The 55959-nt window shown below is 70.8% G+C and carries 55 protein-coding genes (1 of these 55 only partly in view); 25 read left to right on the top strand and 30 right to left on the bottom strand.

Annotated elements, in window-relative coordinates; translation table 11 throughout:
- On the bottom strand, positions 1 to 1120 hold the 5' portion of the coding sequence (locus QMG73_RS31385; RefSeq protein WP_281901704.1) for an alpha/beta hydrolase domain-containing protein. The gene continues 656 nt to the left of window position 1, outside the view; the window shows 1120 of its 1776 coding nt (coding positions 1–1120); it begins with the start codon at positions 1118 to 1120; the stop codon falls past the left edge of the window.
- A gap of 123 nt (positions 1121 to 1243) precedes the next feature.
- Here QMG73_RS31385 and QMG73_RS31380 point away from each other — a divergent pair, with 123 nt between their 5' ends.
- From QMG73_RS31380 to QMG73_RS31370, 3 genes are read left to right on the top strand one after another with little or no spacing between them, the layout of a single operon-like run.
- A complete protein-coding gene (locus tag QMG73_RS31380) occupies positions 1244 to 2221 on the top strand; it encodes an aliphatic sulfonate ABC transporter substrate-binding protein (RefSeq protein ID WP_281901703.1) in 978 nt (325 codons plus the stop codon).
- Entirely contained in the window at positions 2218 to 3045 is an 828-nt protein-coding gene (locus QMG73_RS31375) for an ABC transporter permease (protein ID WP_281901702.1), read from the top strand. The genes QMG73_RS31380 and QMG73_RS31375 overlap by 4 nt, the downstream gene beginning before the upstream one ends.
- The gene (locus QMG73_RS31370; protein WP_281901701.1) at positions 3018 to 3734 is read left to right on the top strand and encodes an ABC transporter ATP-binding protein; all 717 of its coding nucleotides are present in this window, start codon (positions 3018 to 3020) and stop codon (positions 3732 to 3734) included. Before QMG73_RS31375 ends, QMG73_RS31370 begins: the two co-directional genes overlap by 28 nt.
- 147 nt (positions 3735 to 3881) lie before the next feature.
- Here the strand turns inward: QMG73_RS31370 and QMG73_RS31365 are convergent, their stop codons facing one another.
- The gene (locus QMG73_RS31365; RefSeq protein WP_281901700.1) at positions 3882 to 4901 is read right to left on the bottom strand and encodes a LacI family DNA-binding transcriptional regulator; all 1020 of its coding nucleotides are present in this window, start codon (positions 4899 to 4901) and stop codon (positions 3882 to 3884) included.
- A gap of 13 nt (positions 4902 to 4914) precedes the next feature.
- Positions 4915 to 6420 (bottom strand): glycoside hydrolase family 43 protein, encoded by a 1506-nt coding sequence (locus tag QMG73_RS31360; protein WP_281901699.1) that lies wholly within the window; start codon positions 6418 to 6420, stop codon positions 4915 to 4917.
- Between the two features lie 242 nt (positions 6421 to 6662).
- On the opposite strand from QMG73_RS31360, the gene QMG73_RS31355 reads away from it, so the two are divergent.
- From QMG73_RS31355 to QMG73_RS31340, 4 genes are read left to right on the top strand one after another with little or no spacing between them, the layout of a single operon-like run.
- On the top strand, positions 6663 to 8321 hold the full coding sequence (locus QMG73_RS31355) for an extracellular solute-binding protein (protein WP_281901698.1): 1659 nt from the start codon (positions 6663 to 6665) through the stop codon (positions 8319 to 8321).
- Positions 8318 to 9256 (top strand): ABC transporter permease, encoded by a 939-nt coding sequence (locus QMG73_RS31350; RefSeq protein WP_281901697.1) that lies wholly within the window; start codon positions 8318 to 8320, stop codon positions 9254 to 9256. Before QMG73_RS31355 ends, QMG73_RS31350 begins: the two co-directional genes overlap by 4 nt.
- Positions 9253 to 10149 (top strand): carbohydrate ABC transporter permease, encoded by an 897-nt coding sequence (locus QMG73_RS31345; protein ID WP_281901696.1) that lies wholly within the window; start codon positions 9253 to 9255, stop codon positions 10147 to 10149. Before QMG73_RS31350 ends, QMG73_RS31345 begins: the two co-directional genes overlap by 4 nt.
- Positions 10146 to 11384, top strand: a complete 1239-nt coding sequence (locus QMG73_RS31340) for an ROK family transcriptional regulator (protein ID WP_281901695.1) — start codon at positions 10146 to 10148, stop codon at positions 11382 to 11384. Before QMG73_RS31345 ends, QMG73_RS31340 begins: the two co-directional genes overlap by 4 nt.
- A gap of 176 nt (positions 11385 to 11560) precedes the next feature.
- Here the strand turns inward: QMG73_RS31340 and QMG73_RS31335 are convergent, their stop codons facing one another.
- A complete protein-coding gene (locus tag QMG73_RS31335; protein WP_281901694.1) occupies positions 11561 to 13729 on the bottom strand; it encodes a carbohydrate-binding protein in 2169 nt (722 codons plus the stop codon).
- Positions 13730 to 13855: 126 nt separating this feature from the next.
- Complete coding sequence (locus QMG73_RS31330) at positions 13856 to 14131, bottom strand: hypothetical protein (RefSeq protein WP_281901693.1); 276 nt, start codon at positions 14129 to 14131, stop codon at positions 13856 to 13858.
- 76 nt (positions 14132 to 14207) lie between these two features.
- On the opposite strand from QMG73_RS31330, the gene QMG73_RS31325 reads away from it, so the two are divergent.
- The 3 genes from QMG73_RS31325 to QMG73_RS31315 are packed head-to-tail and all read left to right on the top strand — an operon-like array spanning position 14208 to position 16921.
- Positions 14208 to 15167 (top strand): sulfotransferase family protein, encoded by a 960-nt coding sequence (locus tag QMG73_RS31325; RefSeq protein ID WP_281901692.1) that lies wholly within the window; start codon positions 14208 to 14210, stop codon positions 15165 to 15167.
- A 26-nt stretch (positions 15168 to 15193) separates the two neighbouring features.
- Complete coding sequence (locus QMG73_RS31320) at positions 15194 to 15691, top strand: YfbM family protein (RefSeq protein WP_281901691.1); 498 nt, start codon at positions 15194 to 15196, stop codon at positions 15689 to 15691.
- Positions 15692 to 15745: 54 nt separating this feature from the next.
- On the top strand, positions 15746 to 16921 hold the full coding sequence (locus tag QMG73_RS31315) for a cytochrome P450 (protein ID WP_281901690.1): 1176 nt from the start codon (positions 15746 to 15748) through the stop codon (positions 16919 to 16921).
- Positions 16922 to 16943: 22 nt separating this feature from the next.
- On the opposite strand, the gene QMG73_RS31310 is transcribed toward QMG73_RS31315, so the two are convergent.
- On the bottom strand, positions 16944 to 18575 hold the full coding sequence (locus QMG73_RS31310; RefSeq protein ID WP_281901688.1) for an alkaline phosphatase D family protein: 1632 nt from the start codon (positions 18573 to 18575) through the stop codon (positions 16944 to 16946).
- A 61-nt stretch (positions 18576 to 18636) separates the two neighbouring features.
- Between QMG73_RS31310 and QMG73_RS31305 the strand changes: the two genes are divergently transcribed.
- The 3 genes from QMG73_RS31305 to QMG73_RS31295 all read left to right on the top strand — a co-directional run bounded on the left by QMG73_RS31305 (position 18637) and on the right by QMG73_RS31295 (position 22195).
- A complete protein-coding gene (locus tag QMG73_RS31305) occupies positions 18637 to 19551 on the top strand; it encodes a diacylglycerol/lipid kinase family protein (protein ID WP_281901686.1) in 915 nt (304 codons plus the stop codon).
- Positions 19552 to 19636: 85 nt separating this feature from the next.
- Positions 19637 to 20983, top strand: a complete 1347-nt coding sequence (locus QMG73_RS31300; protein ID WP_281901684.1) for an alpha/beta fold hydrolase — start codon at positions 19637 to 19639, stop codon at positions 20981 to 20983.
- 84 nt (positions 20984 to 21067) lie between these two features.
- Positions 21068 to 22195, top strand: coding sequence for an FAD-dependent oxidoreductase (locus QMG73_RS31295; protein ID WP_281901683.1), 1128 nt, complete (start codon positions 21068 to 21070; stop codon positions 22193 to 22195).
- 74 nt (positions 22196 to 22269) lie between these two features.
- Here the strand turns inward: QMG73_RS31295 and QMG73_RS31290 are convergent, their stop codons facing one another.
- A complete protein-coding gene (locus QMG73_RS31290) occupies positions 22270 to 25086 on the bottom strand; it encodes an AfsR/SARP family transcriptional regulator (protein ID WP_281901681.1) in 2817 nt (938 codons plus the stop codon).
- 179 nt (positions 25087 to 25265) lie between these two features.
- Here QMG73_RS31290 and QMG73_RS31285 point away from each other — a divergent pair, with 179 nt between their 5' ends.
- The 5 genes from QMG73_RS31285 (at position 25266) to QMG73_RS31265 (ending at position 29387) form a co-directional block, all read left to right on the top strand.
- A complete protein-coding gene (locus QMG73_RS31285; protein WP_281901679.1) occupies positions 25266 to 25904 on the top strand; it encodes a hypothetical protein in 639 nt (212 codons plus the stop codon).
- Between the two features lie 6 nt (positions 25905 to 25910).
- Positions 25911 to 26429, top strand: coding sequence for an SdpA family antimicrobial peptide system protein (locus QMG73_RS31280; protein ID WP_281901677.1), 519 nt, complete (start codon positions 25911 to 25913; stop codon positions 26427 to 26429).
- On the top strand, positions 26363 to 27412 hold the full coding sequence (locus QMG73_RS31275; protein ID WP_281901676.1) for a sporulation-delaying protein SdpB family protein: 1050 nt from the start codon (positions 26363 to 26365) through the stop codon (positions 27410 to 27412). The genes QMG73_RS31280 and QMG73_RS31275 overlap by 67 nt, the downstream gene beginning before the upstream one ends.
- Before the next feature lie 567 nt (positions 27413 to 27979).
- A complete protein-coding gene (locus tag QMG73_RS31270) occupies positions 27980 to 28582 on the top strand; it encodes a hypothetical protein (protein ID WP_281901674.1) in 603 nt (200 codons plus the stop codon).
- Positions 28527 to 29387: a tetratricopeptide repeat protein gene (locus QMG73_RS31265; protein ID WP_281901672.1), complete on the top strand. Its 861-nt coding sequence runs from the start codon at positions 28527 to 28529 to the stop codon at positions 29385 to 29387. Before QMG73_RS31270 ends, QMG73_RS31265 begins: the two co-directional genes overlap by 56 nt.
- Positions 29388 to 29785: 398 nt before the next feature.
- On the opposite strand, the gene QMG73_RS31260 is transcribed toward QMG73_RS31265, so the two are convergent.
- The 6 genes from QMG73_RS31260 to QMG73_RS31235 form a co-directional block, all read right to left on the bottom strand.
- Positions 29786 to 30226: a hypothetical protein gene (locus tag QMG73_RS31260; protein ID WP_281901670.1), complete on the bottom strand. Its 441-nt coding sequence runs from the start codon at positions 30224 to 30226 to the stop codon at positions 29786 to 29788.
- A 165-nt stretch (positions 30227 to 30391) separates the two neighbouring features.
- Positions 30392 to 30880 carry a GNAT family N-acetyltransferase gene (locus QMG73_RS31255; RefSeq protein WP_281901669.1) on the bottom strand — a complete coding sequence of 163 codons (489 nt, stop codon included), beginning with the start codon at positions 30878 to 30880 and terminating at the stop codon, positions 30392 to 30394.
- Between the two features lie 9 nt (positions 30881 to 30889).
- A complete protein-coding gene (locus QMG73_RS31250; RefSeq protein ID WP_281901667.1) occupies positions 30890 to 31849 on the bottom strand; it encodes an alpha/beta hydrolase fold domain-containing protein in 960 nt (319 codons plus the stop codon).
- On the bottom strand, positions 31846 to 32670 hold the full coding sequence (locus QMG73_RS31245) for a carbohydrate ABC transporter permease (protein ID WP_281901665.1): 825 nt from the start codon (positions 32668 to 32670) through the stop codon (positions 31846 to 31848). The genes QMG73_RS31250 and QMG73_RS31245 overlap by 4 nt, the downstream gene beginning before the upstream one ends.
- Positions 32667 to 33545 carry a carbohydrate ABC transporter permease gene (locus QMG73_RS31240; protein ID WP_281901653.1) on the bottom strand — a complete coding sequence of 293 codons (879 nt, stop codon included), beginning with the start codon at positions 33543 to 33545 and terminating at the stop codon, positions 32667 to 32669. The genes QMG73_RS31245 and QMG73_RS31240 overlap by 4 nt, the downstream gene beginning before the upstream one ends.
- Positions 33546 to 33560: 15 nt before the next feature.
- On the bottom strand, positions 33561 to 34892 hold the full coding sequence (locus QMG73_RS31235; RefSeq protein WP_281901652.1) for an ABC transporter substrate-binding protein: 1332 nt from the start codon (positions 34890 to 34892) through the stop codon (positions 33561 to 33563).
- 208 nt (positions 34893 to 35100) lie between these two features.
- Here QMG73_RS31235 and QMG73_RS31230 point away from each other — a divergent pair, with 208 nt between their 5' ends.
- Positions 35101 to 36459 carry a serine hydrolase domain-containing protein gene (locus tag QMG73_RS31230; protein WP_281901650.1) on the top strand — a complete coding sequence of 453 codons (1359 nt, stop codon included), beginning with the start codon at positions 35101 to 35103 and terminating at the stop codon, positions 36457 to 36459.
- A 53-nt stretch (positions 36460 to 36512) separates the two neighbouring features.
- Here the strand turns inward: QMG73_RS31230 and QMG73_RS31225 are convergent, their stop codons facing one another.
- From QMG73_RS31225 to QMG73_RS31215, 3 genes are all read right to left on the bottom strand, one after another.
- Positions 36513 to 36944, bottom strand: a complete 432-nt coding sequence (locus tag QMG73_RS31225) for a nitroreductase family deazaflavin-dependent oxidoreductase (RefSeq protein ID WP_281901647.1) — start codon at positions 36942 to 36944, stop codon at positions 36513 to 36515.
- 234 nt (positions 36945 to 37178) lie between these two features.
- The gene (locus QMG73_RS31220; RefSeq protein ID WP_281901645.1) at positions 37179 to 37577 is read right to left on the bottom strand and encodes a hypothetical protein; all 399 of its coding nucleotides are present in this window, start codon (positions 37575 to 37577) and stop codon (positions 37179 to 37181) included.
- Positions 37574 to 37969: a hypothetical protein gene (locus QMG73_RS31215; protein WP_281901644.1), complete on the bottom strand. Its 396-nt coding sequence runs from the start codon at positions 37967 to 37969 to the stop codon at positions 37574 to 37576. The genes QMG73_RS31220 and QMG73_RS31215 overlap by 4 nt, the downstream gene beginning before the upstream one ends.
- Before the next feature lie 148 nt (positions 37970 to 38117).
- Here QMG73_RS31215 and QMG73_RS31210 point away from each other — a divergent pair, with 148 nt between their 5' ends.
- A complete protein-coding gene (locus QMG73_RS31210; protein ID WP_281901642.1) occupies positions 38118 to 39299 on the top strand; it encodes an FG-GAP repeat domain-containing protein in 1182 nt (393 codons plus the stop codon).
- A 64-nt stretch (positions 39300 to 39363) separates the two neighbouring features.
- Here the strand turns inward: QMG73_RS31210 and QMG73_RS31205 are convergent, their stop codons facing one another.
- Positions 39364 to 40239 (bottom strand): NmrA/HSCARG family protein, encoded by an 876-nt coding sequence (locus QMG73_RS31205; protein WP_281901640.1) that lies wholly within the window; start codon positions 40237 to 40239, stop codon positions 39364 to 39366.
- Positions 40240 to 40323: 84 nt separating this feature from the next.
- On the opposite strand from QMG73_RS31205, the gene soxR reads away from it, so the two are divergent.
- Positions 40324 to 40788, top strand: coding sequence for a redox-sensitive transcriptional activator SoxR (gene soxR, locus QMG73_RS31200; RefSeq protein ID WP_281901638.1), 465 nt, complete (start codon positions 40324 to 40326; stop codon positions 40786 to 40788).
- Positions 40789 to 40791: 3 nt separating this feature from the next.
- On the opposite strand, the gene QMG73_RS31195 is transcribed toward soxR, so the two are convergent.
- Together QMG73_RS31195 and QMG73_RS31190 are read right to left on the bottom strand one after the other, a co-directional pair.
- Positions 40792 to 41076, bottom strand: coding sequence for a DUF6582 domain-containing protein (locus QMG73_RS31195; RefSeq protein WP_281901636.1), 285 nt, complete (start codon positions 41074 to 41076; stop codon positions 40792 to 40794).
- A 28-nt stretch (positions 41077 to 41104) separates the two neighbouring features.
- Positions 41105 to 41308, bottom strand: coding sequence for a hypothetical protein (locus QMG73_RS31190; RefSeq protein WP_281901635.1), 204 nt, complete (start codon positions 41306 to 41308; stop codon positions 41105 to 41107).
- 171 nt (positions 41309 to 41479) lie between these two features.
- On the opposite strand from QMG73_RS31190, the gene QMG73_RS31185 reads away from it, so the two are divergent.
- The 3 genes from QMG73_RS31185 (at position 41480) to QMG73_RS31175 (ending at position 45538) form a co-directional block, all read left to right on the top strand.
- Positions 41480 to 43639 (top strand): carbohydrate-binding domain-containing protein, encoded by a 2160-nt coding sequence (locus QMG73_RS31185; protein ID WP_281901633.1) that lies wholly within the window; start codon positions 41480 to 41482, stop codon positions 43637 to 43639.
- Positions 43640 to 43704: 65 nt separating this feature from the next.
- Positions 43705 to 44700 carry a 2-dehydropantoate 2-reductase gene (locus QMG73_RS31180; protein WP_281901632.1) on the top strand — a complete coding sequence of 332 codons (996 nt, stop codon included), beginning with the start codon at positions 43705 to 43707 and terminating at the stop codon, positions 44698 to 44700.
- An 85-nt stretch (positions 44701 to 44785) separates the two neighbouring features.
- Entirely contained in the window at positions 44786 to 45538 is a 753-nt protein-coding gene (locus QMG73_RS31175; protein ID WP_281901630.1) for an ATP-binding protein, read from the top strand.
- A 48-nt stretch (positions 45539 to 45586) separates the two neighbouring features.
- Here QMG73_RS31175 and QMG73_RS31170 read toward each other — a convergent pair whose 3' ends face one another.
- Genes QMG73_RS31170 through QMG73_RS31160 form a run of 3 tightly spaced genes read right to left on the bottom strand, consistent with a single transcriptional unit; the run spans position 45587 to position 47249 of the window.
- Entirely contained in the window at positions 45587 to 46204 is a 618-nt protein-coding gene (locus QMG73_RS31170; RefSeq protein ID WP_281901628.1) for a DUF3618 domain-containing protein, read from the bottom strand.
- Complete coding sequence (locus tag QMG73_RS31165; protein ID WP_281901626.1) at positions 46201 to 46629, bottom strand: phage holin family protein; 429 nt, start codon at positions 46627 to 46629, stop codon at positions 46201 to 46203. The genes QMG73_RS31170 and QMG73_RS31165 overlap by 4 nt, the downstream gene beginning before the upstream one ends.
- Positions 46626 to 47249: a hypothetical protein gene (locus QMG73_RS31160; protein ID WP_281901625.1), complete on the bottom strand. Its 624-nt coding sequence runs from the start codon at positions 47247 to 47249 to the stop codon at positions 46626 to 46628. The genes QMG73_RS31165 and QMG73_RS31160 overlap by 4 nt, the downstream gene beginning before the upstream one ends.
- 139 nt (positions 47250 to 47388) lie before the next feature.
- On the opposite strand from QMG73_RS31160, the gene QMG73_RS31155 reads away from it, so the two are divergent.
- Positions 47389 to 48069, top strand: coding sequence for a phosphodiesterase (locus tag QMG73_RS31155; RefSeq protein WP_281901624.1), 681 nt, complete (start codon positions 47389 to 47391; stop codon positions 48067 to 48069).
- Here QMG73_RS31155 and QMG73_RS31150 read toward each other — a convergent pair.
- The 8 genes from QMG73_RS31150 to QMG73_RS31115 form a co-directional block, all read right to left on the bottom strand.
- Positions 48059 to 48703 (bottom strand): response regulator transcription factor, encoded by a 645-nt coding sequence (locus QMG73_RS31150; RefSeq protein WP_281901623.1) that lies wholly within the window; start codon positions 48701 to 48703, stop codon positions 48059 to 48061. The two genes, QMG73_RS31155 and QMG73_RS31150, sit on opposite strands and share 11 nt — an antisense overlap.
- Entirely contained in the window at positions 48691 to 49911 is a 1221-nt protein-coding gene (locus QMG73_RS31145; protein WP_281901622.1) for a sensor histidine kinase, read from the bottom strand. Before QMG73_RS31145 ends, QMG73_RS31150 begins: the two co-directional genes overlap by 13 nt.
- A gap of 23 nt (positions 49912 to 49934) precedes the next feature.
- The gene (locus QMG73_RS31140; RefSeq protein ID WP_281901621.1) at positions 49935 to 52436 is read right to left on the bottom strand and encodes an ABC transporter permease; all 2502 of its coding nucleotides are present in this window, start codon (positions 52434 to 52436) and stop codon (positions 49935 to 49937) included.
- Positions 52433 to 53194, bottom strand: a complete 762-nt coding sequence (locus QMG73_RS31135; protein ID WP_281901620.1) for an ABC transporter ATP-binding protein — start codon at positions 53192 to 53194, stop codon at positions 52433 to 52435. The genes QMG73_RS31140 and QMG73_RS31135 overlap by 4 nt, the downstream gene beginning before the upstream one ends.
- 108 nt (positions 53195 to 53302) lie before the next feature.
- Complete coding sequence (locus QMG73_RS31130; RefSeq protein WP_281901618.1) at positions 53303 to 53764, bottom strand: hypothetical protein; 462 nt, start codon at positions 53762 to 53764, stop codon at positions 53303 to 53305.
- Between the two features lie 84 nt (positions 53765 to 53848).
- A complete protein-coding gene (locus tag QMG73_RS31125; protein ID WP_281901616.1) occupies positions 53849 to 54544 on the bottom strand; it encodes a class I SAM-dependent methyltransferase in 696 nt (231 codons plus the stop codon).
- A gap of 74 nt (positions 54545 to 54618) precedes the next feature.
- Positions 54619 to 55104, bottom strand: a complete 486-nt coding sequence (locus QMG73_RS31120; RefSeq protein ID WP_281901614.1) for a GNAT family N-acetyltransferase — start codon at positions 55102 to 55104, stop codon at positions 54619 to 54621.
- A gap of 62 nt (positions 55105 to 55166) precedes the next feature.
- Positions 55167 to 55959, bottom strand: a 793-nt coding sequence (locus QMG73_RS31115; protein WP_281901613.1) for an HNH endonuclease signature motif containing protein, incomplete at its 5' end; no start/stop codon positions are given.

Raw genomic sequence — 55959 nt, 5'->3', positions numbered from 1 at the left:
CCGCCGGTGGCGGTACGCCCCGCCGGGCCCAGCCGGCCAGATGGTGGATCGCGGCGGACAGCGGGTACCGGTCCGGGATGCGGCTGCGGCTGGGCCGGGCGCAGTTGTCGCGCAGTGGTGCCGCCGGCTGATCGCGTCGCAGCAGGGCGTAGCGGACCGCGAACGAGGCCCAGTCCGAGTGCGACGCCCCGGCGATCGACCACGTTCGCATCCGGTTGGTGTCCGGCTGCAGCGAGCTGATCTCGTTGGCCGAGGGTGGCCCGGTGAACTCGGTCTCCGACAGCACCTTGAACACGGGCAGGTCCAGGTCGGCGCGCAGCCGCTCGCCACCGATGTAGAGCAGGGCCGCGTCGGCGACGGCCCGGGTGCGGGGCTGGACCGCGTTGACGAACACCGACACCCGCCCGGCGGACTGCGACACGCCCGCCGCGACGACGGTGCGTACCTGGGCACGCAGGTTGCCGAGCACGCCGGTCGCGCGCACCGCACGCAGTCCCTGTGCGTACACGTCGAACGACAGCGGATCGCCGGACGTGAGCGTCCCGCCGCTGGTGAGGTCGAGGCTGCCGTACCGCAGCGGGCTGAACGCCTTGAGCCCGAGCGTCGGATTGGTGATCGGGGCGCTCTGCGCGGTGATGCCCACCCACGCGTAGCCCTCGCGCAGGAGGAACTCGTGGGTGCGGAACCACAGCGCCTCGACGTCGTACTGGCTCGTGGCGTTGAGCCACTCCACGACCACGGTCCCGTTGAACGCCGCCGGTCGGGCCGGCCGCCGCACCACCATGCGCGTCCGGTACGGATGGCCGGTCGAGACGATGCTGGCCGTCGGCGACGGCGTCGGCCGGGCGCCGATCCCGGGTGCGACGGTCGCGTCGTACACGTTCGCCTTACCGCTGTAGAAGAACTCCTGCTCGACGTAGCCGCGGCCGGCGAGATCGAGGTCGCTGGCGAAGAACGTGTAGTCGCGGTCCGCACTGCCCACCGTGGAGGGAATCAGGCCGCTGACGGCGGGGATGGGAACCTCGTCGCGGGCCGGTGCGGCGTGCGCGGCCGGCACCGCCGCACCCGGCAGCCCGGTGACGAGCACGAGAGCCAAAGCCGTCTTAGCCAGTGCGGACATGATCAACTCCGCTCGCCGTATTAACGTACCGGTCCGTACATTAGCGGCAAGACCCCGTGCACTCAACCACCAGCACCGGAGGGTCTTCCCACTAATCCCATCGGTTCAGTAGACTAAGCGCCCATGAACAGGTCACCGAACCGCCGCGACGCCCTGGCCCGCCGGCGCATCGCCACGCTCAGCGCCGTCCTGATCGCCGCCGCCGGCGTGCTCGCGGGCTGCGGTGGCGACGAGGCCGCCGGCAGTGAGGCCGCGCCGTTGCGGGTGGGCTACCAGCGCTACGGGAGCCTGAGCCTGCTCAAGGCCCGCAACGCCGCGCCCGGCGTGACCTGGTCGCTCTTCGAGAGCGGGCCGGCCCTGACCGAGGCCCTCAAGGCTGGCTCGATCGACATCGGCGAGACCGGCGAGGCGCCGCCCATCTTCGCCGCCGCCGGCAAGATCAAGTTCAAGATCGTGGCGACGTCGGACGAGGTGCCGCAGGGCGAGGCCGTCCTCGTCAAGGAGAGCAGCGGGTTCCGGACCTTCGCCGACCTCAAGGGCCGGACCGTCGCGCTCAACAAGGGCTCCAACGTGCACTGGCTGCTGGTCAAGCTGCTGGAGGCCAACAACATGACCCTGAGGGACATCACCGTCAAGTACCTCAAGCCGGCCGAGGGCCGGCCCGCCTTCGACTCCGGGCAGGTCGACGCCTGGATCATCTGGGATCCGTACTTCGCCCTGGCCGAGCAGCCCGGCGTCAAGGTGCTCGCGGACGCCACCGGGCTGGCCAGCAACCGCGAGTACATCCTGGCCGCCCCCGACGCCGTCGAGAAGAAGCCCGATCAGGTGCGTGACCTGCTCACCAAGCTCGACGCCACCACCGACTGGGGCATCGCCAACCCGGACGAGCGGGCCCGCGTCCTCGCGCCCGAGCTGAAGATCCCCGAAGACGTGACGAAGCGCTCCCTCGCCCGCAGCGCCAAGCCGCTGGCCCCGGTCACGCCGGCCATCGGCGAGGAACTGCAGGCCATCGCCGACGGCTTCGCGAAGCTGGAACTGATCCCCGAGCCGATCGACATCAAGGCCCGCGTCGATACCCAGTTCTCCGGGGCGTTGACATGACCACGGTCGCCACCCGCCCGCCGGCCACCGCCGAGAAGGCGCCCGGGAAGGCGTCCCGGACGGCGCGGCGCCGGCGGTGGCGGCGGCTCACGACGCCCGTCGCGCTGTTCGCGCTCTGGGAGATCTCATCGCGTACCGGCGTCCTGCCCGAGGAGAAGCTCTCCCCGCCCAGCCAGGTGTTGCGCACCGGCTGGCGGCTCGCCGCCGACGGCACCCTCGCCACCCACCTGCTGGACTCGCTGACCCGTGCCGGCGCCGGGCTCCTCATCGGCGTCAGCCTCGCGCTGATCCTCGGCTCGGTCGCCGGCCTGCTGCGGATCGGCGACGACCTGGTCGACCCGACCGTGCAGATGGCCCGCATGCTCCCCCACCTCGCGCTGGTCCCGCTACTGATCATCTGGGTGGGCATCGGCGAGTCGCTGAAGATCACCCTCGTCAGCCTGGGCGTGTTCTTCCCGATGTACTTCAACATCTACGCCGGCATCCGCGACATCGACGAGCGGCTGGTCGAAGCGGCGCGCACCTGCGGGCTGAACGCGCTGGCCCGCATCCGCCACGTCATCCTGCCCGGGGCGCTGCCGTCGCTGTTCCTCGGCCTGCGCCTGGCGACGGGCGCCGCGTGGCTGAGCCTGGTGGTGGGCGAGACGGTCGCCACCCAGAGCGGCATCGGTTTCCTGATGATGGAGGCCCGCGAGTTCAGCCAGACCGACGTGGTCCTGGTGGGATTGTTCATCTACGCCCTCCTCGGCCTGCTGTCCGACCAGATCCTGCGGATCGCGGAAAGGAGGGCGCTGACATGGCGGCGCGGACTTCGGGCGACGTAGTCACCGCGACCGGGGTGCGGCGCACCTTCGGCGACGCGGTGGTGCTCGACGGCGTAGACCTCACGATCGGCGCCGGCGAGGTGGTCGCCCTGCTCGGCGGCAGCGGCTCGGGCAAGACCACGCTGCTGCGGATCCTCGCCGGCCTCGATCCGGACGCGACCGGCGACTGGCGGGTCAGCGGCAGCCTCGCGGTGGTCTTCCAGGAACACCGGCTGCTGCCGTGGAAACGGGTCGCTGACAACGTGGCGCTCGGCGTGACCGGTCCCGACCTGCGGCGGCGCACCGGCGCGGCCCTGGCCGAGGTCGGGCTCGCCGGCCGCGAGCGGGCCTGGCCCGCGGAGTTGTCCGGCGGGCAGTCCCAACGCGTCGCGGTCGCGCGCGCTCTGATCCGCGAGCCGGACCTGCTGCTGCTCGACGAGCCGTTCGGCGCCCTCGACGCGCTCAGCCGGCTCCGTATGCAGGCGCTCTTCGGCCGGCTGCGCGCCCAGCACGGCTTCGCCGCCCTGCTGGTCACCCACGACGTCGACGAGGCGCTGCTGCTCGCCGACCGCACGCTCGTCTTGGACGGCGGCCGGGTGGTCGATGACGCGCCGGTGCCGCTGTCGCACCCGCGCGCCCCGGACGACCCCGGGTTCGGCCCGCTGCGCCGCCGCCTGCTCGACCGCCTGGGCGTACCCGCGCGCTCCTGACCTTCGGCCGGTCCTGACATGCATTGCGTGCCCCGGTCCGCGCCAGCTGCGGACCGCATGCTCCCGCGGGCACCGCGCGGGCCGGCGGCTCGCGAGCGCTCGCCGAAACCCCCGGCCCGCGCTGCCAGGTCCGCGCGCCAAGCCCGGTCAGGAGCCAGCGGGCGGGGCGGTGCTCTGGCGTACGGTGAGCGTGGTGGCCAGTTCCAGGCCCGCCGGCGGCGCCTTCTCGCCACGCCCCAGCGCGAGCGCCAGCTCCGTCGCCGCCACGGCCATCTCCGTCAGTGGTTGGTGGACTGTCGTCAGTGGAGGGTCGACCAGCGCGGCGAGTGGCAGGTCGTCGAAGCCCACCACGCTCAGGTCTTCGGGTATCCGCAGCCCGAGCTCCCGCGCGGCCTGGTAGACACCGAACGCCTGCAGGTCGTTGCTGGCGAAGATCGCGGTGGGACGCCGCGGCCGGGTCAGCAAGGCGCGCGCCGCCGCCCGGCCCTCGTCCTGGGTCAGGCCGGCGCGCACGATCAGGTCGGCGTCCACCGCCAGGCCGGCGCCGTCGATGGCGGCGCGGAAGCCGTCCAGCCTGGCCCGGCAGCACAGGATCCGGTCCGGGCCGGCGATCATCCCGATCCGCCGGTGTCCTAATTGGACCAGGTGCCGGGTGGCGGACCGGCCGCCGGTCCAGTTCGTCGCTCCCACGAACGGCACCCCGTCGGGCAGCTCGACCGTCGGATCGAAGACCACGTACGGGATGCCCCGGGCGGACAGCTGGGCACGCTGCTCGTCCGAGAGCTGGGCCACGGTCACCACGCAGTCCGGGCGGCGGGAGATCGTGTCGTCGATCCAGTAGTGGATGGTGTTGCGTTCCGGGCCGAACTCCGTCAACACGACGCCGACCCGCTGTTCGCGGGCCACCTGCTCGACACCGCGGATGATCTCGACGCCCCACATGTGCGCCAGCTCGTCGAAGACCAGCTCCATCATGTTGCTGCGCTGGATCGGCTTGCGGTACCCGTACCGGCTGATCAGCGCCTCGACCCGCGCCCGGGTGGCCGCGGCTACGCCGGAGCGTCCGTTGATCACCTTGGACACCGTGGGGACGGACACCCCGGCCGACTCGGCGATATAGGAGATCGTCACCGGCCCGGCCGGGTCGACACCGTCGGCCTCTGCCACCCTGCCTCCTTGCCTAGGCGACCGGCTCGTCGTCGAACCAGTCGAAGTGGACGGTGCCGGCGGCGGCGTACATTCCCAGGACCCGACCGGTGAAGCCGCCGGCGACCTCCGTCGACAGGTACCGGCCGTCGAGCTCAGCCAGCACGTCGAACTCTCCCCGGTCGTCTTCGATACCGAGGCGCAGCCGATCCGGCTCGGCACGCGGATGCCAGCCGTCCGAGCCGGCGACGTCGACGCGCAGCCGGATCGGCCCGGCCGGGACCGAGCGGGTGGCGACCACCGGGCGTACCGGCCCGGTCCGCGCCATCACCCGCACCTCCCCGCCGCCCACCTCGATCTCGTAGTGGTGCGACTCGTCGAGGCGCGCGGCCAATCCCCCGGACCCTTCCGCGGGGTCGATCAACGTGCGGATCCGGCAGGACAGGTGCTGCTGGCGGCGGCCGACGAACGTGACGTCGGGATCGTCGAGCGACCCGCCGCGGGCGTACAGGGTCAGCCAGCCCGGCCGGTCCTTCAGTGACCAGCTGTCGTCCGGCCGGGAGCGCGGCGAGACCCACCGCGGGTGCGGATTCTCCTCGTCGAAGTCGTCGCGAACGGGCTGTGCGGCGGCGAGGTGTGGCGACCATGCCGGCGCGGGCATCGCCGGCCTCAGGTCGCCGGCCACCGGCCAGCCGTCGACCCAGGTGACGGGTACCAGGAAGGTCTCCCTGCCCAAAACGTGCCAGCCCGGAGTGCCGCCGCGCGGCCGGACGCCGAGCAGCACCAGCCACCACGAGCCGTCGGTGGCCTGGACGAGGTCGGCGTGGCCGGTGTTCTGGATCGGCTTGTTGGTGCCGCGATGGGTGAGGATCGGGTTGGCCGGGCACGGCTCGAACGGCCCGTCCGGCGCCGGCCCACGGGCGATCGAGACGGCGTGGCCGCGCTCGGTGCCGCCCTCGGCGATCAGCAGGTACCAGTGGTCGCCGATCCGGTACAGGTGCGGGGCTTCCGGGGCCTGGGCACCGGGCGCGCCGGACCAGAGCCGCCGCGGCTGTTCGAGCGGCTGGCCGGTGTGTGGGTCGATGCGCACCTGGTGGATGCCGGCGAACGTGCACCAGCAGTTGCCGTCGTCGTCCCAGGCCAGGTCGGGGTCGATGCCGACGCCGGGTACGCGGATCGGCTCGGACCAGGGGCCGGCGGCGTCGGTCGCGGTGAAGATCAAGGTGCCGCCACCGGGCGCGACGTTGGTGGTGATCAGCCAGAACCGGCCGTCGTGGTGGCGCAGGGTCGGCGCGTAGACGCCTCCGGAGGACGGCGTCTCCGCCGGCAGGCACAGCTGGCTGGGCCGGTCCAGGGCGTTGCCGATCTGCTCCCAGCGCACCAGGTCGCGACTGTGGAAGATGGGCACGCCCGGGAAGTACTCGAAGCTGGAGCAGGCCAGGTAGAAGTCCTCGCCGACGCGGCAGACGCTCGGGTCGGGGTGCATGCCGGCGATCACCGGGTTGGCGAACGTGCCGTCGACCCAGCCGGCCGTGCTCACAATGACGTCCTCCAGCGGCTCGAAACTTTCCAGGTGTTTCCTGTAGCGCTTTCTGGGCGGAGCGTAGTGAAGATCAGCGATGCCGTCAACGGCGAGTAGGCGCACTGGACCGCTTCCCCTTGTAGGCACCAAATCTTCTCTATTCGTCGACGCCTCTCTATGCTACGTTTCTCGGCACACTAGCGAAAGTTTCTGGTGCTCACCAAGTCGGGAGCCTCCATCACCGGTACGAAGGGACAACCATGACGGCTTCGAGACGCACCTTCCTTGGACTGCTGGGGCTCAGCGCGGCGGCCACCGCCGGCGGTCCGCTGCTGGCCGGATGCAGCGAGAAACCGACCGCCTCGGGCGGCGCCGAAAACCTCGACAAGTTCGCCAACCTGCTGCCGGCGCGCAAGGAGCTGGCGCTGAACATCTCCCCCGACATCGCCGGCACGCCCCCGGTGCCCAGTGGCTACACCAAGTACCCGAGCACGCTCATCGACGCGATCACCGGCAAGCCGGGCACCAGCGGCAAGGAGATCACCGCGATGACACCGGTGTGGGGTCCGGCCCCGCCCGGGATCGGCCAGAGCGCGTACCTGCAGGCGGTCAACGCCGAACTCGGCGTGCCGGTCAACTTCACCACCCAGGACGGCAACACGTACGCCGACAAGCTGAACGCGATGCTCGGCGCCCGGGACGTTCCGGAACTGCTGTGCGTGCCGGGCTGGGAGATAGCGAAGATCCCGCGCTTCTCCGAGGCGGTCAAGGCACTGTTCGAAGACCTCACCGACCATCTCAAGGGTGACGCGGTCAACGCGTACCCGATGCTCGCGTCGTATCCGACCGCGTCCTGGCGCCACGCGGTGTGGAACGAACGGCTGATGGCCGTGCCGAACCCCAGCGACGGCCCGTTCCCGTGGGCGCTCTTCACCCGCAAGGACCTGCTGGAGGCCCGCGGACTCGCCATCCCGAAGAGCCTCGACGAGTTGCTCACCATGGCCAAGCAGGTGACCGACCCGGCCAAGAACGCGTGGGCGTTCGACGACGTCTTCCCGATGATCCAGATCTATCACAAGGTGCCCGGCTCGAAGTTCGGGTGGCGGCTCAAGGCCGACAAGACACCCGAGTTCAAGTACGAGACGCCGGAGTACCGGCAGGCACTGGAGGTGATGGCCAAAATCTACAAGGACGGTCTCGTCCACCCGGACATCGTGGCCAGCAAGGGCGCCGACGCCGGTCTGCTGTTCGCGCAGGCGGGCAGCATCGTGTTCAAGCAGGCCGGTGTCGGCTTCTGGCAGGGTGCCCAGGCCGAGCACCAGAAGGTCAACCCGAAGCTGAACATCCAGCCCGTGCCGGTCTTCTCGGCCACCGGCGGCGACCCCTTGATGTGGCGCGCCGACGAGCCGATCTCCTTCACGTTCATCAAGAAGGGCGCCGGCAAGGAGCGGGTCGAGGAGCTGCTGCGCGTCATCAACTGGTGTTCCGCCCCGGTGGGTTCCCAGGAGGCGCTCCTGCGCGAATACGGCGTCGAGGGAAAGCACCACACCATGACCCCGAACGGGCCGGTCAAGACCGACCTGGCCTTCAAGGAAATCGCCAACCAGTACTTCTTCATCAGCGGCCGTAACCCCACCATCGGGCCGTTCCCCGACACCCCGAACTACGTGCGCGACCTGCTGGGCTGGTCCAACGAGACCGTCAAGTATCTCGAGGCGGATCCCTGGGAAGGGCTGAAGGTCGAGATGCCGGACAAGTTCAAGGCGTTCGCCGTGCCGGCCGAGGAGAAGTTCACCGACGTGCTCCGCGGCCGCCGACCGATGTCCGATGTGGACTCCATCGTCGCGGAGTGGAAGGCCAACGGCGGCGAGGAGGCGAGGGACCTGCTGGCCAAGGCGCTGTCCGAGGCAGGACGATGAAAAGACCCCGGATCCCTTTCCGGGTACGCCTCCAGCGCGACTGGCAACTGCTGGTGATGGTGGCGCCCGGCTTCCTGATCCTGCTCGTGTTCAGCTACGTGCCCATCGCCGGCAACGTCATCGCCTTCCAGGACTACAACCCCTACCTGGGCGACAACCCGCTCGAAGCGTTCCTGCACAGCGAGTGGATCGGCTTCGGCCAGTTCCAGCTGCTGTTCGAGGACCCGGCGTTCTGGCACGCCCTGCGCAACACCCTCACCATCACGGCGTTCCAGCTCGTCTTCTTCTTCCCGCTGCCGATCCTGCTGGCGATCCTGCTGCACAGCCTGCTCTCCAGCAGGGTTCGGGGCTTCATCCAGACCGTCGTGTACCTGCCCCACTTCTTCAGCTGGGTGCTGGTCATCACCTTCTTCGTGCAGATGCTCGGCGGCGCCGGCCTCCTCGCCCAAACCATGCGCGAGGCGGACCTCCAGCCGTGGAACATCATGACCAACCCCGACACGTTCATCCTTCTGGTCACCGCCGAGGCCGTCTGGAAGGACATCGGCTGGGGCACCATCGTCTTCCTCGCCGCACTGTCCACCATCGACCAGAACCTCTACGAAGCAGCCGCGGCAGACGGCGCCGGACGATGGCGCCGGCTGTGGCACATCACCCTGCCCGGCCTGCGCCCGGTCATCGTCCTGCTGCTCATCCTCCGCCTCGGCGACGCGCTCTCGGTCGGCTTCGAACAGTTCATCCTGCAACGCGACGCCGTCGGCCGCGAAGCCTCCGAGGTACTCGACACCTTCGTCTACTACTTCTCCATCGCCACCGGCAACTACGGGTACGGCGCCGCGGCGGGGCTGTTCAAAGCCGCCATCGGCCTGTGCCTGATCCTCGCGGCCAACAAGGTGGCACACCGACTCGGCGAGCAAGGGATCTACGCGAAGTGAGCGTCAAGACGACCCGCCCGGTCTGGGAGGAGAAGCCGACCCCGATCGGCCAGACCCTCAAGGCCGCCGCACTCGCGCTGCTCGTGCTGGGAGTGCTCTTTCCACTGTGGGTGATCCTGGTGACCAGCCTGTCGTCCCGCGAGACGATCGCCGAGGCCGGCGGGTTCGTGGTCATCCCCAAGGGCATCGACGTCTCCGCGTACCGGACCATCCTCTCGGGCGGTGCGGTCACCCGGGCGTTGTGGATCAGCACCCTCGTCACCGTCATCGGCACCGCGCTGGCCTTGACCGTCACCGTGCTCGCCGCCTACGGCCTGTCGCGGCCACGCTCGCTCGGCAGCCGCTGGCTGCTGGCGTACTTCCTGCTGCCGTTCCTGGTCTACCCGCCGCTGGTGCCCAAATACCTGGTGGTCACCGGCCTCGGCCTCAAAGACACCATCTGGGCGCTGATCCTGCCCTCGGCCATCAGCGTGTTCAACCTGGTCGTCGTCCGCGGCTTCTTCCAGGGCATCCCCCAGGAGCTGCTCGACAGCGCCAGAATCGACGGCGCCAGCGACTTTCGCATCCTCGGCCGCATCGTGCTGCCACTGTCCAAAGCGGTCGTCGCCGTCATCGGCCTGTTCTACGCCGTCGGCTACTGGAACGTCTGGTTCGACGCCCTGCTGTTCATCGACCGCAACGACATGTACCCCATCCAGCGAGTACTGCAGAGCTATCTGCTGGCCGGCCAGGCACCGCACACCTCCGGCGCCACCGTCGGCGTCACCATGCCACCCACCGAGGCGATCAAGATGGCCGTCGTCGTGCTCACCGTGGCGCCCATCGTCGCCGTCTACCCATTCATCCAGCGCCACTTCATCAAGGGCGTACTCATCGGGGCGGTGAAGGGTTGATAGTCGCTGCACAGCCCGCGGGCTTCGCGGACGTCCGGGCCACCAACCTCGCCGTCGTGCTGCGGCACGTGCGCGGCAACGCCCCATGCTCCCGAGCCGACATCGCCGCCGCCACCGGCCTGAACAAGGCCACCGTCTCCATCCTCGTCGCCGACCTGATCCGCCGGCGGCTGCTGCGCGAGACAGGACCCAGCGGTCACCGGGTCGGGCGCCCCTCCACCATGCTCGGCCTCGACGGAGAGCCCTACGTGGCGGTCGGCATCGAGGTCGGCTCCGACCAGCTCACCGCGATCGCCGTCGACCTGCCCGGTACCCGGCTGCTGTCGTGGCACCGCTCGTTCGCCGACCACGCGGCATCACCGGGCCGGGCCGTGGCCGCGATCGTCGCGCTGGCCCGGCGCGCCACCGCCCACCTCACCCGGCAGGGCCGCCAGGTCCTCGGCCTGACGGTCGCCGTGCCGGCCCTGGTCGACGGCGACGGCGTCGTGCGCCACTCCCCCAGCCTCGGCTGGCACAACCTCGACCTGCATGGCGAGCTCGCGACCGCGCTGCGCAAGCCCGACTACCCGATAGCCGTGGACAACAACGCCAACCTCGCGATCCTCGCCGAGCAGCGGTACGGCCCCTACGCCGGGCCCGCTAACCTCGCGTACCTCGCCAGCGACACCGCGATCAGCGCGGGCATCGTCGTTCAGGGCCACCTGCTGCGCGGCAGTCGCGGGTTCAGCGGCGCCATCGGCCACATCCAGGTGATGCCCGACGGCCCGCCCTGCGTGTGCGGGCGGCGCGGCTGCCTGGAAGCGGTCGCCGGCATCCCGGCACTGATCCGGCGAGCCCTGCCCGAGGCGGACTCGGGCCCGCGCCGGTCAGACCTCGCCCCGGATCTCCAAGAGATACAACGCCGCGCCAAGGCCAACGACCCATCCACAGTGGAGGCGCTCGCCGAGACCGGGCGCTGGCTCGGCTACGGCGCGGCACTGCTGACCAACCTGCTCAACCCCGACGTCATCATCCTAGGTGGACGGTTCGCGCCGCTGGCACCCTGGCTGCTGGCCTCCGCCGAGGCCGCGCTCACCGCCCGCGCGGTCGCGCCGCACGCGGGCGGCTGCCGCATCGTGGCCTCCACGCTCGGCGCCGGGTCAGCCGCCCTCGGTGCCGCCGCCCGCGTACTCGACCAGATCGACGCCGGCCACCTGCCCGAACCGTCAAGCTCCGCCGCACATCCCCGGATTTGAGCTACCGCGACGTCCGTCGTGCCCCGAGCCGTCGCTCCCGCGGCCTCACCCTCCGCGCCCAGTCACGCTCAAGATCCACGGGCGGGTCGTGTAGCCGCGAGAGGTGAGGCCGCGGGAGCGACGGTCTTACGCGCGGCGGGCGTCGCGGTAGCTCGATATCCCTTGGAAAAGATCGCCTAGCCGATCGGGGTGGCTATGCGGATGAGGTCGAGGTCCGGTGCGTAGCCGCTGGAGGCGTTTCCGAACGTGATGGTGTTGGCGCCGGCGGCCAGGTCGACGTCGACGACCGTGGTGCGGAAGGTGGTCCAGCTCAACGTGTTGCGGAAGTACACCCGCCGCGAAGCGCCTCCGTTGACGCTGATGTCGGCGCCCCGGTCGACGATGTTGTTGTTGTACTGGTGGTTTCCCACCACCTCGGCGTTGGCGTACGCGACGACCATCCGGTACCGGCCGGCGCTGGGCACCGTGACGTTGTTGAACCGCAGGGTGTTTCCGGCTCCCGCGCCCACGAAACCGACGTGCTGGCCGCCGGAGGCACCGGAGTTGCTCGCCCGCGCGGCGGTTCCGGACAGCGTGTTGCCGCTCGCCTCCGCCTCGTACGAGGTGATCGTGCCGGTGGTGGCCGCGACGTCGAGGTAGTCGAGGTTGACCGCGTCCCGGTCGTCGCTCGCGTACGCGTTGGCCTCGATCCGGCTGATGCCGGCGGGCAGGAACACCTTGGCGGTCACCGTGTTCCACGTGTTCCAGTCGGCGGTGCCGGGCAGCGCCAGGTCGGTCACGTCGGATCCGTTGAGTCGCAACCGGATCGACCTGTTGGCGGGGGCGCCCGAGAGCGGGCCGGCCGAGTAGCGCAAGCCGACGTTGTAGTAGCCGTCGGAGGGCACGGTGACGACGAACTTGGTGCTGGCGCTGGTGCTCGCGCCGTAGCCCTCGGCGAAGTAGGTGCCGGAGTAGCCGGTGTTGGTGCCGTAGGTGACCCGGGCACCGCCGTCGAGGCGCGCGTACTCGGCCTGGTAGCGCGAGCTTCCGCCCACAGTGGACAGGTCACGGTTCGGCGTGATGATCACCTGGTACGCGGCCGAGCCGCGCAGCCCGGTGAGCGGGATCGTCACCTGGCCGCCGCTGGCCGTGTAGTCGCCCTCGGCCACCACGAACGGCCCGGACGACGGGTCGAGTCCGGACGTGTCCACACCCCACACCGTCGCGTGCACGGTGCCGCCCAGGAACGGCGCCGAGCCGAGGCCGCGTACGACGACGTTCGTGTCGTAGGTGCCGGTCACCGGGTTGTTGCCGCCGAAGACGACCCGAGCCTGCTGCTTGGCCGGGTCCAGCGCGGCCAGCCCCTGCAGCGCACCGCCGACCGACGGCGGCGTGACGGCCACGGTGTTACCGGTCAGCTCGCCGTACCACTTGTAGAGCCACCAGCCGCCAGTGGCCTGGTTGTTGCGGGTCACCAGGTCGTTGAGGCCGCCGGCGGTGGTCCAGTACGCCAGGCACGCGTCGACCTTGCTGGCTTCGAACTTGGCCACGTACTGCACCAGGTTGCCCGGCACGCCCAGGTCACCGCTCTGCCGCGCGTACTCGTCGATCGTGATCGGCCGGGGGCTGATGCCGAGGCTGCTCTCGATGGCGCGGAAGTCGTTGTAGTGGTTGTTCCAGTTGGCGAAGAAGTCGTTTCCCAACTCGTGCCAGGTCACCACGTCCGGAAGCACGCCGTTGTCGCGGGCGAAGGTGAGGAACGCGCGCAGTTCGGCGGAACGGTAGGCGGCGAAGCCCGGCCCGGCGATACGCGCGCTCGGGTCGATGGACTTGATCCGTTGGTACACGGTGCGCCAGTCGGTGAGGAACCGGCTGGTGAGCTGACCGCCGTACCAGATCAGGTCGGGTTCGTTGAACGGCACGTACACGAAGAAGGTGCGGTTGGGGTCGGCGACCACCTTGCGGGCGATGGTGTCCACTTTGGTCAGGTAGTCGTTCAGGCCCAGGTTGTCGTACGGCCAGTTCGGGTAGATGTCCTGCATGTAGATCTCGATCTGGCGGCCGCCGGCCCGCTTGAACATCGGCGCCACCCTGAGCGCGTCGCCGTTGGGGTGCTGGAGGCCGTCCGGCGCCTTCTGCGCGGCGACCTGCGGCCGGAGCGCGGACAGCATGGTTTCGTTCGGGATGCCTTCGTCACCGAGTCCGTAGAGGAACCCGGTCGCGCCGTACCGTAGGGCACCGGTGTTGGCCGACAGGTCCACGGTGAGCTGCGACGGGGCGGCGCTGGCCACTCCCGCCGGCAACGCCGCGCCCAATGCCAACGCCAGCACGGCGGCGCCGGCGATCTTTCGACGTATCGATCTCATGGTGGGGGCAACCTCCTGGTCGTCGAGCAGCGGTCGAGACATCCAATGAGGCCGATGTCGCGAGGGATAGTGTGACCGGTCACACTGATCGACGAAAGTTTCTGTTACCGTTTCGTTACAATCGATCTACGTCGCCGCCTCGACGAGGGCGTCGTGCCACGCGCGCTCGTCGTCGGTACACGCGCGCCAGTTGTCGCCGCGGACCTCCCACATCGCGACCAGCCCGAGCAGCTCCTCCGCGGTCGTGGCGCTGAACAGGCGCCCGTCCTTCTCCGCCGCGTATTCGGCACCATCGAGAGGCGCGTAGCTCAGCGTCACCGCGTAGCCCTTCGCTCTCAGCGCGTACAACGCCGGAGCCGCGGTATTGCCAGCCACCCTGATCGTCGTTCGGTACTCCCGCATGCCGTCCCATCCTCCGGTGTCGAGCACCCAAGATATTTCGTTGCGCGGGCGCGGTGCCGGGGCTTGGCTGGACGGCATGTCTGGCCCCTCACCGATCTTCGTCGCGGGCACCGGCCGTTCGGGAACATCGCGGCTCGCGGACATTCTCGGCCAACACCCGCGGATCCACCGGGTTCCCATCGAGACCCGGTTCATCGTCGATCCGGGTGGCCTGCGAGACCTGGCGGACGCGCTCACGATCCGATACGACCCTTACGTCGGCGACGACGCGCTCCGCAGATTGAGCGACATCCTGACGGTGCGACTGGTCGGCAGGCGCGACCGGGATCGCGGTCACACGGTTCCCGAGGCCATCGGCGAGAAGCACTACTGGGACGCGGTGGGACGGCTGTGGTCGGAACTCGCTGTGGACACGTTCGACGAGCCCCTGCGCCCGGCCGGGTTCGGGCACGCCGACTGGCCCGCCGGGCCGTTCGAGCCTCGCGGTTACCGGCGAGCGATCCCGAGATACTTCAGCGATCGGGGCGAACTGATCGGGATCCTCCGCCGCGCGATCGACACGATGTTCGCCGGGGCGGCCGCCGACGCGGGAAAGCCGACCTGGTGTGAGAAGACGCCTTTCAACCTTCTGTGCATGGACTTTCTCTGGGAGCTCGTCCCCGAGGCGACGATCGTCCACATCAAACGCCATCCGGTCGCGGTGGTCGCCTCACACGTCGACCAGCCATGGGCACCGCCCACTGTGGCCGGCGCCCTCGCATGGCTCAAACCGGTATACGACCGGTGGCTCGCGTGGAAGGCCGCCGCCGACCTGACGGGCAGGCGATACGTGGAGGTCAAGGCCGAGGATCTCGCCGCCGACTGGCCCGAGCAGCGCAGGGCCCTGTTCGAACTGCTCGACGTCGACGACTTCGAGACGAGGTCGACGTTCGAGTCACACCGCCTGGAAAACCGCCATGACCAGTTCGCACCCGAAACCCGCGCGTTCGTCGAAAGAACACTCGACGGCGTCATCCCGGCCATGGGCTACGCGTAGCGGCCCTTCGGGCTACCCTGCGACCCATGGCGTGCCGAGGAATGTACTTCGCTCTCACGAGCGAGCAGGAAGTGGCCCTGATGGCCACGCGCGACGATGCCGAGGTTCTCGCGTTCCTCGAAGAGCTCGAAATGGGCGACTGGGACGGCGAGCCGCTGGACTGCGAGACGGACAAGGCATGGGATGCCATCCACCGCTGCCTGAGCGACGGGACGCTCGGCGCCGGCAGGCGCCTTTCCCCGCTCGACATGGCGGTGCTGGGCGGCGGCCACCACTACGAAGGCGACGACTACATCGTCGCCCACCTGGTGCCAGCCGAGGTCGTTCAGGTCGCCGCCGCGCTCGAGGATGTCGACGAGAGTTGGATGCGCCAGCGCTACGACCGCATCGATCCCGCCGACTACCAGGGCGAGCTCGACGACGAAGACTTCGGCTATACCTGGAGCTGGTTCAAGCAGGTGCGCGACTTCTACCGCCAGGCGGCGGGCGCGAACCGCGCGGTCATCTTCACCGCCGACCAGTAGCCGCGTGGGGATTGGCACCTATTCTTGCATGGGTGCCCATCGACGGAGGTTGACATGCCTGACCCGATGACCATGACCCTTGCGCGCGAGCACCCCTTCGATCCGCCCGCCAGCCTGCGCGACGCCGATCCGATCCGCCGGCTGTCCTTTCCAGACGGTCACCTCGGCTGGGTCGTGAGCGGATACGCCGAAGCGCGCCAGGTGTTGAGCGATCCGCGCTTCAGCGCCCGCCAGGACCTGCGGCACATGCCGGTGCGGCTGCCGATCGGCGACCAGGGCGGGCCGGCACGGCCGGGCTGGTTCGTGCGCATGGATGCCCCTGACCACACCCGGTACCGGCGGTTGCTGACCCGGCAGTTCAGCATGCGCCGCATGACGGCGCTGACACCGCGCATCGAGGCGATCGTCGAGGAGCACCTCGACGCGATGGCCCGTCAGGGCCCGCCGGCCGACCTGGTCGGGTCGTTCGCGTTGCCGATTCCGTCGCTGGTCATTTGCGAGCTGCTCGGCGTGCCGTACGCCGAGCGCGACCACTTCCAGGCACAAACCGGCACGCTGCTCACCGTCGGCGCCGACATGGAGAAGTTTCAGGAGGCGGTCACCGGGCTGGGCCAGTTCCTGTACGGCCTGGTGCGCACCAAGCGCGCCGCGCCCGACGACGACCTGCTCAGCGGGCTGACCGAGCACCCGGAGCTGACCGACGAGGAGCTGACCGGCATCGCGATGCTGCTGCTGATCGCCGGCCACGAGACCACGGCGAACATGCTGGCGCTCGGCACCTACGCGCTGCTGCGCGACCCGGAGCAGATCGCCGTGCTGCGCGCCGATCCCGCGCTGGTCGAAAACGCCGTCGAGGAGTTGCTGCGCTATCTGTCGATCATCCATATCGGACTGACGCGCACCGCGCTGGAAGACGTCGAGGTCGCCGGCGAGCGGGTCGCGGCGGGCGAGACCGTCGTGGTGGCGATCAACGAGGCGAACCGCGACGCCGCCCACTTCGACGACCCGGATCGGTTGGCCGTCAAGGGATCCACCACCGGCCACCTGGCCTTCGGGCACGGCGTGCACCAGTGCCTGGGTCAGCAGCTCGCCCGCATCGAAATGCGCATCGGGTTCACCGCGCTGCTGCGGCGCTTTCCCGGCCTCCGGCTGGCCGTGCCGCCGGAGGAGGTTCCGCTCCGCACCGACATGGCCATCTACGGCGTACACCGCCTGCCCGTGACCTGGTAGTCGACCGTTCCCGCCCGGCGTGTCAGGTCAGCTCTTCCTCGGCCAGGGCGTCGAGTGGGGGCGGGTCACCGCCGGTGACCCGGCCGACGTTGAAGCGCAGGGTGGCGCGCCGGCCGGCCAGGTCGAGCGTGCCCAGGCTGTTGTGGAAGAACGGCCCGCGCGGGATGCGCCATCCGAACCTCGGCTTGGGCACTCCGGCGGCCCGCGCCAGGGCGCGGCCGAGCACGCCGGCCACGGCGAAGGACGCGACGCCGTTGAGCAGGCGGACGGTGCGGGCGAGCGGGTTGCGGATCGGGGAGCAGACGATCTGGTACACCGGGGTGGCGGCCCGGCGCAGTTTGGCCTTTGCCAGGTACGAGTAGTGCACGTCGCCGGACAGGAACAGCACGCTCGCCGGCGGTGCGCCGCGGCGGCCGGTGGCGATCTCGACCACCGTGTCGGCGAGCGCATCGAACGATTGGCGGAACGCGCCCCAGTGTTCCAGGTCGATAGCCTGGCGGATCTTCTCGGCGAGCCGGCCGGCCCGCGGTCCCCAGGCCCCGTCGCAGACCGCCTCGTTCCAGCTCTCCAACTGGTGCAGGCCGGCCGGCAGCAGTACCGGCAGGGAGCTCCCGATGACCAGGTGGTCGAGGTCGCCGGTGGCCAGCTCCTGGAACCAGGCCCACTCGGAGGCGTCGAGCATCGCCCGCTTGCCCGGGGTCAGCACGCGGGCGCAGCGGGAGTCCAGCACGATCAGCCGGGTGCGGCCGAAGTCGCGGGCGTAGCTCCACCGGTTGCGTTCGGGTTCGGCGTCGGCCAGCCACGCGAACTCGTCCAGGACCGCGCCGCCGTCGCCGTCCGCGTCGCGGAGTGCCGCGAGTAGCGGGTCCTCGGCCAGTTCGGCCGGTGGCAGGTTCCCCAGGTGCTGGTAGATCCAGTAGGCGCCGAGGCCAGCCACCACGCGACGGCGCCACCACGGCTGCGCCCGCATGGTGGCCTGCCAGTCGGCGGAGGTGTTCCAGTCGTCGCGCAGGTCGTGGTCGTCGAAGATCATCGCCGTGGGCACGGTGGACAGCAGCCAGCGCAGCGCCGGTTCGCTCCAGGCCTGCCGGTACAGCTCGGCGTACTCGGCGAAGTCGGCGATCTCCTTGCCGGGCTCCCCGCTGGTGTCCCGGCGGTCGGCGATGAACTCGACCATCGCCGGCGGCGGCTCGTCCGCGTACACCTGGTCGCCGAGGAGCAGCAGGATCGAGGGCCACTCCTTCTCGTCGATCTCCATCATCCGGTGGGCGTACGAGCGCAGCACGTCGACACCGTGCGACAGGGTGTGGATGGCGTCGTGCGGCACGCTGGTGCGGCACGAGCCGAACACCAGCCGCAGCCGGTCGTCCGGTGCGATCGTGCGGATCAGGCTCGGCGGGAACTCGTGCTCGGCCGGCGGCCACACCTGTTCCCCGTCGAGCGCGACGGTGTACGGGTAGCTGGCGCCCGGGTCCAGGCCGTCGAGTACCAGCAGGGCGTAGTGGTGGCCGTGCACGATGAACGTGGGCGCGCTCACGGTGCCGGCGGGCCCGGCCGACAGCGTCACCGTGGCGGGCGCGTCCGTCTGCACCCAGACGGACGCGCTGACGGCGTCCGCGTATCGCAGCATCGGACCGATCACCAATCCCGGCACCGGGAGGACTGTAGTCCACCATCCCGGCGGCCGCTCGGCGAGCGGCGTAAGGTCGGGCGCCATGACCGACAACGCCAGCGAAAGCGGACGCTCGGCGCTGCTGATCACCAACCAGGCAGCCGGCGGTACCGGGGACGAGGCCATCGATACCGCGCTCGCGGTGCTGCGTACCCGGCTGCGCGTCGACGTCGAGGTGTGCGCCACCCCGGCGGACATCGACGGCATCCTCGCGCGGCACCCGCACCCCACGGTGATCGTCGCCGGCGGCGACGGCTCCCTGCACACGCTGGTGGGCGCGCTGTGGCGGCGCGGCGAGACGGGCAGCCGCGTGGTCGGCCTGCTCCCCCTCGGCACCGGCAACGACTTCGCCCGCGGGCAGGGCCTCCCGCTGGACCCGGGTCCGGCCGCCCACGCGCTCCTCGACGGCGAGCCGCAGACCTTCGACCTGATCGTCGACGACCGCGGCCAGGCCGTGGTGAACGCGGTCCACGCCGGTGTGGGCGCCACCGCCGCCCGAGCCGCCACGCCCGCGAAGCCCCTGCTGGGCAGGCTCGCGTTTCCGGCCGGCGCGGTGTGGGCCGGCCTGACCACGCGGGGCTGGCCCTGGCGGGTCGAGGTCGACGGCGTCCCCGTCTCCCAGCCGGGCAAGCGCGTGCTGATGGTGGCGGTGGCCAACGGGCGCTTCATCGCCGGCGGCGGCGCGACCATCGGACCGGCGGCCCTGCCCCACGACGGGCTGGCCGACATCACGGTCAGCCATGCCGTGGGCGCCTGGCAGCGCCTGCGGTACGCGCTGCGGCTGCGCCGGGGCACCCATCCGCACGACAAGGCGGTCACGTACGTGCAGGGACGGCGGATCAGCCTGACCGGCGAGGACATCTGGCTCAACGCCGACGGCGAGGTCGACGGGCCGGCGAGCCACCGCACCTGGACGGTCGAGCCGGCCGCTTGGCGGCTGCTCGTGCCCAAGCCATAGCAGTTATACTTGCCGTTCTCTTGACGAGCGTTGGGAAAATTGCATAGCTTCTTCAGCTACCGGCCGTTCCCACGGAGGTAGCGATATGAGGATCATCCGCAGGCTGCTCGCCACCACGCTCATCGCCTCGCTCGCCGTGCTCGGACTGGCACCCGTCACGGCGCAGGCCGCACCCCCGACCCGGTACGCCGGCGCGCTGCGGAACGGCGCCACCTGGATCGCCGACGTCCCGGCGGCCTGGAACGGCACGCTGCTGATCTACAGCCACGGTTACAACCCCGGTCCGGCGAACCCGCCGGTCAACAGCCCCGATCCGGGCACCGCGGAGGCGCTGCTGGCGCGCGGGTACGCGCTGGCCGGCTCGTCGTACTCCCGTGCCGGGTGGGCGGCCGCCACCGCCGCCCAAGACCAGCTCGACACGGTGCGGGCGGTCGCCGCGCTGATCGGCCAGCCGCGCCGCGCCATCGCGCTCGGTACCTCGTTCGGCGGCCTGATCACCGGTCAGCTCGCCGAACGCGGCGGCCGGCTGCTCGACGGCGCGGTCGCCACCTGCGGCCTCGTCGGCGGCGGGATCGACCTGCACAATTATCAACTGGACGGCTCACACGCGATCGCACAACTGTTGCTCACCGGGCAGCCGGTCAAGCTCGTCCGCTTCACCGACCCAGCCGAGGTGGGCGCCACGGCCAGCCGGATGACGGCGGCGCTGGACCAGGCACAGGCCAGCCCCGAGGGCCGGGCCCGCACCGCGTTGATCACCGCCCTGTTCCAGGAGCCGGCATGGGTCTCCGGCCAGCAACAGCCGGCGCCGGGCGACGTCGAGGCGAGGGTGGCTGGCCAGTACCAGAATCTGCGCGCGATCCTGCCGTTCGTCCTGTTCGGACGCTTCGATGTGGAGCAGACCGCGGGCGGCAACCCCTCGTGGAACAAGGGCGTGAGCTACTGGCGGCAGCTGGTCGAGTCGGGTCACCTGGCTCAGGTGGCGCGGATGTACCAGCTGGCCGGCGCCGACCTGCGCGCGGACCTGGACCTGTTGACGCGTACCGCGGACGTGACCGCCGACCGTGACGCGTACCGCTGGATGGCCCGGACCTCCACGCTCAGCGGCCGGCTGGACATGCCGGTCCTCACCCTGCACACCACCGACGACGGCCTCGTGCCGGTCCAGCACGAGCAGGAGTACGCCGAGGACGTGCGCGCCAGCGGCTCGGCCGCGCTGTTCCGGCAGGCGTACGTCCAGCGCCCCGGGCACTGCGCGTTCACGCCCGCCGAACTGGTCGCGGCGGTGCTGACCGTGGAGAGGCGGATCGCGACCGGACGCTGGGGCGACTCGACCGAACCGCGCCGGATGCAACATCTCGCCGAGTCGCTCGGGCTCGGCACGGCCGCGTTCGTCAGGTTCCACCCGCTGGAGTTCATCGGCGACCGCTGACCGCTGTGGCGATGCTGTGGAGGTAGCGAGCAGATACCGTGCAGGCGGTCGCGCGGTCCGGGTATCGCCCCTACCGTCACGGATGTGCGGAGCGTTGACGTACTCGTCGTGGGTGCCGGGCTGGCCGGCCTGCACACGGCCCGCCTGCTGGCCGAACAGGGCTTCGACGTGCTGGTGGCCGATCGCCGCCGGACCCTGTCGACGGGCGTCCGCACGACCGGCATCTTCGTGCGCCGCACCCTCGACGACTTCGACCTGCCGGATCACCTGCTCGGACCGGCCGTCCGGGAGGTCGTGCTGTATCCCCCGTCGCGGCGGGCGCCGGTGCGGCTCAGCAGCGAACGCGACGAGTACCGGGTGGCCGACATGCCGGGCGTCTACGCGCACGCGCGGCGCATGGCGGAGGCGGCCGGGGCCCGCATCGCACTGGGCGTCCGGTACGCCGGCTCCGCCACGGGTGTGGTGCGGTTGGAGGGCGCGGATCCGGTCGTCGCCCGGTTCGTCGTCGGCGCGGACGGCGCACGCTCCACAGTGGCCCGCGGTCTCGGCCTGGACGTCAACCGGCACCTGCTGATCGGTGCCGAACTCGTCCACCCGACCGCGTCCGGCACCACCGTCCCGACATTCCACTGTGTACTCGATCCGCGCGTCGCCCCCGGCTACCTGGCGTGGGTCATCGACGACGGCCGGAACGCGCACGTCGGCGTCGCCGGATACCCGGACGCCATGCGCGCCGGCGTCCGCCACCTGCTGGAGGAGTTCGCGGCGCGCGCGCCCGGCCGCGCGACACCGGCCGGTCCGGTCGAGCGGCGCGGCGGCCCCATCCCGGTCGGCGGCGTGCTGCGGCGGCTGGCGTGCCCGGCCGGCCTCCTCGTCGGGGACGCGGCGGGCGCGGTGTCGCCTTTGACCGCCGGCGGACTGGACCCGTGCCTGCGCATGTCCGAACTGGCCGCGACGGTCGCCGGCGACTACCTGCGCACCGGCGACCAGCGCGTGCTGCGCCGGTACGACGGAAAAGCGCTACGGGCCCGGTTTCGGGGCCGCCTGCTGTTGCGCCGCCTGTTCGCCGGCGTGCGCTCGCCCGCCGTGGCGGAGGCGGCGGTCGCCGCGCTACGCACTCGCGCCGGTCGTGCCGCGGCCGCCCGGATCCTGTTCGGCGACGGCTCCTTCCCCACCGTGCCCATCCCCGACCCCGAACCGCGCGCTTCGTGATCAGGGCGTCCCTCAAGTCGCTAGAACAGCTTGAGGGACGCCCTGATCACATCCGGCTGCGGGTTCGCGGCAGCTCAGATCTCGTCTGTCGACCGGATCTTGTTTAGAACGGGGGCGGTGTCCTGGCCGAGCTCCGCGAGGATGCCGAGCGCCGCCTGCCACACCTCGCGCGCCACTCGCCGTTCTCCCGCGGCGAGGTGGGTATCGCCGAGTTGGGTGAGCGTGGCCGACTCGTAGTAGCGTTCGCCGGCCTCGCGCCAGTACGACAGCGCCTGCCGGTAACACTCGGTGGCCTCGGGATACTGGCCCAGGTGGTGGTGCGCGCACCCGAGACTGTCCCAGGTGTGCGCCTGCCAGTAGTGGTCACCGGCCTCCTGTTGCAGCAGTAGCGCCCGCTGGCACTGCCGCAGCGCCAGCTCGTGGTCACCGAGCTGGCTGTGGTACCAGCCGGCGTTGTTCAGGGCGTTCGCCTGCCCGGATCGGTGCCCGGCCGCCCCGAACAGCCGCACCGCGTGTTCGGCGTACCGCAGCGCGAGCCGTGGCTGGCCCCGGTGTTCGGCGACCGTACCCAGGTTGAGCATGGTGCGGGCCTGCCCGACCTGGTCGCCGAGCCCGCGGTAGAGCCGCACCGCGTGCCACAGGTGGTCACGGGCCTCGCCGTGCAGGCCACGGCGCAGGTGCGCGATGGAGATGTTGCGGTGCGCTCGGGCCTGCCCGTCCCGGTCCCCGACGCGGTCGGCCGCCTCTAGCGCGAGTCGCTGGACGATCGCCTGGTCGTACCAGTGGCCACACCGGTCCAGGTACGTGGTCATGGCCCAGCCGAGCTGCCACGCGTGCACGTCGTGCCCGTCAGCGCCGGCCCGTCGCAGGAGATTGAGCAGGACCGGATGCTCCTGGCCGAACCACGACCAGGCCGCCTCGCGGTCGTCGACGACCGACACTGTCACGCCCGCGGCCGCCGCCGGCAGCCGGATCGGGTCCCGGTGCGGGTGCAGACGCAGGTCGGCGAGGTGGGCGCTGCCCAGGTAGTGGTCGAACATCCGGCGGGTCACGGCCAGCCGCCCGGCTTCGCCCTCCTCGATGTCCGCGCGCTCCACGGCGTACGCGCGGAGCAGGTCGTGCACGGTGTACCGGCCAGGCACGTGTTCGGTGACCATGTGGGCGTGCGCGAGCTCGGCCAGCAGCGGGCGCACCCGCGATGGTGGTACGCCGGCGAGGCTGGCCGCCGCGACCGCACCCAGATCCGGGCCGGGATGGATGCTGAGCAGCCGGAACAGCCGCGCGGCCGGACCGGTCAGGGCGCGGTACGAGCAGGCGAAGACCGACCGGACGTCGGTTTCGGCGTCCATGCCCGTGAACCCCTCCAGACCGCCGAGGGCTTGCTCCAGCTCCGCCGCGATGGCCCGCAGGGGAAAGTGGGGTTGGCCGACCACCCGGGACGCCACGATCGCCAGCGCGAGGGGCAGCCCCGCCGACCGGGCGGTGATCGTGGTGGCGGCCGCCGGTTCGGCGGTGAGCCGGGCGGCGCCGACGCGGCGGGCCAGCATCCGATGGGCGTCGCCGGGCGGCAGGGGAGCGAGGCTGATCGGATGCGCTCCCTCGGTCGTCACCAGGCCGGTCAGCCGGTTGCGGCTGGTGATCAGGGTGAGGCAGCCGGGTCCCCCCGGAAGCAGCGGGCGCACGTGCGTGCTGTCGCGGGCGTTGTCCAGTACCAGCAGGACGCGCCGGCCGGCCAGCAGCGTGCGCAGCAACGCCGACTGGGCGGCGAGACCCTCGGGCAACCGCTGCGCCGGTACGCCGAACGCGTCCAGGAAGCCGCGGACCGCCTCGCCAGGGTCGAGCGGCGGACCGGTCGGATGGAAGCCGCGCAGGTCGACGTGGAGCTGGCCGTCCGGGAACCTGTCGACCACGAGCCGGGCGAAGTGGACCGCCAGAGCCGTCTTTCCCACTCCGGCGATACCGGAGACGGCCGCCACCATGCCCGTACCGGCCGAGGTGGCCGCGTCCAGCAGCCCGCACAGTTCGTCGAGCTCGGCGGTGCGTCCGGTGAAGGCGTACGGGGCGGCGGGTAGCTGCGCCGGGACCGGCTTGGTCGGAGTAGCCGGCCGGCTGGGCTCGGGCCGGGACGCCGCCGCGGGCGCGGTGACCGGGGCCAGCCCCGGGTCGGCGTTGAGGATCGCCCGGTGCAACTCGGTCAGTTCGCGCCCGGGCTCGATGCCCAGCTCACCCACCAGCAGCCGCCGTACGTGGTGATACGCCCCGAGCGCCTCGGACCGGCGGCCCGCCCGGTACAGGGCGAGCATGAGCTGCCCGTGCGCCCGCTCGCGCAACGGTTCCGCCGCGACCAGGTCGGCGATCTCGTCGACGAGTTCGACTCCCCCGCCCAGCGTGAGTTCGAGCGACAGGCGTTCTTCCTGGAGGCTGCGGCGCTGGTCGTTGAGCTGCGCGGCCGCCGCCTCGATCAGCCGGCCGGTCACCCCGGTGAAGGCGGGACCGCGCCACAGCGCCAGGGCCTCCCGCAGGTGGACGACCGCGCCCGCCAGCTCCCCGGCGGCGGCGAGCCGCCGGCCGCGCCGTGCCCGATCGGCGAAGACCCGCAGGTCGATGTCGCCGTCCGGGACGCGCAGCGAGTACCCGCCGGAGTCGGTGACGATCTCACCACCCGCCGCCGCCAGCCGCCCGCGCAGCATCGACACGCAGTTGCGGACCACCTTGACCGAGCTGGTCGGCGGATGCTCGTCCCAGATCGCCTCGACCAGCCGGGACACCGGCACCACCCGGTTCGCGTCGAGCAGCAGGGCGGCCAGGATGCGCTGCTCCCGCGATGCGGCCAGCGGAACCTGGCCACGGTCGAGCCGCACTCGAAGCGGACCCAGTACCTGGAACCTCACGGGCCTCCCGCCCCCGTCCGTGCCACGCGCCACTTTGGATTGTCACACCACCACGAACGCATGCATAGCTCCTCGTCGATGGCGACTCGAACCGGTCACGGGGACGGGCCGGGGATGGATCGGGGACGGACCGGCGCAGGGTGCTCCTGGAAAGTCGCATTGACTGGCGGGAGGTATCCATGAAACACCGCAAGGCCTGGCTCGGCCTGCTCGTGCTGGCCCTGGCAACGGTGTCCCTCGGCTTCGCGGCGCGCGGCCAGGCCGATCCCGGCTGGCCGTCCGGGCCACCACGGTTCCCGGCCACGCAGCTGTCCGACGCGGTCCTGTTCAACGACGGGCCGGCCGCCTACCGGCTGGTCTATCTGGAGCGCCCGCCCACCCGGTGGACACCGGCGCTGCGACGGGCCCAGAGCGCGATCAACACCGAGCTGACCCGCCGGGGCAGCTGGTCCGACGCGATGGTCGGGCAACGGATACAGAGCGGCAACCCGGTCGTGGTGCGCGACGGCCTGGTCACGCTGGTCACGCTGGCCCGCGAGGTACTCAACCAGCAGTTCGGCAAGGCCACTGTGGACGCCGCCGTACTTCTGGTCAACGACGCCCTGATGGCGAACGCGTACGAGATCGTCCGGGCCGACTCCTACATCGACATGGACAACGACGACCGCACCGCACTGGAGGTCGGTACCATCCGGGCGATCTTCGCCGGCGGGTTCGCGGACTGGTCGTGGGACATGGCGGGCACCGCGGCACCACGGGCGAAGCTGGTGCAGGATCAGCTCATTCAGATCGTCTGCCGCGACCTGGCGCGCAGGTAGTCCACAATGGACGACATCGGGTTGGGCCGGCGGATCGCCGGGGTCGCGTTGGTCGCCGGGTTGCTCGTGGGCTACCTCGTCCGGGCTGTGGTACCGGTAGCCGCGATGCCCGCCCCGCCGGGCCGGGCGGTGGCCCGCGCGCTGGTGCCGGAAGGCTGGGCGTTCTTCACCCGCGACCCGCGCCGGCCCAGCCCGGTGGCCTACGACACCGCCCGGAACGGCCAGTGGCGGCCCGCCCCGCCGCGCAGCCGCGGCCCGGCCGGCCTGGACAAGCGGGACCGTGCCCGCGCCGCGGAGATCGCCCTGCTCGCCCACCGGCTCGATGGGGCCGACTGGACCAAGTGTGACGGCGAACCCGCCACCTGCCTGGCCAGCGCCCCCGCCACCCCGGTAGCCAACACCGCCACCGTACGCACGCTCTGCGGCGAGATCGGAATCGTCCTTCAGGAGGTACTGCCGTGGGCCTGGAACGACCTGCCGACCGTGCTCCCGTCCCGGGTCGCCCGGCTGACGGTGACCTGCTGACCCGCTGGCTGGCCCGGCTCGGTCAGCGCTGCCGGCCGGCGCTGGCGGTCGCGCCCTGGGCCAGCGGGCTCGGGCTGGCCCGTACCCTGCTGGCCACCGGCACCGGCGCCACTCTCCTCGTCAACCAGCCAGCGATCCTGCTGTCGATGGACGGCGCCGGGGACTGCACCGGCCCGGCCGCCGCCGGCATCTGGTGTGTCCTGCCCGCCGCGCACGGACAACTCGCCCGGTGGATCGGTATCGCCGTGCTGGTCGTGGTGGCCAGCGGCTGGCGCCCCCGGTGGACCGCGCTGCCGCACTGGTACATCTCCTGGAGCGTGATCGCCAACCTGTCCGCGTTGGACGGTGGCGACCACATCACCGCCGCCCTGACCCTGCTGCTGCTTCCCCTGGTGCTCACCGACCCCCGGCGGTGGCACTGGCAACCACCACCGGCCGCCACCGGGATCGGCACCGGCCGCGTGGTGGCGCAGGCCGCGCTGATCCTCATCTGGCTCCAGGTCGCCTTCGTGTACCTACACGCCAGCATCGCGAAGCTCGCCGTGACCGAGTGGACCGACGGCACCGCGATGTTCTACTGGCTGCGCACGCCCGGGTACGAGCCGCCGACCTTTCTGCACCCGCTGACCGAGGCGGCCACCGATTCCGCGGTGGGAGTCACGCTGTTCACCTGGTCGGTGCTGGTACTGGAGTTCGCCCTGGCCCTGGCTCGCCTGTTTCCTCCCGGGCTGCGCCGGGTGCTCCTCGTCGCCGGGCTCGCGTTCCACATCGGCATCGCGGTCGTCCTCGAACTGGTCACGTTCGGTTTCGCGATGAGCGGAGCCCTGCTGCTCTACCTACTCCCCGTGGGACACTCTTGGCGGCACTCTCGACGATCTATACCAAGAGATTCCGGGCTACCGCGACGTCCGCCGCGGTCCAGGGCCGTCGCTCCTGCGGCCTCACCCTCCGCGACCACACACCCACCGCCTGAGACGCTGTGAACGTTTAGGGCGGCCAAAGTGGCTGTCGCTATTCATGATCTCAGGTTTGTTGCATTGGTCTGTAACGCGAACCGTGTTTCGGCGTCGGAGTTGGGCCTCCCGGAACGTAAGTCAGGGGATTCCGTGGGTGCCGCGCTGGCGCAGGCGCGGCGTGAGGTTGAGCAGCGACGCCTGACGGCGGTCAGGGCCGGCCAGAGCGGGCAGCGGCCGGAGTATGGGTTCCCACCTTGATCGCTGCTGGTGGTGATCCGCCCTTGCGGGCCTCGTCCCTGTCGCCGCAGCCGCTGTCTCAACCGACGCTGCCGCCGGGTGGGCGCAGTGTGCGAGAGCTACCGGTCGGGTATCTGATCGGTCGGCGGGCAGCGTTGCGGACCGGGCTGGGGGTATTGCGCGGCACCCGTAAGGCGGTGGAGGCGTACGGCGCCGCGGGTGGGGTGGTGCTGACCGGGATCGGTGGGATCGGCAAGACCGCGGTGGCCGGCAGGATCGTGCACCGGCTCCGCGAAGACGGCTGGCTAACCGTGGTACACGACGGTGTGTGGAGCCCACCGCAGTTGTTTCGCCGGTGTGGCCGACGCCCCCGAAGGTACGAACGCGGCCCCCTACGGACAGGCGTTGAATGATGCTGACGTCGACGACACTGTCAAGCTTGGTTTGGTCGGGCGGCTGCTTGCCCAGGCCAGGTTGCTGGTGCTGTTCGATGACTTCGAGCAGAACCTCGCCAGCGGCGGCGAGGAATGGATCGATCCGGGATTCGCGGACACCTTCACCTGGCTGGCCGAGACGGCGCAGACCGGCAAGCTGCTGGTGACCTGCCGCTATCCGCTGCCCGGCGAACCGGACCTGATCGGGGTGGACCTGCCGCCGTTGAGCCCTGCCGAGCTGCGGCGCCTGTTGCTGCGCATGCCCCAGCTACGCGACCTTGACCTCGACGACCGGGCCACTATTATCGCGACGATCGGCGGGCACCCGCGCCTGATCGAGTTTGTGGACGCGTTGCTGCGGCACGGTCGCGGCAGCCTGCGCGAGGTCACCGCGAAGCTGCGGCACCTGGCCGACGTCGAAGGCATCGACCGCAACGCCCCGAACGTGCCCGCCGCCGTGCGCCGCGCCTGTGCTGCTGGGCAGCCGCGACATCGTCCTGGGCGAACTGCTGGACCTGCTCACTGACCAGCAGCGGGAACTACTGCTACAGGCCAGCGTGTCCACCATTCCCCTCAGCCTCGACGATCTGGTCATCGCCGTGCACGGCAGAAAGGCCGACGCGGTTCACCGTCAGCAGATGGCGACCGACGTACAGCGGCTGCTCGCGCTCACCCTGCTCTCACCCGTCCCGGACAGGCAGATCACGGTGCACGCCTGGGTCGCCGACGCCCTGCGGCCCTACCATGGCGACGGCTTGCCCGAACGGCACGACCGCGCCTTCACCATGCGCGACGAGCGGATTAGCAGCGGCCGGGGGCGGTTCGAGGACCTCACCGAGGCATGTCAGCATCTGGCCGCCAACCAGCGATACGACGACCTCGCCGGCCTGGCGCTCGCCGCCGCTCAATCGGGCATCGGGATGCTAGCTACGGCCGCGCTGCTCGGACAGGTGGCACCCACAATCCCTAACGACCACCCGAATTACCTGGCAATAGTCGACCGGGAAGCCCAGGCGCTGCTCAACACCGGCAACATCGGAGCCGCCATCAACCGCTACCAGACGGTCCTCCAACTGCTTGAGAAACGCGCCCAAGCCGATCCCAGCAACGCCCAAGCCCAACGCGACCTGAGCGTCTCCTACAACAAGCTCGGGGACCTCAGCCAGGCCATCGGGGACACCAGACAAGCCGAACAATTCTACCGGGACAGCCTGGCCATCCGCGAACGGTTGACGCTGGCCGACCCCGACAACGCCCAAGCCCAACGCGACCTGAGCGTCGTCCAAGAGCGTCTTGAAACCCTTCTACGCGGAGCCCAACCGAACTCATGAACCCGGCGCGGCGGTATCCAACATCATCCTCGACCTTTCGACCGAAGTACCCGCACGGAGCTGTGAACAGCGCAACCAGCCAAATAGCGCCGCCGCAACAGAACCACCAAGCATGCCGAACCCCGACCGGGTGGCTCCGGAGCGTCATCGGCGACCACCCTCCGGCACCGGAAACGCCGGTCTTGGCAGCTCAACAGCAGCGTCCTGCCCGAGCTCCGCGAGGATGTCCAGCACCGCGTGCCACAGGTGGTCACGGGGCCTCGCCGTGCGGGCCCGGCGCAGGTGCGCGATTGAGATGTTGCGGTGCGCCCGGGCCCGCCCGTCCCGGTCCCCGACCCGCGAGGCTCGTCGTCCCCCGAGGCGGGCTCGCCCGGCCGGCCCGGTTAGAAAAGCGCGCTTCAGGTTTCCGTCCCTGTCCACGCTCCGTTGCCGACGAGATTTCCCGCTTCGTAGACCGCGGCCCTGAAATTGATGAGCCAGCCCTCCGGGAAGCTCTTGTTACAGATTCCCCAGGTACCGTTGCCGTGCTGGTGCACGCAGGTCCCCAACCGGTAGCCGTCAGGACCATCGAAAAGCCAGCTCGCGGCTGCCGAGTGTCCGTCCGCATTGGTGTCTTTGACGAAGAACTTCTCGCCATACGGCATGAAGCAGGCGGTGGCGCCGCCGGTGCTGGTGCAGTGGTACCAGTGCCCATAGTCGGCAGGGGTATCCAGGATGACTACGGTGTAGTTAATCTCGTTGCCGTAGTAGGCCGCGCTGGCGGCCGTGGGACTTAGCAGGCTGATTACCGCGCCGATTACCGCGGCCATCGCGAGCAACCCACGACGTCGCTTACCCATGGGACTCCTTCATCGTCATTGGCTGAGAGTCGATGGGCCTCATTGTCGACCAGTCCATCGAGGAACTTGGTAATCCGACTTCCAGTCTTGAGGGAATCTTGAACGGAACGCAGTCGAGATCGCGATGAGCGGAGCCCTGCTGCTCTACCTACTCCCCGTGGGACATCAGTCGTCGGCGAGGATCGCGTACAGGTCCGAGTCCCGCCAGCCGTCGCGGATGTAGGCAGTACCGCGCATCCGGCCCTCGTATCGCATGCCGATCTTGCGCAGCACCACCGCCGAGGCGAGGTTGCGGGGATCGCACGTGCCGAAGATCCGATGGCACCCGTGCTCCTCGAAGCCCATCCGCACCAGCTCCCTCGCGGCGGCCGTGGCTATCCCCTGTCCCCACAGCCGCGGATGGACTCCGTACCCGATCTCCGCGGTGCTCGGACCCCGCAGCTTCAGCTCCGCGCAACCCACCACCTCGCCGTCGGCGACCACCGCGAACACCCGCCGTTCGGCGGGCGCCGTCACGGCGGCTCGCACAAATTCCAGAGTCTGTTCCTGGGTGTTGGGTCCCCACGCCTGGTAGCGGCACGACTCCGGCAGCCGCGCCCACTCGTGGACGGCGGCGGCGTCGGCGAGGGCGAGCGGGCGCAGTGTGACCGGCATGACGGCACTCTAGGCCACGTCCGGCGGCACCTCCCCCGCGCCGTTCAGGGCGCGCAGGCCCGCCGCGAAGTGCGCCAGCGACCGGTCGACGCCGTCGAGGGTCGGTGTCCGGTTCAGGTGGCCGTGCGGCATCCCGGCCGCCAGTTGGGCGCGGACCTCGACGCCGGCCTCGGCGAGCTGCCTGGCCAGCAGATCGGCGGACGGGCGCAGGTCGTCGAGCTCGCAGCTGACCAGGTGCACAGCCGGGAGCCCGCCGAGCGGCGCGTGTCCCGGTGTGGCCAGCGGCGGCAGATCGCCGAGCCGTCCGACGTAGTTGGCGAACATCTCCTCGATCAGCGACGGCGGGAAGCGCAGCAGGGGCGGCAGCGATCGCATCGCCGCCGCCGTGGCGTCGTCGAGCGCCGGTACGGGGAAATGGACCACCGGGTACGCGAGGAACAGGCCGGCGGGCAGCAGGCTCCCGGCGTCCCGCAGGCGGATCGCGGCCGCGAGCGCCAAGGCGCCACCCGCGCTCGCTCCACCGAGACAGACCGGCGAGGCGGCGGGCCGCTCCCGGACGAACCACTCCCACGCCGCGACGACGTCGTCGAGCGGGACGGGGTACCGCACCCCGTCGACGGCCAGGCGGTAGCCGACCGACGCGACGACGATCCCGGCCCGGCTCGCGAGCTCGGCCGCGACCACGGACGACTCCGGCATGTCGAGGTCGCCGCCCCAGAAGCCGCCGCCGTGGACCCAGAGCAGCGCTCCGGCGGCCGGCGCCGGCGGTGTGTAGACGCGGACGGTGACGTCGCCATGCGGGCCCGGGGCGGCGTGATCGACGACGTCGACGTCGGGCATCGTCCACTCGCCGGGATCCCGGCCGTACTCGTCGAACCGCGACCGGGCTTCGGGGTCGGCGATGCCGTCCCAGTCGAGCCCGGACAGCAGGTGGATCCGCGCCGCCAGGTAGGGGTCCAACGTCGTCATCCCTTGATGGCTCCTTCGGAGAGGCCGCTGACCAATCGCTTCTGGACGAAAAGGTAGACCACGATCAGGGGCAGGCTGGTCAGCACCACGTGAGCGAAGATCAGCTCCCATCGCATCGCGGTGAATTCCGAGGATGTCGAGGAGAATCGGTAGAGGGCGAGCGGTAGCGTCGCCGCGCCGGCACCGCGGAGCAGGAACAGCGCGAACAGGAACTCGTTCCAGATCGTGATGATCAGGATCACCCCGCCCACCAGGAGTACCGGCAGCAGCCCGGGCATGATGATCAGCCGGTAGATCTGCGGCCTGGAGGCACCGTCGATCGCCGCCGCCTCCTCCAGGTCCGGCGGCATCGTCCGGATGAATCCGGTCGCGAGGAAGACCACGACGCCGAGCCGGGTTCCGACCATCACGAGGAAGTAGCCCAGGCGGGTGCCGTCGATGCCGAGTACCTGGAGTTCGTAGATGGTGGGCAGGATGGCCGGCGGTAGCAGCACCGAGAGCACGCTCAGGTTGTAGGCCACCTTCATCGAGACGCGCCTGGACCGGGCGAACGCCCACGCGGCCATGGACCCGAGAACGATGACGCAGGCCAGGGTGGGTACGGCGATAAGGAGGCTGTTGGCCAGGGCGACCGCGTAGTTGCCCTCCGCCATCACCCGGCTGTAGTTCTCGACGAGGTTCCACTGGTCCGGCAGGTCCAACCCGAGCCGGCTCGCCTCGGTGTAGGGCTTGGCCGAGTTGACGAGCAGCATCCACAATGGAATGCCCACCCACGGGACGGCGATCGCCACCAGGATCACCCGCCGGGCCCACTCGTTCATGCCTCCACCTCCCTGCGCCGAAGGAACGCGATGAGCGGGATGCCGATGCCGACCACCAGAATGGTGATCACCAGGCTGAGCGCGCTGGCGCTGCCGAAGAACCCGCCGGTGTACTGGCGGAACATGGCGATGTTGAGCACGGTGGTCGCCGCACCGGGCCCTCCCCTCGTGGTCGCCTGGACGATGTCGAAGGCGTTGAGGGCGCCGAGGAAGGTCACGACGACGCTGAAGGTGAACGCCGGAGCCAGCAGCCGGAACTTCACGCGCCAGAATCGCTGCCAGGCGCTGGCGCCGTCGATCATCGCGGCTTCGATGAGCGAGGGTGGGATCGCGTTGAGCCCCGCGATGTAGACGAGGGTTACCAGTCCACTCCACTTCCACACGTCGATGAAGGCGACCGAGACCAGCGCGGAGCCGCCGCTGCCGAGCCACGCGAAGTCGAAGCCCGGTACCACCAGCCCGATCGCCTGGTTCAGCGGCCCCACCGGTGACAGGAGCGCTCCCCAGATGTACCCGGCCGCGAGCGGCGAGATCAGTACCGGGATGAAGAAGAGCGTGCGCAGCCACGAGTTGAACGCGGTGGTGCGCTGGAGCAGCAGGGCGAGCCCCAGGCTGACGGCGTTCTGCAGGATCATGGCGATGACCGCGTAGAACACCGTCACCCGGATGGCGTTGCCGAGGATGCCGGCCTCGGCGAGGCCGATGAAGTTGTCGAGGCCGTTCGGCGCGATCGCGGCGGTGAAGCCGGTCCAGTCCGTGAACGCGAAGTACACGTTCAGCAGGAACGGTATGAGGAAGAAGCCGATGGTGAGAGCGAGGGCCGGGGCGGCGAAGTGCCACCACCGGCGCGTCGCTGTACGTGTTGCGCCTGTCATGTCGGGCCGGCTTCCCTACCAGCCCGGCAGCTTGGCCAGCTTGGCGGCCTGCTCGAAGACCTTCTGCGACTTCTCCGCCGCGCCCTCGGGAGTCTCCGATCCGCTCAGGATGCCGGTGACGTAGTTCGGGAACTCGACGTTGAACCCGGACAGGTTGCTGTTGAAAGCGTAGGCGGTGCTGGTCTCGTACGCGTCGTTGAACTCCTTGGCCAGGCCGGAGTAGCCACCCTTCGGAGGCTGGGCGCCCTCGAGGAGCGGGAAGGTACCCGACTCGTCGACGTACGTCTGGTAGCCCTCCCCGGTCGCGTACTGGATGAAGGCCAGCGCGGTGCTCTCCCGATCGCCGTTGCCGGTCTTCGGGACGTACCAGGTGCCGGCGACGTTCGGGGCCCAGATCGACACCGCGCCGGTGGCTGACGGGTAGGCGAAGCCGATGTGTTGCGCCGTCTTCGCGCGATCGCCCCCGAACTGGTCGGCGATCATGTCGGCGAGCCCGGTCGGCAGGGCGACCATCGCCGCCTGGCCCTTGGCCAGCGCGGGGAGCGCGTCCTCGAACTTCGCGGTCGTCGCGTCCTTGTTGAAGCAGCCGGTGTCCTTGAACTTCTTGTACTGGTTGAGGCCGGCGACGAACGGGCCGCCGGGGGCGTTGAACGTCGTCTTCTTGTCGGTGACCTGCTGGGCCCAGTTCTCGCTCTGCTGGGCGGAACCCATGTACATCAGGCCGGAGAGGATCTGCACCGGCCAGGCCGAGCCGCCGCTCTCCCAGATCGGGATGGCGTTGGGATCCTTCTGCCGCAGCGTCGCACAGACCTGTTCGAGGTCGGCGAAGGTCTGCGGGATGTTCAGTCCGTTCCGGGTGAACACGTCCTTGTTGTAGAAGATCCCGAACAGGGACGGGGTATCGGTGATCGCCGCGTAGACCTTGCCGTTGTGCGAGCCGGCGTCCTTGTAGATGTCGCCCGCGCGGCTGGCGAAGGGCATCTTGGACAGGTCGTAGAGGTTCTGCTCGGGGTTGAGCGCCCAGAACAGCGACGTCGCGTGGTACTCCAGGACGTCGGGGCGCTCGCCGCTGGCCCAGCGGGTCTGCACTCCCGACTCGAAGTTGTCGGTGGGCATCTCGACGATGTTCATCTTGACGCCATACTTGTCACCGAAGCGCTTGTAGACGGCTTTCACGGCTTCCAGCTCGACGGCGTTGACCCAGACGGTCAACTCCTTGGCCTGCACCTTCGCCGTCCCGTCGGCGACGGCGGTGCCCCCGCCGCCGCCCGAATTGGGGTTGGAACACGCGCCCAGGGTCAAGACCGTGGCGGACACCAGCCCGATGATCGCGATCCTTCTTCTCACGTGGACTCCTTGGAACGTTTCATTTGACTACCATTGCGATGTGTAACGTTTTCCAGATTGTTTCGGCTGACCCTAGAAGTTCACCGTCTGCTCGTCAAGGGATCACGATCGTTACCAGCGAGGAAGCAGCCGCGACATGCGGGTAACGTTGCCCAAACCGTACAGATGGATCGTCCACCCCTCCGCGAGCCGTGGCACGATCGTCGCCGTGTCCTTCTCGCGTCGCAGGTTCATCGGCACCGGGCTGACCGCCGCGGCGGCCGCCGGCCTCGCCGGCTGTGCGGGCCGGTCGTCCACGGTGTGGGCGGACGGCCAGGCGTCGCCCGGACCGCCGGGCTCCGGTGCCGGCGCCGCCGGGACCAAGCCGAGGCCCACCGCGACCCAGACGCCGTCGCCGGCCGCGCCGAAGCCGCGCGCGGTGGCCTCCTACGAGGCCAAGCTCTCGGCGGAGCTGCGCCGCTTCCTCAAGCCCACAGCCGAGAACCCGAACCACCCCACCTACGCCGGCGCGGTCGCGCTCGTCATGATCAACGGCCGGGTCGACAGCCACATCGCGGTCGGGCACGCGCTGCGATACGGCGCCGGGCCGGTCGAGCTGGCGGAGGCGAAACGGGTACCCATGTACCGGGACTCGATCTTCGACCTTGCCTCGCTCACCAAGGTGTACGCCTCGATCCTGGTCCTCCAGCAGGTCGAGAAGGGCAGGCTGGACCTGGCCGCACCGGTCGCCCGATACCTGCCAGAGTTCACCGGCACGGGCAAAGACAAGGTCACCGTCCGGATGCTGCTCACACACACCAGCGGCCTGCCGGTCGGCGCCAGCGTCGCCGGCCTGCCCGACCTGGCCGCCAAGCGTAAAGCCGTGCTCGCCACCCCGCTGACCAGCGGGGCCACGCCGGGTGACACGTTCCGGTACTCCAGCGTCGGCCTGATGGTCGCGGCCATGCTGGTCGAGAAGGTCACCGGCAGGTCCCTCGACCAGGCGCTCAAGGACGGCGTCACCGGCCCGCTCGGCCTGCGCGACACCGGCTTCAAGCCACTGGGCTGGCTCAGCGCCCACGACCAGGCCCAACGCCTGGTCGCCACCGACGCGCGCTCATCCCGGGGACTGCTGCGCGGCGTCGTACACGACGACGTCGCCAACCAGATGGGCGGCGTCGCCGGCAGCGCGGGCATCTTCGCGACCGCCAAGGACGTCGCCGCCGTCGGCCAGGCCCTGCTCGCGGGCGGCGTCTACAACGGCAAGCGAATCCTGGCCGCGGCCACCGTCGAGCGGATGCTCACCAACTACAACCAGGGCCTGCCCGCCATCGACCCCGACCGCCCCGGCCGCCCGTCCGACCACGGCCTCGGCGTCACGCTGCGCCAACCGTGGTTCATGGGCCGGCTCTCCACCGCGGCCACCTTCGGCCACACCGGCTTCGCGGGCACCTCACTGCTGGTCGAGCCGCGCCGCAAGCTCGTGCTCGTACTGCTGACCAACCGCGCCCACCCGAACTGGACCTGGGCCAACCCCGACCCCATGCGCGCCGCGATCGCCAACGTCATCGCCGCCGCCATCCCGTAGCGTTCTGGCTCAGGGGCTCTCGCCCGGCCAGGCCAGCCCCATGAAGGTCGACATCACGCGGACCGGGTGAGCACCACGACCGGGATTTCGCGCTCCGCCTTCTTCCGGTACTGCTCGTAGGTGGGGAAGATGCCCGCCATCAGGTCCCACAGCTCGGCGCGCTCGCCGCCCGTCGCCGTGCGCGCGGTCGCGTCGAACACGTCGTCCTTGACCTGGACCGTCACGCGCGGATCGGCGACCAGATTCCGGTACCACAACGGGTGCCCGACCGAGCCACCGTTGGAGGCGACGAGGACGAAGTCGTCACCCCTGGTCCCGTAATAGAGCGCGGTGCGGCGCAGCTTGCCGGACCGGCGGCCCCTCGTGGTCAGCAACAGCGCGTCGACGCCGTGGAAATGGTGACCGGACTTGCCATCAGTGTCTACATAGGAGCCGATGTGCCGCGCGACCCAGCCGACCGGACTGTCGACAACTTCCTCCGCCATGCCCCGAAATCTACGGCAGGGGCTTAGCAACCAGCGGGGTGGGGTAAGGCGGTGACAACCGGATGTTTGGAGGGTGTGGAGATGTCTGCCTTGGTACAGCGGATAAAGAATTTCCTGCGCAGCCCGCGCGGGCAGCAGTTGGTGGAGCGTGGCCGGCAAGAGATCGCCAAGCCGTCTAACCAGCGCAGGCTGCGGGAGTTCAAGGCCCGTATGGGCAAACGCCGGTAACGCGCCTCAGGCGACGCCGATCGGCGAGTACCGGTGGTCGGTGGTTTCGCCGTTGCGCGACGCCCACAGGTGGATACGCACGGTCTCGCCTTCCGGCAGCGAGTAGTTGCAGTCCGTGACGCCGTCCGCCCCGCCGGTGCTCTGGTCGTCGAAGCAGACGGTGGAGTGGTCGACCCAGTGCTTGGTCGGATCGTGCCAGGTCTGCAGTTGGGCACGCGTACCCCAGTGGTCCGCGTAGTAATCCTCGACGAGCAGGTGCTCGCCGTACTGCCGGAAGTTGGCGGCACCGTACTTACCGTCCACATCGGTGGACTGGCCCGCGTGCGCGGTACCACTGGCGGCCAGCGTCGCCGTCACGCCGGCGGCCATCGCGACGGCGACGCGCCCCACCCGCCGGGCGCTCATGCGACACCCACGCCGCTGTACCGGTGTGCCTTGGTCGCGCCGTTCCGCGAGGCCCAAGCGTGGATGCGCACCTCGGTGCCCTCGGCGACCTCCAGGTTGCATTCGACGCGCCCGTCGACGCCGCCGGTGGTTTGGTTGTCGAAGCAGACCTCGCCGTGGTCGCGCCAGGTGCCGGTGGGGTGGTGCCAGACCTGGAGCTGCGCGCGCGACGCCCAGCCGTCGCCGTACCAGTCGAAGACGTTCAGATAGTCGCCATAGTGGTTGAACGTCATGGCGCCGTACGGCGTGTCAACACCGACGCTCACTCCGGCCTGGGCCGGTGCACCGGTGAGAAACACGGCGGCGAGCGTCGACGCGGCGGCCGCGGCGGCGATGCGTGAACTTTTCGACATGTTCGGGCACCCTGCCAGGAAACGCCATCGTCCGACCATCGTCCGACCATTCCCTACACATCAACCGATTGTGATCGAGCCCTAGCGGTGCGTGCCGACTGTCCACTAGAGTCACTCGCGTCGATCTTCTGGACGGCGAGGAGCGGTCATGGGAAATCGGTGGTGGCGCCGTGCGCGCCGGCTGGTGTCGATCGGGCTCGCCGCGATGCTCGGCACGCTCGGCGCGGTGATGGCCGCCGGCCCGGCCGCGGCCGACCTGAAAAGAGACTTCAACGGCGACGGGCGAGGCGACCTGCTCGCATTGTTCGACTACGGCAACGGCTCCACCGGGTTGTGGGTGTTTCCCGGCGCGCCGAACCAATCCAACGGCCAGCCCGGCCAGATCGGAAACTACATGGCGTGGGAGACGCCGCCGGGCAGCTACTGGATCGGTGTGACGAAGAACGTCGCCGGCGACTTCAACGGCGACGGGCGCACCGACATCATGAGCCTGTACGACTACGGCAACGGCGAGGCGGGGCTGTTCATCATCCCCGGCACGGGCGGCTCAGGTCCAAACGCGACGGACGCCTACCGGGTGTGGTGGAGCCCGCCGGGCAACTTCTGGCCAAGCGTGGTGAAGCTGGCCGCGGGCGACGTCAACGGCGACGGCAAAGACGACCTGCTCGCCATGTACAACTACCCCGACAACTCCATGGGGATATTCGTGTTCCCGGGCACCGCGAGTGTCGGCGACGGTTCGAGCAACCCGTACATGACCTGGCATTCGGTTCCCCACTGGTATCCACTGTCCGAAGTGGAGTTCACTGCGGGCGACATCAACGGCGACGGCCGCGACGACCTCGTCGGCCTGTGGGACTATCCCAACAGCACCGCCATCCTGTGGGTCTGGGCCAGCGGCGCGTCCGGACCCGACGACGAGTACCAGATCTACTTCGACTGGAACTGGGAGCCGAATGTCGGCCAGCGCGCCCAGCTGACCACCCTGAACTGGAACTACGACGGCAAGGACGACATCGCCGTGGTCAGCAACGGCAAAATCAGGATGTTCAACGGCACCGACCAGCGGCAGACCGGCTACTCCAACCCGCACGTGCTGCCACTCGCGAACGGTTCCGACGTCGTGCTGGCCCGGTCGGTCATCACCTCCGCCGAGATCGACGACACCCCTGGGGGCGAACTCGTCGGCATGTTCGACAACCTCAACGGCGGCACGACGATGTGGGTCCTGAGCGGCTCACCGAACAACCTCTTCGAGTGGACACCGACACAGGTCTGGTACGCGCCCCCGGGCCACTTCCCGATGAACCGCACCAAGGTCGCCCGCTAGGGCCTGCGTCGATCACCCCGGACACCTCGCCCGTGTCCGGGGTGAACAGCGGGGGTCTCATGGGCTACGGGGTGCGTAGGACGAGTTCCCAGTCGACCGTGCGGGCCCAGTCGGCGTAGCTGTGCCACGCCACATCCGGGTACGTGGCGTGCAGGGCGGCAGCGTCGAGGAAGTCGGTCGTGTCCTCGAAGAGCTGGAACATGTCGGCGATCTCGTCACCCGCCCACTGGCGGACCTGGTCCAACGGCAGTCGCTGGTACGGGATCTCGCGGCCGAGCACGTCGCTGAGGATCGCGGCGGCCTGCTCGCCGGTGACCCGGTCGGAGACCACGTCTACGCGTTCGCCGACGAACCGGTCCGGGCACTCGATCGCGTGGACCGCGAGACCGGCGATGTCCCGCACGGTCACCTGGTCCAGCGGCTTGCCGGCGGACAGCGGGTTGGCGAGGACGCCGTCGGTGAGGCGGCTGAACCCGACGTTGAGGACGTTCTCCATGAAGTACACGGGTCCGAGGACGGTCGCGCGGACCTGCTGGCCCCGCAGGTACGCCTCGACGAGCTGCTTGCTGTCGGCGTGGTCGATGTCGGTCTCCACCAGCCGGTCGGCGCCACGCACCGAGGAGTACACCAGATGCGCGTCGGCACGCAGCGCGACGTCGACGAGCAGCCGGCCCTGCGCGACCTCCTCGTCCTTGCCGCCCGATCCGAACGGTACGGACAGGCCGAAGATCGCGTCGACGCCTCTGACGGCGCTCGCGAGCGCCTCCGGGTCGGCCAGGTCGCCGGTGACGAGCCGCGCCCCGGCCGCGGACAGGCCCTGGGCGGCGGGCGACTCGGGCGAGCGCACGTAGGCGGTGACGTCGTGGCCGTGCTTGAGCAGCAGCTCGGCGACCGCGCCGCCCTGCTTGCCGGTGGCGCCGATGACGAGAACGGTGGTCACAGGTGAGGCTCCTTGATCGCGCTTCGTGGACGGCGCGATTCTCTGGCCTCAACCTCTGTTGAGGTCAAGCGCTAGGGTCGACGGATGCCGAGGCCCCGCACCACCTTTCACGAGCTCACCGTCGGGCAGGTCGCCGACCGCAGCGGCGTCGCGATCTCCGCGCTGCACTTCTACGAGCGCCAGGGCCTGATCCGCAGCACCCGGACGGCGAGCAACCAGCGCCGGTACAGCCGCGACACGTTGCGCCGGGTCGCGTTCATCCGGGCGTCGCAGAACGTCGGCATCTCGCTGGCCGTGATCCGGGAGGCCCTCGACCAGCTGCCCAGCGAACGCACCCCGACCCGCGAGGACTGGGCCCGCCTTTCCATGGCGTGGCGCACCGAGCTCGACGCGCGCATCGCCCAGTTGCAGGCGCTGCGAAACGACCTCACCGACTGCATCGGGTGCGGCTGCCTGTCGATGCGCGTGTGCCACCTGACCAACCCGCGCGACGTACTCGGCCGCGAGGGCCCGGGCGCGCGCCGCCTACCACCCGCGCGCCCGGCCTAGGATCTAGGATTTGGACTTCTTCGGCGCGGTCGGCTTGCCCAGTTCCTGCCAGCGCGTCGCCGACATCTCCACGCCGAACTTGTCCGCCGCCCGCCGGATCCGGCGGAACGCCTCGCGCCGTTCCTCGTCCGTGACGTCCTGGACCTGGTCGAAGCGGGCGATCGCGTTGCGCACGTGGGAGGCGTCGTTGAGCGGTTCCTTGCGCTCGCGCGGGAACGCGTAGGCGCTGTCGGGCATCGCGTCGCGCTCGGCCGCGTCCAGCTCGTTCGATGTTCGCTTTGCAGCCATGACACCGAACTACCCCGCCGGCACGAAGCTATGCCTCCTCGTCGTCGCTCTTACCGGGTACCGCGTCCGAGAGGGCCGAGGTCAGATCGTCGCCGGGCACCGCGATCCGTTCGGCCCGCCCCGCGTCGGGGTTCTCGGGCTGGGCCTCGGGCATGGTAGCGCCGCCCGCGAAGCCTTCCTCGTTCGGCTCGTTGGCCAGTTCCTCGTCGTCCCGCTGATGCGAATCGGACATCTCGGTCGCCTCCTCGCAGTGCTCCAGCCTTCGCTGGGCTCACCGGTACGCGTACCCCGACGAAGTCGACCAAAAACTCCCAGCCTCTTTTGAGGTTCGTCAATGTACTCTCCATTCGTATTCATGAATGTCTCGCCGGCCGGAGCGCCACGACCCAGGACAGGACGGACCATGCGACGTACCCGGAAGCTCGCCATCCCTGTCGCCGCCGCGGCGATATCGGTCACCGCGTGGATGGGCGCGGTCACCGGCGCCGCGGCCGAGACGGACGATGTCGGGGTACTGGCCGCGGGTGACGCGGCGGCCGCGGCGATCGCGGCCAACGCGCCGGACCACGACGATCCGGCCGACCACTCGTGGAGCTCCGCCGACGTCGCGGCCATCACCCTCAACGGTTCCAGCGCCACCAGCGGGAGCCCGGACGTCTCGGTCAGTGGCGGCGTCGTGACGATCACCGGGGCGGGGACGTACCAGCTGACCGGCTCGCTCACCAACGGCCAGATCGTGGTCGACACCGCCGAGTCCGGGATCGTGCGGCTGCTGCTGAACGGCGTCACCATCGCCAACTCGACCAGTTCCGCCATCAACGTGGTCGACGCCGGCGAGGTCATGGTGGTGCTGAACGCGGGCACCACCAACCGGCTCTCGGACGCCTCGCAGTACGTCTATCCGGACCCGTCCGTCGACGAGCCCAACGCCGCGCTGTTCAGCGCGGCGGACCTGACCATCGCCGGCACCGGCTCGCTCACCGTGACCGGCAACGCGTACGACGGCATCGCCAGCAAGGACGGCCTGGTCATCGCCGCCGGCACGATCACCGTCAACGCGGTCGACGAGGGCATCCGCGGCAAGGATTACCTGATCGTCAACGGCGGCACCCTGAGCGTCACCACCCGGACCGGCGACGGGCTGAAGTCCGATGAGGACGGTGACGCGACGCTCGGGTACGTGCTCGTCGCGGGCGGCACGACCACCGTCACCGCGGCCGGCGACGGCGTACACGGCGAGACCGACGTGATCACCACCGGCGGCACGCTCTCCGTGCGGGCCGGCGGCGGGCGCACCACTCCCCTGCCCGCGGACGCGTCGGCCAAAGGGCTCAAGGCAGGCGTCCTCATCGTGACCGGCGGCGGACAGGTCACAGTGGACGCCGCCGACGACGCCGTCAACTCCGACGTCGCGGTCGCCATCGACGGTGGCACGCTCAACCTCGCCACGGCCGACGACGCGGTACACGGTGAGACCACTGTGGACGTCACCGCCGGCACGGTCAACGTGACCAACTCGTACGAGGGGCTGGAGGCGCTCAAGCTCACCATCTCCGGCGGCGCCGTCAACGTCACCTCCACCGACGACGGGCTCAACTCGGCCGAAGAGGGCATCAACGAGTTCGCCGTGGCGCCCAACGCGTTCATCCGGATCACCGGTGGTTCGGTCAGCACCAGCGGCGGCACCGACGCCATCGACACCAACGGGACGCTGAGCATCTCGGGCGGTACCGTCGTCGCGCACGGCTCGGACACCCGCGCCGGCGGCGAAGGCGGCCTGGACTCCAACGGCCCGATCACCTTCAGCGGCGGCACCACGTTCTCCACCGGCCTGACCGCGGTCACCGGGGCGATCGCCAACACCTCGCCGCAGCGCTGGATCACGTACCGGTTCGCCGCCCGCCAGGCGGCCGGCACCATCGTGCAGGTGGCCTCCGGCAGCACCGTGATCGCCGCGTACCGGGCCACGAAGGCGTTCCAGCAGATCGCGCTCTCCTCCAACCAGGTCATCGGCGGGCGCAGCTACGACATCTACACCGGCGGCAGCGTGTCCGGTACCCCGGTCGGCAGCCTGTACCCGAGCGGAAGCCTCACCGGCGCGACGCGCGCGGGTTCCGCGACCGCCAGCGGCACCACCGTCACCACCCCACCGACCAGCCCGCCCACGACGGCCGTACCGACGACCCCCGGCCCGGCGCCGACCACCGTCGCACCCACCACGCCGGGCACCTCCCCGGGTACGGCCGCCTGCCGGGTCACGTACACCATCACCAGCCAGTGGTCGGGCGGCTTCCAGGGCGACGTCACGATCGCCAACACCGGCACCAGCGCCGTCAACGGCTGGGCGCTGCGCTGGAGCTTCGCCAACGGGCAGCAGATCAACCAGGCGTGGAACGCCACCTACGCCCAGTCCGGCACCCAGGTGACCGCCACCAACGCCGGGTGGAACGGCACCATCGCACCCAACGGCACCGCCAGCTTCGGGTTCACCGGGAGTTGGACCGGTACCAACGCCAAGCCGACCGCCTTCACGCTCAACAACGCGACCTGCGCGGTGGCCTGAAACCTGGCTCCGTGGGCCGTCCGGCGCGAGCCGGACGGCCCACGGGTGGACTACCATCTGCGCCAATGGTGATCTGTATCTACGGCGCCGGAAGCATCGGCTGCTACGTCGGCGGCCGGCTCGCCGCCACCGGCAGCGAGGTGATCTTCATCGGCCGCGAGCGGCTGGCCCGGCAGATCGCCGGGCACGGCCTCACCCTCACCGACTGGCGCGGCGCCGCGCTGCGCGTGCCGGCGCCGCGATACGAAACGGCGCCGTCCGCGGTGGCGGAGGCGGATCTGGTACTGGTCACCGTGAAGTCCGCAGCCACCGCACAGGCCGGCGACGAGCTGGCGAGCCGCCTGAAGCCCGGCGCGGTCGTCATCAGCTTCCAAAATGGACTGCACAACGCCGACCTGTTGCGCGAGCGGCTGCCGGGCGCCACCGTACTGGCCGGAATGGTCGCCTTCAACGTGGTCAACCAGGGCGACGGCAGGCTCCACGGCGGCACCGAGGGCGGGCTGGAGGCGCAGCGGCACCCATCGCTGGCCGGATACGCGGCGGCGTTCGAACGGGCCGGCCTGCCGCTGGTGCAACACGACGACATGGCCGGCGTGCAGGCGGCGAAGCTGCTGCTCAACCTCAACAACGCCATCAACGCCCTGTCCGGCGTACCGCTGAAGGCCGAGCTGTCACAGCGGGCGTACCGGCGCTGCCTGGCCATGGCGCAGCGAGAGGCGCTGCGGGCGTACGCCGCCGCCGGCCTCACCCCGGTCAAGCTCACGCCGCTGCCGCCGGGCTGGATACCGGCCCTGCTCAACACGCCCGACGCGCTGTTCGCCCGGGTGGCCGCCAAGCTGCTCGCCATCGACCCGCTGGCGCGCTCCTCCATGTGGGAAGACCTGGAGGCCGGCCGGACCACCGAGGTGGACTACCTCAACGGCGAGGTCGTGGCGCTGGCCCGCCGGCACGGCACCCGGGCACCGGCCAACGAGCGGCTGGTCGCCCTGATCCGCGACGCCGAGCGCGGTGGCCGGCGTGACTGGTCGGGCGAGGAACTGCTCACCGAGCTGAGTGGCTGAGCCGCCGGGTCTGCCTCCGGTACCGTCGAGACTGGGTCCCTGTCCCGGCGCGCGGCGAGGAGGGAATGACGCAGCGGTGTTGACCGTGACGACGGCACCGGATCTTGCCAACGGCTTGATCGTGGTGACACTGCGCGGTCTGCTCGCGCTGGACTCCGCGCCCGTTGTCCGCACCGCCCTGCTCAAGGCGTTGGCCGATGGCCCCGACGCGGTGCTGGTCGACGTCCGCGGGCTGAGCGTCGACCGCTCGTCCCGCCTCACGATCTTTCCGGCGGCGTTGCGCGTCGGCGGTGAGGCTCGCTCCGGCGGTGAGAGCACAGCGGTCCTGCTGCTGTTCGGCCCGTCGGCTGAGCTGGCCGCCCTCATGAACAGTCGGGTCCTCGGACCGGTCACCGTCTACGGCACCGCCGAGCAGGCCGTGGCGGCGGCGGCCTCGCACGCCACCACCGCCCGGCGCCGGCTGACCCTGGGCGCGGAGCAGACCGCACCGGCGCGGGCCCGTGCGCTCGTCGCGTCGGCGTGCCACGACTGGCAGGTCGATCATTTGCGCGGTCCGGCCACTCAGATCGTCTCGGAGCTCGTCGCCAACGCCGTGCGGCACGCGGGCACCGGCGAGATCCAGCTGGCCGTTTCGCTGCGCGGCGCCCACCTGTACCTGAGCGTGCGCGACCGCAGCACCCAGCCGCCGGTGCCGGCCTGGGCGGTACCGGAAGCGCTGGCCCACGGCGGCCGTGGACTCTTCCTGGTCGATCTGTACGCGACGGCGTGGGGCTGCAACACCGTCGTCGACGGCAAGACGGTCTGGGCCTCGCTGCGCGCCACGCCCGTGACCGCGTAGCCCCGCACTCGGGGGCGCCGGTTCTCAGCCGGTGCCCCCTCGGCCGTCCTATGAGCGGATCTGCTCGCGGGCGTTGCGGGTCTCCTGCTTGACGTCGTCGGCCGCGGTGCGGGTCTCGTCCTTGACGGTCTCGACCGCCTCCTCGGCGCTCGACCTGACCGCCTGGGTGGCTTCCTGTGCGGGCTCGCGCAGGTTGTCGCGCATCTCCTGGGCGACGCCGCCGACCTCCTGCTTGATCGTGTCGCTGTGCTCCTTGGCCGCCTCCTTCACTCGGCTGGCCGCCTCCTGCTCGCGCTGGGTGGCCGGCAGCAGGGACGAGACGAGCCAGCCGGCCGCGAACGCGATCAGGCCGGCCGCGATGGGGTTGCCCTCGGCCCGCTCCTTCAGCTGCCGTGGCGCTGCGGCCGCCGCGTCGCCCACAGTGGACGCCGCGGAACCCACAGTGGACGCCGCGGACGACACCCGGTCCGAGGCGGCGTCGCCGGCCTGCGAGGCGGTGCCCATGACCCTGTCGCTGACCCGGCGCACCGCGTGGCTGACGCGCCGCTTGCGCTCCTCCACCATGCGCCGAGGGCTGGCCTTGTACGCCAGCGCGTCGACGTCGTCGCTGAGGTTTTCCCGGGTACGGGCGATCTCCTGCCGGATCTGGTCCGGGTCTGTGCTCATCGGTAGCCTCCTGGATTTGGCTTGAGGGCGTCCGGAATCTGTTTGGCGGTTTCGGTCGTACGGGTCAGACCGCGCACGCGCCGCACCTGGGCGCGGGCCGCGGCGAAGAGGATCGCCGCCGCGACCGCCCATACGACGGCGACGATGAGGGCGGCCCAGCCCTCGTCCATGCCGTTCGCCAGCGCCCACCACAGGGCGACGGAGGCGAACAGCAGGACCATGTGGCCCGCGACCGCGGCCGCGCCGAACGCGCCCGCCGCCCGGCCCGCCTTGGCCGCCTCCTCGCGCAGCTCCGCCTTGGCGAGGTCCATCTCCTGGCGGACCAGGGTGGACAGGTCCTGGGCCACCTCACCGACGAGGTCGCCGAAGGAGCGCTGCGCCACGTCCGGGTGCGGTTCGTTTACATCGGAGGCCGCGGGACTCACCGCTGGCCTCCGTCGACCGGTACCGGCTCCGCCGTGGCGAGAGGCGGCGCGAGAGGTGACGCGAGAGGCGGCGCGGGAGGTGTGGCCGTGGCTCGGCTGTCCGAGGCCGCACTCTCGCCGGCGTCGGCCGCCAGCCCGCGGGTCAGCCGGCCCGCGACGACGCCGAGCAGCGCCGCGCCGGCCAGGAACGCACCCGGGTGCTGCCGTGCGTACCGCTTGACCTCGTCGACGACCGCACCGGGTTCGCGGTCTTCCAGCCACCCGGCGACCTGGTCGATCGTTCCCGACGCGCGGCGGGCCAACTCGGTGGCCGGACCTGATCCGCCGCCCTGGTCCGCCATGGTGCGCAGCTCGGCGCCGACCGAACGCAGCCCGCCCGCGGCGCGTCGCTGCTGCTCCCTGGCCTGGCCGTGCAGCTCGCCGCGGGCCGTGCCGTACAGCTCACGGGCGCGGTCGCCCGCCTCACCGGCTACCTGCTTGCCCTGCTCGGCCGCTGTCCGCAGCACCTGCCCGCCGCCTTCCGCGGCGGTGTGTCCGACGTTCGCGGCCTGTTCCTTCGCCACCTGTCCGGTCGACTCCTGGTCGCCCGAGGGTGAGCGAGACGTGGCGATATCCGTCATCTCATATGCCCCTAACCTGAAGCGTTGCTTGCTGGGCCGGGGTTCTACCCGCGTACGGTTCATCCATTCATGTCGACCATGCCGATTTCAGATACGACCGGCTCCGTTTCGCGGTAGCGGGAAAGGGCATCAGTCGGCTGTGTGGGAAGCAGCCCAGAGGGTCGCCGGCGCGGTGGCGGCCGCGCGTCACGCCCGGGCGCTGCACCCGCGCGGGCGCACCTTCGAGGCCACCGTGCGCACCCGCGGCGGCGGCCGGTACGGCGTCGAGCTGCTGGACCGGGCGGCCCAGTATCCGGCGCTGGTCCGGCTCTCGCGCGGGGCCGGACTGCCGGGTACGTGGCCGGACGTCCTCGGTGTCGCGGTGCGCGTACGCGGTGGCGGTGGCCCCGGAGCCGACCTGGACGTGCTGACCTCCACGACGGCGGGCGGCGCGCCACTGGCCCGGCACGTGCCGCTGCCCCGGCGCCGCCTCGCGTCGACGTACACCACCATCGCCGGGTACGGCACCAGGCACGGTCGCCGCTATCTGGCCGTACTGCCCGATCCGGCGGCCGACGACCTCGGCACCGACCTCGACGCGCTCACCGCGGCGGCCGCGCGTGGACGGGTGAGCTTCCTGTTCGCGGTCGCGGCGCCGGCGGGCCGCTGGCGGGTGTTCGGCCGGATCGTGGTCGGCCCGCCCGTCGCACCCGAGGTCGACCGGGTACTGGCCTTCGACCCGGTGCGTCACGGCGCGCCCGGGCTGCGCACCGACGGGCTGCTGTGGCGGCTACGCGCGGCCGCGTACCGGGGCAGCCGCGACGGCCGGCTCACTGGTTGAGGTAGGCCAGTACGGCGCGGACGCGGCGGTGCGCGTCGTCGTCGGGTGGCAGGTCGAGCTTGGCGAAGATGTTCGTGATGTGCTTCTCGACCGAGACCGGCGCGAGCACCAGCCCGGCACAGATCGCCGAGTTCGACATGCCCTGAGCCATGAGCCCCAGCACCTCCCGCTCGCGGGCGGTCAGGGCGCCGATCCCGGTTCGACGGCTGTTGCGGGTGAACAGCTGCGCGATCACCTCGGGATCCATGACGGTACCGCCGGCCGCTACCCGGTCGATGGCGTCGAGGAAGTCGTCCAGCGCGGTCACCCGGTCCTTGAGCAGGTAGCCGACGCCGCCTCGACCGTCGGCCAGCAACTCGACGGCGTAGACGCGCTCGACGTACTGCGACAGGATCAGCACCCGCGCGGTCGGATCGCTGGCGCGCAGGTGGAGCGCCGCACGCAGTCCCTCGTCGCGGAAACCGGGTGGCAACCGCACGTCCACGATGGACAGATCCGGGGCGTGCGCGGACACGGCGTCGATCAGCGCCGGCGCGGTGTCCACGGCGGCGACGACGGTGTGCCCGGTGTCGGTCAGCAGGCGCACGATGCCGTCGCGCAGCAGTAGCAGGTCTTCGGCGATCACGATGCGCATGGGAACTCCGCGTGCAGGACGGTCGGCCCGCCGGGCGGGCTGGTGACGCTCAGCGTCCCGTCGAGCGCCTCGACCCGCCGCCGCAGGCCGTCGAGGCCGGCGCCGGCCGGGTCGGCGCCGCCGCGCCCGTCGTCTGTCAGCGTCACCACGATCGACGCCGGCGTGCGAGCCAGCTCGACGAGGCATCCAGAGGCGAACGCGTGCTTGCCGGCGTTGGCGAGGCCCTCGGCGACCACGAAGTACGCCGCCGACTCCACGGCTGGCGGGTACCGCTCCCCCGGGTCGCCGCGCAGTTCCACGGTGAGCGGGCTGTCGGCGGCGAGCGCCGCGAGGGCGGCGTGCAGGCCGCGGTCGGTCAGGATCGGCGGGTGGATGCCGCGTACCAGCCGGCGCAGCTCGGCGAGCGCCTCGTCGAGCTGGCGGCGGGCCAGCTCCACGTCTGGCGCGGCGGCACCGCCGTTGCGCAGCTTGCGGGCGGCGAGCGCCAGTATCATCCCGGTCGCCACGAGCCGGGCCTGGGCGCCGTCGTGCAGGTCGCGCTCGATCCGGCGCAGCTCCGCCGCCTGGGCGTCGACCACGCGGGCCCGCGTCTGTGCCAGCCGGGCGGTCTCCTTCACCAGGCGCGCGTGCAGGCCGGGCGCCAGCAGCGCGCGGGCGGCGGCGGTCTGGAGGCGGGCCAGGGTACGCAGCAGCCAGACCGCGAGCGGCAGCAGCGCGAGCCCGATCACGGTGAGACCGAACCGGCCAGGCGTGGTGGTCATCAGCGGCTTCATCGGGAACGGGGCGTGCGGGTTCGGCACCGCCCAGGCCCAGGCCGGTGCCAGGATGGCGCCGGCATCGACGGCGGCGATCACGATACCGGCGACGCCTCCGGCGAGACCGATCGGAAACAGCACCACCAGCCACGCCAGGTCCCGCCAGGTGGCCGGCTGGCTGGCCACCGCGGCCACCCGGCGCCCCAACGTGTCGCCGGTGGCCGGCAGGTACGGCTCGGCGATCGGCTGGCCCAGTACCCAGCCGGCTCGCCACCGCTCGACGGTGGCGAGCCTGCGGGTGACCCAGGCGGCGCCGAGGAAGACCGGACCGCCGAGCTGGGTCACCGCGAGCAGCCCCACGGCCAGGGTCGCGGCGATGCTCCAGGCGAGACCGGCGGCACCAGCGGGTATGCCGGTGGCCAGGTATGCCAGGGCCCGCGCGGTCGTCTTCACCGGCACCACCATAACCAGCATGATCAGTGGTCGTCGGCGACGGCCGGCAGGTCACGGCGGCGCAGTACGGCCCGGATCGGCAGGGCGCCGGCGGCCATCCCGAGGGCCGCGATCCCGGCCAGCATCCCCCCGTACGTCACCGGGTCCACGATCAGCCGAAAGATCCCGTCCTGGGCGGTACTGAACGCGCCCACCACGACCGCCGTGACCGCCGCGCCGAGCACCAGGCCGACGGTGACCGTGATCGCCGCCTCGCGGGTGGCCATCCGGTGCACCTGACCGGCGGTCGCCCCCGCCAGCCGCAGGTCGGCGTACTCCCGGCGGCGGGACGAGGCGGCGATGGCGAACGTGTTCACCACCGCGATGGCGGCGAAGCCGAGCGAGATGACCACCATCAGCTCCCAGGCGCCCTGCTGGTTCTGCGCGTCGCCGGCCCGGGCCGCCGCCACCGCCGGCGTGACCCGCAGCGCGGGCCACCGCTGGTGGATGCCGGCGGCCACGTCACCGTCGTAGCGCAGCGCGACCGCCGCGACCAGGCCGCGCGGATCGTGCGCGGCGACCAGGTCGGCGGGGAGTGCCATCTCACCGAAGCCCCGGGCCCGCTGGTACACGGCGGCCAGGCGCAACGTCACCTGGTACCCGTCAGCCAGCCAGATCGGCACCTCGTCGCCGACCCGCCAGCCGTGCTGCTCGACCAGGTACGCGCTGGCCGCGAAGGTGCCCTCGCCGCCCAGCTGCCCGTCCCGGACGTCCAGGTCGATGGCGGCCTCCCGGCCGGCGGTGAAAAGTCCCTGCGACGGGTAGTCCTCGGGCTTGCCGCCCTGGGCGACGATCGCCCGGGTCGGCAACGTCGCGGCGGCCCCGGTGACACCGGGCAGCGCGGCGAGGTCGCCGGCCACGGACAGCGGCAGCCCACCGGGGCCCGTGACCTGGGCCGTCGCCGGGGCGCTGCGCGCGGCGTGCTCGTCGCCGGTGAGCTCGCCGAGCAGGGAGCTGTTGAGCAGCATGGTGGCGTTGATGGCGAACATCAGCACCAGCGGCACCGCCACCGCCGCGACCCGGCGGCTCTCCGCCCTGGCGACCGTGCCCGCCAGCCAGCCGGTCACTCCGCCCAGCGCGGCGACGCGTCCGACCACGGCGGTCAACCCGCGCGCCAGTACCGGGCCCAGGGCGGCCACCGCGCACAGCAGCAGCGCGGACGACACGAAGCTCATGCCCATGCCGAGCGGGCCGCCCAGCGGTACGAAAATCAGCACCGCGACCGCCCCGCCCGCGGTGACCAGGGCGGCCACCACGCGGACCAGCATGCCCCCGCGCGGCGCCGTGGCGGTCTCCGTCAGGGCCTGGGTCGGTGCGATGCGCACCGCCCGCCGGCCGGCGATCCGGGCCGCGACGAACGTGACGAGCACGCCGGCCACCGCCGCGCAGATCAGGACGGGGACGTTGAAGGCGACGGTGAACTGCGCCGGCACCGCGCCGAGCGCGCGGAACCGGGCGGCCACCAGCCCGGCCACCACGACCCCGACCGGCATCGCCGGCACGGCGGCGACGGCCGCGAGCACGACGCTCTCCAGACCCAGCAACCGGCGCAGCTGGCCGGGTGTCGCCCCCGCGGTACGCAGCAGCGCCAGGTCGCGCAGCCGCTGCCGTACGCCCAGCGCCACGGTACCGGTGAGGACGAAGACCGCCGCGAACGCGGTGATGCCGATGGTGAAGCCGAAGATGGAGATCGGTCCTATGTAGTCAGGCAGCGCTCCGGGCAGGTCGCCGCGCACCTTGTCCGCACCGGTGAACACCGGCGCGTCGCCGGCCACCGCTCGCAACGCGGCCAGATCCGTGGCTGGCTCGGCCAGTACAGCGATCGCCGTCGGACCGTCCAAACCGGACACCGCTGGAACCTGCCGGTCCGCCAGGAACAGTGCGCCCTGCGCGGCGAGCCCGTCGCGCCCGTCGGGCGCGGCGACGCCGGAGACGCGCACTGACCGTACCCCCGTCCTGGTCGTAATCTGGACCTGGTCCCCGACGGACAGGCCGCCGCGCGCGGCCAGGTCGGCGTCGATCACCATCTCCCCCGCCGCCGGCGGGCGGCCTTCCCGCAACGTGTACGGGGTGAGCGCGGCGGACGCCCACCCATGGCCGACCACGGGCGCGTCGTCCTCGCCGCGCACCGGAAACACCACCGGGAACGCGTAGTCGGCGACCGCGTCCACGACACCGGGCACCGCGGCGATCCGCCCGGCCAGGTCTGCCGGCAGCGTGCCGGCGCCGGTGAGCCGCTCGCTCTTCGTCTTGCTCTTTACCTTGTTCTTCTTCTTTTTCTTCGTGGTCGTCAGGGTCACCTCGCGGTCGCCGGAGACCACCGCCGCGGCGGCGGCAAACCGGTCTGCCGGCGGCTTGGCGGTCAGCACGGAGAACAGCAGCAGGCCGGCGCCGGCCAGCAGCGCCACCGCCAGGAAGGCCGCGAGGAAGGAACCCAGGTACGCGCCGCGGTGCCGGCGCAGCGTGCCGAGCGCGAGCCGCATCATCGGGCGCTCACCGCCGTCATCTGCGCCGCGACCTTCTCGGCCGTCGGGTCGGCGAGCTCGGTCACGATCCGCCCGTCGGCGAGGAACACCACGCGGTCCGCCCAGGCGGCCGCCGCCGGGTCGTGGGTCACCATGATGACCGCCGTGCCGCTGCGCTCACCACTTCGGCTCCCAAGGTCGCCGAAGCCGTCCACCGCATCGCGCAGCAGCGCCAGCACCTCACGCCCCGCCGAAATATCGAGCGCACCGGTGGGCTCGTCGGCGAAGATCACCTCTGGGCGACCCGCGAGCGCGCGGGCGAGCGCGACCCGCTGCCGTTGCCCGCCGGACAGCTGCCCTGGCCGGTCGTTCTCACGTCCGGCCAGGCCGACCCGCCGCATGACCTCGCGCGCCCAGTCGCGGTCCGGCCGCACGCCTGCCAGCCGTTGCGGCAGCAGCACGTTGTGCCACACCGACAGCGAGTCCATCAGGTTGTACGACTGGAAGACGAACCCGACCCGCCTGCGCCGCGCCTCGGTGAGCTTCGGCTCGCGCAGCCGGCTGATCTCCTGGCCCGCCAGCAGGACGCGGCCGCTGTCCGGCCGGTCCAGGCCCGCGGCGCAGTGCAGCAGCGTCGACTTGCCGGAACCGGAGGGTCCCATCACCGCGCAAAAGGTGCCGGTGGCGAACCCCACGGACACGCCATCGAGGGCCCGCACGCCGGCACCGCCCGCATAACTCTTCGTCACGTCGATGACCTCGACGACCGTTTCTGTCATGGTCATCAGCCTCATCGGCGGCGCCCGCCGAAAACACATGGCGAGCTTGGAACCTGACGGTAGGGCTATCCCTACCATCAGGTTCCGCTCAGGCGGCGCCCGCTCGGTTCAGCAGGGCCGGACGCTCCACACCGGGTTCCAGTCGACCTCGTAGACCCCGTTGCCGTTCGGCGCGTACGGCAGGATCAGACCGCCACCGGAGCCGTAGGTGCGCACCACGGCGCCACCGGTCTGGTTGTTCTTCATCCCGCCCAGGTCGTACCAGTACGACAGGCGGTACGAGCCGCACTGGAACAGGTCGAAGACCTTCCAACTGTTGACGTTGACGTCCCACACGGCCAGGCAGGCCCTGCCGGAGCGGCAGTCGTAGTCCGCGAAGCCGTACCGGCTGACGTACGTGACCCGCTCGGCGGCCGGCGAGATGCCCGGCGAAATAGCCGCGACGGCTGAACCCGCCACCGAAGCGGCCCGGTCGGCTTCGGCGGCCTGCGCTGGTGCGCCGGTCAGCCCAAGAACCAACATTGCCAGGGCGACGCCGACGGTGCCGACGATCGTCCGTCCGCTTCTCATTGCGCAAACCTCCACAGGGGACTCGGATCCGGATACCCCTGCGACGCTAGCGAGGCGTCCTTTCACAACCATTGCGCCAAGCTTTCACCGGGCCCGAGCACGGCGGGCGAGCAGGGTGGAATCCTGGATGTCGACCACCGCGCCATTGCGATTCACGGACCGCGGCCGCTGCTCGGCCACGAGCGGCTCGAAGTCGTCCGGCAGGCCGGGCAGCAGATCCTCGGCGGCGAACATCGCCCTCCGGTGGCTTTCCGCCATGTGAGTGAACACTTCGGACGGTGCGTGGCCGACGACGAGCAGATGGCCCCCGGGCGCGACGGCCTCGGCCAGCCGGCGCACCACCTCGACCATCCCGCCGTCCGGCGGGTGCAGGTAGTGGCTGGTGACCAGGTCATAGGACCGGCCCTCGGCCGTGAACGCCCGTGCGTCGACGCGCCACCAGTCGACGCGGTCGGCGACCCCGGCCTGCTCGGCGTGCCGGGCGGCGCGCGCCAGGCCGTTGGCGGAGAAATCGGCGCCGGTTACCGTCCAGCCCTGGCTTGCCAACCAGATCACGTCGCCGCCCTCACCGCAGCCGACGTCCAGCGCGGTACCCGGCGCCAGCCCGGCCGCCTCGGCGACCAGTTGCGGGTTGGGGTTCCCGCTCCAGATCTTCTCCTGCCCGCGATACCGCTCATCCCAGCCGGCCGGCTCGAACAGCGCCGCCGGGTCGTCCTCGGTGTGCTGGTGCCCCGCCGCGGTCTTCTCGGCGACCGCGCCTTTGGCCTCGTTGCTCTCCATGCCCACCAGCGTCCCGACCCGGCCGCCGGTTGACAAACATTGTTGCCACTTCAGCAACAGGCTGGCAGGCACGCCTACGAAGGCACCAGATCACCAAGCTGATCACGTAGGTAGACGTCGAAGACGGGAGCCGCTGCCGTCGGGCCGCCCTCCGTCTGCCCGATCTTCCGCCAGCCCCAGTGCTCGTAGATCGCCTTCGTGTCACCGGCCACCGGCTGAACCATCAGGGTCGCACGCTCCTCAGCGCGGCTACCAAGCAGACGATCATGCAACGCACGGCCGACTCCCCGACCGCGCAGCGAGTCGTGCACGGCGAAGTCAAAAAGCAGGAAAGTCCTACCCGGCCACTCCTCGACCACCTCCGGCGCAACCGGCGCGCTGAGCCGCGACCACCGTTTCGTGTCCGCCGCAAGCGCGAACCCGTAGGCGAATCCGACCAGTTGCTCGTCCACACGAGCAACCACGACACTCCCATACCCACGAGGGTAGCGGCGGCGGCGACCCGCACCGATCAAGCGGGACGCGGTGGGTGAGGCCGCGGGAGTGACAGTCTGAGCCACGACGGGCAGTCGCGGTAGCTCAAAGCAGGTAAGCCCGATTCTGAACCTGACCCCGAAGCGCTCTAGCCCTCTGGTCGTGGTTCGGGTGGGACGAGGTAGGTGTGGCCGAGGGCGGTGCGCCTTTGGAAGACGCCGGGTGCGATCTGGTGATACTCCCAATGGCCGTGGTGTTTGAGCCCGTGGTCATGGCGGCAGAGGGTGCCGAGGTTGCGCTCTTCGGTGGGTCCGCCGTGTGCCCAGTCGCGGATGTGGTCGATGTCGGCGCGGTGGGCGGGCACCCGGCAGCCGGGTGCTCGGCATGTCCGATCTCGTGCGCTGATGTAGTCCGCCAGGTCCGCCGTTGGTCTGCGGCGGGTGACGCCGGTGTAGAGGGTGTTGCCGTCGTGGACGGTGAATCGCCATCGGCCGCGTCGTTGCTGCTCGGCGACTTGTCGTGCGATGTCGGCGATGACCGGCCCCCACCCAGCCAACTCGCCGGGCAACTCGGTCAGCCCCATGAGCGTGGACAGCGGCACGGTGAGTTCGACGCCGCCGCGCACCGGCCCGGTGGTGGCGCGTGTCGGGCCGGCGGTGCCAGACGCCATGTCCCCGCAGGCCGTTGCGCCCGGCTCGGGCCGGCTGGCGGCCTCGGCCGCGCCGGGCGCATGGGCAGCCGGGGCCACGCCGGGCGCATAGGCGGCCTCGGCCGTGCCGGGCCACTCGGTCGTGCCGCGTGCCTGGCCGGTGCCGGCCTGCTCGGCCGTGCCGCGCGCGTGGCCGACGCCGGGCTGCCGGTTCGTGCCGTCGGCCTGGCTGGTGTCGAAGGGCGCGGCCATCGTCGGGGTCTTCGCCGCGTTGCAAGGCGCGGCGGACAAC

It is taken from the genome of Phytohabitans aurantiacus (genome assembly GCF_027923225.1).
Lineage (GTDB): Bacteria > Actinomycetota > Actinomycetes > Mycobacteriales > Micromonosporaceae > Phytohabitans > Phytohabitans aurantiacus.
Note: the sequence above shows the minus strand (reverse complement) of the source record. Positions and strands in the feature narration are given on the sequence as shown.

Coding starts and splice junctions, on each gene's coding strand:
- QMG73_RS31380 (WP_281901703.1), top strand. CDS start 1,244: ATGAACAGGTCACCGAACCGCCGCGACGCCCTGGCCCGCCGGCGCATC.
- QMG73_RS31375 (WP_281901702.1), top strand. CDS start 2,218: ATGACCACGGTCGCCACCCGCCCGCCGGCCACCGCCGAGAAGGCGCCC.
- QMG73_RS31370 (WP_281901701.1), top strand. CDS start 3,018: ATGGCGGCGCGGACTTCGGGCGACGTAGTCACCGCGACCGGGGTGCGG.
- QMG73_RS31355 (WP_281901698.1), top strand. CDS start 6,663: ATGACGGCTTCGAGACGCACCTTCCTTGGACTGCTGGGGCTCAGCGCG.
- QMG73_RS31350 (WP_281901697.1), top strand. CDS start 8,318: ATGAAAAGACCCCGGATCCCTTTCCGGGTACGCCTCCAGCGCGACTGG.
- QMG73_RS31335 (WP_281901694.1), bottom strand. CDS start 13,729: ATGAGATCGATACGTCGAAAGATCGCCGGCGCCGCCGTGCTGGCGTTG.
- QMG73_RS31330 (WP_281901693.1), bottom strand. CDS start 14,131: ATGCGGGAGTACCGAACGACGATCAGGGTGGCTGGCAATACCGCGGCT.
- QMG73_RS31325 (WP_281901692.1), top strand. CDS start 14,208: ATGTCTGGCCCCTCACCGATCTTCGTCGCGGGCACCGGCCGTTCGGGA.
- QMG73_RS31320 (WP_281901691.1), top strand. CDS start 15,194: ATGGCGTGCCGAGGAATGTACTTCGCTCTCACGAGCGAGCAGGAAGTG.
- QMG73_RS31315 (WP_281901690.1), top strand. CDS start 15,746: ATGCCTGACCCGATGACCATGACCCTTGCGCGCGAGCACCCCTTCGAT.
- QMG73_RS31305 (WP_281901686.1), top strand. CDS start 18,637: ATGACCGACAACGCCAGCGAAAGCGGACGCTCGGCGCTGCTGATCACC.
- QMG73_RS31300 (WP_281901684.1), top strand. CDS start 19,637: ATGAGGATCATCCGCAGGCTGCTCGCCACCACGCTCATCGCCTCGCTC.
- QMG73_RS31285 (WP_281901679.1), top strand. CDS start 25,266: ATGAAACACCGCAAGGCCTGGCTCGGCCTGCTCGTGCTGGCCCTGGCA.
- QMG73_RS31280 (WP_281901677.1), top strand. CDS start 25,911: ATGGACGACATCGGGTTGGGCCGGCGGATCGCCGGGGTCGCGTTGGTC.
- QMG73_RS31260 (WP_281901670.1), bottom strand. CDS start 30,226: ATGGGTAAGCGACGTCGTGGGTTGCTCGCGATGGCCGCGGTAATCGGC.
- QMG73_RS31255 (WP_281901669.1), bottom strand. CDS start 30,880: ATGCCGGTCACACTGCGCCCGCTCGCCCTCGCCGACGCCGCCGCCGTC.
- QMG73_RS31250 (WP_281901667.1), bottom strand. CDS start 31,849: ATGACGACGTTGGACCCCTACCTGGCGGCGCGGATCCACCTGCTGTCC.
- QMG73_RS31245 (WP_281901665.1), bottom strand. CDS start 32,670: ATGAACGAGTGGGCCCGGCGGGTGATCCTGGTGGCGATCGCCGTCCCG.
- QMG73_RS31240 (WP_281901653.1), bottom strand. CDS start 33,545: ATGACAGGCGCAACACGTACAGCGACGCGCCGGTGGTGGCACTTCGCC.
- QMG73_RS31225 (WP_281901647.1), bottom strand. CDS start 36,944: ATGGCGGAGGAAGTTGTCGACAGTCCGGTCGGCTGGGTCGCGCGGCAC.
- QMG73_RS31220 (WP_281901645.1), bottom strand. CDS start 37,577: ATGAGCGCCCGGCGGGTGGGGCGCGTCGCCGTCGCGATGGCCGCCGGC.
- QMG73_RS31215 (WP_281901644.1), bottom strand. CDS start 37,969: ATGTCGAAAAGTTCACGCATCGCCGCCGCGGCCGCCGCGTCGACGCTC.
- QMG73_RS31210 (WP_281901642.1), top strand. CDS start 38,118: ATGGGAAATCGGTGGTGGCGCCGTGCGCGCCGGCTGGTGTCGATCGGG.
- soxR (WP_281901638.1), top strand. CDS start 40,324: ATGCCGAGGCCCCGCACCACCTTTCACGAGCTCACCGTCGGGCAGGTC.
- QMG73_RS31195 (WP_281901636.1), bottom strand. CDS start 41,076: ATGGCTGCAAAGCGAACATCGAACGAGCTGGACGCGGCCGAGCGCGAC.
- QMG73_RS31190 (WP_281901635.1), bottom strand. CDS start 41,308: ATGTCCGATTCGCATCAGCGGGACGACGAGGAACTGGCCAACGAGCCG.
- QMG73_RS31185 (WP_281901633.1), top strand. CDS start 41,480: ATGCGACGTACCCGGAAGCTCGCCATCCCTGTCGCCGCCGCGGCGATA.
- QMG73_RS31180 (WP_281901632.1), top strand. CDS start 43,705: ATGGTGATCTGTATCTACGGCGCCGGAAGCATCGGCTGCTACGTCGGC.
- QMG73_RS31170 (WP_281901628.1), bottom strand. CDS start 46,204: ATGAGCACAGACCCGGACCAGATCCGGCAGGAGATCGCCCGTACCCGG.
- QMG73_RS31160 (WP_281901625.1), bottom strand. CDS start 47,249: ATGACGGATATCGCCACGTCTCGCTCACCCTCGGGCGACCAGGAGTCG.
- QMG73_RS31150 (WP_281901623.1), bottom strand. CDS start 48,703: ATGCGCATCGTGATCGCCGAAGACCTGCTACTGCTGCGCGACGGCATC.
- QMG73_RS31140 (WP_281901621.1), bottom strand. CDS start 52,436: ATGATGCGGCTCGCGCTCGGCACGCTGCGCCGGCACCGCGGCGCGTAC.
- QMG73_RS31135 (WP_281901620.1), bottom strand. CDS start 53,194: ATGACAGAAACGGTCGTCGAGGTCATCGACGTGACGAAGAGTTATGCG.
- QMG73_RS31130 (WP_281901618.1), bottom strand. CDS start 53,764: ATGAGAAGCGGACGGACGATCGTCGGCACCGTCGGCGTCGCCCTGGCA.
- QMG73_RS31125 (WP_281901616.1), bottom strand. CDS start 54,544: ATGGAGAGCAACGAGGCCAAAGGCGCGGTCGCCGAGAAGACCGCGGCG.